General features: G+C 40.0%; 38 protein-coding genes. 37 read left to right on the top strand and 1 reads right to left on the bottom strand.

What is annotated here, in order from left to right; genetic code table 11:
* Nucleotides 1-28 precede the first annotated feature (28 nt).
* From QVC79_RS11925 to QVC79_RS11900, 6 genes are all read left to right on the top strand, one after another.
* The gene (locus QVC79_RS11925) at nt 29-3,136 is read left to right on the top strand and encodes an ATP-binding protein (RefSeq protein ID WP_287642489.1); all 3,108 of its coding nucleotides are present in this window, start codon (nt 29-31) and stop codon (nt 3,134-3,136) included.
* Entirely contained in the window at nt 3,136-4,152 is a 1,017-nt protein-coding gene (locus QVC79_RS11920; RefSeq protein ID WP_287642488.1) for an endonuclease/exonuclease/phosphatase family protein, read from the top strand. The genes QVC79_RS11925 and QVC79_RS11920 overlap by 1 nt, the downstream gene beginning before the upstream one ends.
* Nucleotides 4,153-4,289: 137 nt before the next feature.
* Complete coding sequence (locus QVC79_RS11915; protein WP_087421757.1) at nt 4,290-5,216, top strand: magnesium transporter CorA family protein; 927 nt, start codon at nt 4,290-4,292, stop codon at nt 5,214-5,216.
* A gap of 151 nt (nt 5,217-5,367) precedes the next feature.
* The gene (locus tag QVC79_RS11910; protein WP_287642487.1) at nt 5,368-6,447 is read left to right on the top strand and encodes an efflux RND transporter periplasmic adaptor subunit; all 1,080 of its coding nucleotides are present in this window, start codon (nt 5,368-5,370) and stop codon (nt 6,445-6,447) included.
* A gap of 8 nt (nt 6,448-6,455) precedes the next feature.
* The gene (locus tag QVC79_RS11905) at nt 6,456-9,506 is read left to right on the top strand and encodes an efflux RND transporter permease subunit (protein ID WP_270594992.1); all 3,051 of its coding nucleotides are present in this window, start codon (nt 6,456-6,458) and stop codon (nt 9,504-9,506) included.
* Between the two features lie 38 nt (nt 9,507-9,544).
* Complete coding sequence (locus QVC79_RS11900) at nt 9,545-10,894, top strand: TolC family protein (protein WP_124316613.1); 1,350 nt, start codon at nt 9,545-9,547, stop codon at nt 10,892-10,894.
* Between the two features lie 280 nt (nt 10,895-11,174).
* Here QVC79_RS11900 and bla read toward each other — a convergent pair whose 3' ends face one another.
* Entirely contained in the window at nt 11,175-12,107 is a 933-nt protein-coding gene (gene bla / locus QVC79_RS11895) for a class A beta-lactamase, subclass A2 (protein WP_270594989.1), read from the bottom strand.
* 196 nt (nt 12,108-12,303) lie between these two features.
* Here bla and QVC79_RS11890 point away from each other — a divergent pair, with 196 nt between their 5' ends.
* The 31 genes from QVC79_RS11890 to QVC79_RS11745 all read left to right on the top strand — a co-directional run bounded on the left by QVC79_RS11890 (nt 12,304) and on the right by QVC79_RS11745 (nt 57,060).
* On the top strand, nt 12,304-12,876 hold the full coding sequence (locus tag QVC79_RS11890) for an RNA polymerase sigma-70 factor (protein WP_229783017.1): 573 nt from the start codon (nt 12,304-12,306) through the stop codon (nt 12,874-12,876).
* Between the two features lie 41 nt (nt 12,877-12,917).
* The gene (locus tag QVC79_RS11885; RefSeq protein ID WP_229783016.1) at nt 12,918-13,424 is read left to right on the top strand and encodes a TlpA family protein disulfide reductase; all 507 of its coding nucleotides are present in this window, start codon (nt 12,918-12,920) and stop codon (nt 13,422-13,424) included.
* 404 nt (nt 13,425-13,828) lie between these two features.
* Complete coding sequence (locus tag QVC79_RS11880; protein WP_270594986.1) at nt 13,829-14,986, top strand: FecR family protein; 1,158 nt, start codon at nt 13,829-13,831, stop codon at nt 14,984-14,986.
* An 82-nt stretch (nt 14,987-15,068) separates the two neighbouring features.
* Entirely contained in the window at nt 15,069-18,551 is a 3,483-nt protein-coding gene (locus tag QVC79_RS11875; RefSeq protein WP_270594985.1) for a SusC/RagA family TonB-linked outer membrane protein, read from the top strand.
* Nucleotides 18,552-18,562: 11 nt separating this feature from the next.
* Nucleotides 18,563-19,963, top strand: a complete 1,401-nt coding sequence (locus QVC79_RS11870; RefSeq protein WP_270594983.1) for a RagB/SusD family nutrient uptake outer membrane protein — start codon at nt 18,563-18,565, stop codon at nt 19,961-19,963.
* Between the two features lie 41 nt (nt 19,964-20,004).
* Complete coding sequence (locus tag QVC79_RS11865) at nt 20,005-20,793, top strand: DUF4843 domain-containing protein (protein ID WP_270594982.1); 789 nt, start codon at nt 20,005-20,007, stop codon at nt 20,791-20,793.
* Nucleotides 20,794-20,805: 12 nt separating this feature from the next.
* On the top strand, nt 20,806-22,440 hold the full coding sequence (locus QVC79_RS11860) for a PKD-like family lipoprotein (protein WP_270594981.1): 1,635 nt from the start codon (nt 20,806-20,808) through the stop codon (nt 22,438-22,440).
* Nucleotides 22,441-22,453: 13 nt separating this feature from the next.
* Nucleotides 22,454-23,620, top strand: coding sequence for a TlpA disulfide reductase family protein (locus QVC79_RS11855; protein ID WP_270594979.1), 1,167 nt, complete (start codon nt 22,454-22,456; stop codon nt 23,618-23,620).
* A 28-nt stretch (nt 23,621-23,648) separates the two neighbouring features.
* On the top strand, nt 23,649-24,992 hold the full coding sequence (locus QVC79_RS11850; protein ID WP_270594978.1) for a TlpA family protein disulfide reductase: 1,344 nt from the start codon (nt 23,649-23,651) through the stop codon (nt 24,990-24,992).
* Between the two features lie 149 nt (nt 24,993-25,141).
* Nucleotides 25,142-25,675, top strand: a complete 534-nt coding sequence (locus QVC79_RS11845; RefSeq protein WP_087421770.1) for an RNA polymerase sigma-70 factor — start codon at nt 25,142-25,144, stop codon at nt 25,673-25,675.
* A 92-nt stretch (nt 25,676-25,767) separates the two neighbouring features.
* Nucleotides 25,768-26,928 (top strand): FecR family protein, encoded by a 1,161-nt coding sequence (locus QVC79_RS11840; protein ID WP_270594976.1) that lies wholly within the window; start codon nt 25,768-25,770, stop codon nt 26,926-26,928.
* Nucleotides 26,929-27,035: 107 nt separating this feature from the next.
* Nucleotides 27,036-30,461, top strand: a complete 3,426-nt coding sequence (locus QVC79_RS11835; RefSeq protein WP_270594975.1) for a SusC/RagA family TonB-linked outer membrane protein — start codon at nt 27,036-27,038, stop codon at nt 30,459-30,461.
* Nucleotides 30,462-30,472: 11 nt separating this feature from the next.
* Nucleotides 30,473-31,918 (top strand): RagB/SusD family nutrient uptake outer membrane protein, encoded by a 1,446-nt coding sequence (locus QVC79_RS11830; RefSeq protein WP_270594974.1) that lies wholly within the window; start codon nt 30,473-30,475, stop codon nt 31,916-31,918.
* Nucleotides 31,919-31,931: 13 nt separating this feature from the next.
* Nucleotides 31,932-32,708, top strand: coding sequence for a DUF4843 domain-containing protein (locus QVC79_RS11825; RefSeq protein ID WP_270594972.1), 777 nt, complete (start codon nt 31,932-31,934; stop codon nt 32,706-32,708).
* 24 nt (nt 32,709-32,732) lie between these two features.
* Nucleotides 32,733-34,199 carry a PKD-like family lipoprotein gene (locus QVC79_RS11820; protein WP_270594970.1) on the top strand — a complete coding sequence of 489 codons (1,467 nt, stop codon included), beginning with the start codon at nt 32,733-32,735 and terminating at the stop codon, nt 34,197-34,199.
* 1 nt (nt 34,200) lies between these two features.
* A complete protein-coding gene (locus QVC79_RS11815) occupies nt 34,201-35,283 on the top strand; it encodes a TlpA disulfide reductase family protein (RefSeq protein ID WP_270594967.1) in 1,083 nt (360 codons plus the stop codon).
* Nucleotides 35,284-35,525: 242 nt separating this feature from the next.
* A complete protein-coding gene (locus QVC79_RS17785; RefSeq protein WP_353844577.1) occupies nt 35,526-35,741 on the top strand; it encodes a DUF4369 domain-containing protein in 216 nt (71 codons plus the stop codon).
* Entirely contained in the window at nt 35,707-36,492 is a 786-nt protein-coding gene (locus tag QVC79_RS11810; RefSeq protein ID WP_270594965.1) for a TlpA family protein disulfide reductase, read from the top strand. Before QVC79_RS17785 ends, QVC79_RS11810 begins: the two co-directional genes overlap by 35 nt.
* 297 nt (nt 36,493-36,789) lie before the next feature.
* Entirely contained in the window at nt 36,790-37,386 is a 597-nt protein-coding gene (locus QVC79_RS11805) for an RNA polymerase sigma-70 factor (RefSeq protein ID WP_270594964.1), read from the top strand.
* 57 nt (nt 37,387-37,443) lie between these two features.
* Nucleotides 37,444-38,625: a FecR family protein gene (locus QVC79_RS11800; RefSeq protein ID WP_270594962.1), complete on the top strand. Its 1,182-nt coding sequence runs from the start codon at nt 37,444-37,446 to the stop codon at nt 38,623-38,625.
* Nucleotides 38,626-38,707: 82 nt separating this feature from the next.
* Nucleotides 38,708-42,388 (top strand): SusC/RagA family TonB-linked outer membrane protein, encoded by a 3,681-nt coding sequence (locus QVC79_RS11795; protein WP_270594959.1) that lies wholly within the window; start codon nt 38,708-38,710, stop codon nt 42,386-42,388.
* A gap of 10 nt (nt 42,389-42,398) precedes the next feature.
* Entirely contained in the window at nt 42,399-43,946 is a 1,548-nt protein-coding gene (locus QVC79_RS11790) for a RagB/SusD family nutrient uptake outer membrane protein (protein WP_270594957.1), read from the top strand.
* A gap of 11 nt (nt 43,947-43,957) precedes the next feature.
* Entirely contained in the window at nt 43,958-44,902 is a 945-nt protein-coding gene (locus tag QVC79_RS11785; RefSeq protein WP_270594956.1) for a hypothetical protein, read from the top strand.
* 130 nt (nt 44,903-45,032) lie between these two features.
* Complete coding sequence (locus QVC79_RS11780) at nt 45,033-46,361, top strand: TlpA family protein disulfide reductase (protein ID WP_270594954.1); 1,329 nt, start codon at nt 45,033-45,035, stop codon at nt 46,359-46,361.
* A gap of 35 nt (nt 46,362-46,396) precedes the next feature.
* Nucleotides 46,397-47,716 carry a TlpA family protein disulfide reductase gene (locus tag QVC79_RS11775; RefSeq protein ID WP_270594953.1) on the top strand — a complete coding sequence of 440 codons (1,320 nt, stop codon included), beginning with the start codon at nt 46,397-46,399 and terminating at the stop codon, nt 47,714-47,716.
* Nucleotides 47,717-47,935: 219 nt separating this feature from the next.
* Nucleotides 47,936-48,472, top strand: a complete 537-nt coding sequence (locus tag QVC79_RS11770; RefSeq protein ID WP_270594949.1) for an RNA polymerase sigma-70 factor — start codon at nt 47,936-47,938, stop codon at nt 48,470-48,472.
* A 135-nt stretch (nt 48,473-48,607) separates the two neighbouring features.
* Complete coding sequence (locus QVC79_RS11765) at nt 48,608-49,783, top strand: FecR family protein (RefSeq protein WP_270594947.1); 1,176 nt, start codon at nt 48,608-48,610, stop codon at nt 49,781-49,783.
* An 83-nt stretch (nt 49,784-49,866) separates the two neighbouring features.
* Nucleotides 49,867-53,439 (top strand): SusC/RagA family TonB-linked outer membrane protein, encoded by a 3,573-nt coding sequence (locus QVC79_RS11760; protein WP_270594946.1) that lies wholly within the window; start codon nt 49,867-49,869, stop codon nt 53,437-53,439.
* A gap of 11 nt (nt 53,440-53,450) precedes the next feature.
* Nucleotides 53,451-54,899, top strand: coding sequence for a RagB/SusD family nutrient uptake outer membrane protein (locus QVC79_RS11755; RefSeq protein ID WP_270594945.1), 1,449 nt, complete (start codon nt 53,451-53,453; stop codon nt 54,897-54,899).
* 34 nt (nt 54,900-54,933) lie between these two features.
* Nucleotides 54,934-55,947, top strand: coding sequence for a hypothetical protein (locus QVC79_RS11750; RefSeq protein ID WP_270594944.1), 1,014 nt, complete (start codon nt 54,934-54,936; stop codon nt 55,945-55,947).
* An 18-nt stretch (nt 55,948-55,965) separates the two neighbouring features.
* A complete protein-coding gene (locus QVC79_RS11745; protein ID WP_270594943.1) occupies nt 55,966-57,060 on the top strand; it encodes a thioredoxin family protein in 1,095 nt (364 codons plus the stop codon).
* Nucleotides 57,061-57,671: the final 611 nt, after the last annotated feature.

The raw sequence follows: 57,671 nt of genomic DNA, 5'->3' as shown, positions 1-57,671 counted from the left end.
GTGCGAATGTATAAAGGAATTTGTTAATATGCGTTTTAAAAGAATATTTCAAATCGGTGTATGGGCATTTTGTTTGCTGGTGGCTTTTTCTGTTCATGGGAGTGTTCGGGATAAAGGATATATTTTAGTCATTAATTCTTACACGGAGGGGGCGATATGGTCGAACTATGTGATTGATAGTATCCGGAAGGATCGATCAATCGGGGAGAATGTCGCGGTGGAATCCATGAATACACTCTTGATTGATGACGAAGAGAGTATGCGTGTCAAGAAAGATGATGTCTTGTCGAAGTACACGGAACTGCCTAAAGCGATTGTCTTACTTGGAAGTAGTGCTTGGTGTCTGTTCGAGCAAGAGTTGAACGGGATCTGGAAAGATGTACCTATGATTCTTTGCGTGGAGAATGATTACGTTGCCCCCGTGGAGGCATTTCTAAAAAAGCATGAAGTTATTCAGGAAGAAAAGATTCCTTTATTAAAAGTTCTGGGAGAGGCTAACGTCACGATTATCAAGTGTCCGGTTTACATCCGGGAAACGATAGAAGAAATGCGTTTGTTGTTGCCCGATCTGGAGAAGATCGTGTTAATGTCTGACCATCGTTACGTGAGTGCCCAAGTGAGATGCCAGATGCGTAAAGTGTGTGAGCAGTATTTCCCTGATCTTGAGGTGGCCTATTTTACGGAGGGGGAATACTCTTTGGATCAGGTACTCGATTCTATCGAATCGTTTGATATTCAAAAGGTAGGATTGCTTTATTATTCTTGGTTCCAGCGGAAGAATTTGGCGGGTAATAAATATTTAACCTCGAATAATCACAAGACGATCTGTTCTTTTGACAATCATCCGATTTTTACTTTAGAGGATGTCGGGATGGCTGACGGGGAGATGGCCGGGGGATATTTTTATCGAGGAAAAGATTTTGCCCATACTGTTATGCGTACTTTGCGGGATGTGTTGAACGGGAAGGACCCTAAAACAATCCCCGTGCAGATCGCCGGGAAACCGGAATGTTATTTGTCCTACCCGATCCTTCAAAAAGCGGGAATTCCGGAGTCATTATATCCCGATGATGCGAATTATTTGTTTGCTCCGGAAAGTTTCTGGGAGAAAACCCGTTATATGTGGATCGTGATTGTTGTTTTGTTGTTCATTACTTATATCATGTGGGCTCGGGTACGACTTTTAAAAAAGGAAAAAATGATGCGGGGGAGGGAGATGATATTACTTCAGAAGTACAAGACTCTTTTTAATAATATGCCTCTTGCCTACATGAAACATCGATTGCTTTACAATGCGAAAGGGGATATCGTGGATTACCGGATTGAAGAAGTGAACCCGATGTTCGAAGAATATTTTGTAGAAGCGTCCCGTGTCGTCGGGAAGAAAGGGAGCGAGTTGAAAGATGATAATAAAAGCGGAGAATTTGCCGTGTTATATAAAAAGATGCTTGAGGAACAGAAATCTTTCACGATCGAATATTTTTATAAACGGACGGGGAAATTCTTTGAGGTAATCAATATCGCTTCCATGGAAAAAGATATGGTGGATATTTTTTGTGTGGACGTGACAGATTTACGGAAAACAAAATCCATGTTAGAGTCTGTGAATTATAAATTGTCTATGGCTCTTGATGTTTCTAATATTGTGCCTTGGCGTTGGGATTTGGAAAGACATACCGTCTTGTGTGATGTGAATCGTCCGATAGAACTGAAACATTGTGTTGATGACGGGAATTCTTTGGCGGTTCCTGAAGAGCAATATTTTTCAAAGATACACAAAGATGACCGGGAGCGAGTAAAGGCGGCTTATTCGGCTTTAATATCCGGTAACGTGTCCAAGATCAGGGAGGAATACCGGGTGTTGGATAAGAGCGAACATCATTATTCTTACGAATGGGTGGAGGCTCAGGCTACCGTGGATCAACGGGATAAAAACGGGCATCCCTTGTCATTAGTGGGTTCTTCGGTGGTTATCACGACCCGGAAGCAAATGGAACTGGCGTTGCGTGAGGCGAAAGAGCATGCAGAAGAATCTAACCGGTTGAAATCGGCCTTTCTTGCCAATATGAGCCATGAAATTCGTACGCCGTTGAATGCTATCGTCGGATTCTCCAATATCTTGGCATCAGCGGAAGCGGAGGAGGAGAAACGAGAGTATATTAATATTATTGAGAACAATAACACGTTACTTTTGCAATTAATTAGTGATATTCTTGATCTTTCCAAGATTGAGTCCGGTTCGATGGAGTTTGCTTATTCGGAATTTGACTTAAATGCCTTGATGCGAGGATTGGAACAAACCTCTTGTTTACGACTGACTTCTGCTGCGGTGGAAATTAAATTTGATGAGTATCTTCCGGATTGTTGCATTCGTTCGGAGAAAAATCGATTAACACAAGTGATTACCAATCTGATCAATAACGCGATAAAATTCACGAAAGAGGGAACGATTCGTTTCGGTTATCATCTTTTGGAGAAAGATTCTCTTTATTTTTATGTGTCCGACACGGGATGCGGTATTGATGCGGATAAAAAAGATGCCGTGTTTGAACGATTCGTGAAGTTGGACAATTTTGTACAGGGAACGGGGCTTGGCTTGTCAATCTGCAAAACTATCGTGGAACGGATGGGGGGTAAGATCGGGGTGGAATCGGAAGTCGGGCAAGGAACAACTTTTTGGTTTACGATTCCTTACGTGGCTGTAAAATTGCATTATCAGGAAATAAAGGAAGAGAAAATCGTTCAGCACGCAGTCGAAAAAAATAAACTCAAAATACTGGTTGCCGAAGATAATCCGAGTAATTACATGCTTTTCGAATCCATCTTGAAAAAGGATTATCAATTGATACACGCGTGGAATGGCCGGGAGGCCGTTGAATTGTTTAAAGAACACGATCCGCATTTGGTTTTAATGGATATAAATATGCCGGAGTTGAATGGTTTTCAAGCCGTGCAGGAAATTCGCAAGATTTCCGGGACGGTTCCCGTGATTGCGGTTACCGCCTATGCTTATGCCTCTGATGAAGAGAAAATCATGGCCAGCGGGTTTGACGGCTACACGGCAAAACCGATCAATGCAAATTTATTAAGGAGTAAAATTATCGCTTTGTTGGAGAAACATCTTATTTTACTCTAGTGAGGTTTCTAAAGGCCTGTATCGAGGTATTTTTATTGTGTGTCTCCTGTGTTTCATATGCCCAGACGGGGGTGCGGGAACGAGTCGTGTTCTATAATACGGAAAATCTGTTTGATACCCGAAACGACACGCTGACGGCAGATGACGATTTTACTCCCCGGGGAAAACAACATTGGAACCGGGAACGTTATACCCGGAAGTTACTCAATATCTCGAAAGTGTTAAGCAGTCTTGGTGCGGGAAACTTTCCGCTACTCATCGGCTTGAGCGAGGTGGAGAATCGAGGTGTTGTTTCCGACTTGGTAAACAAAACGGTGTTGGCGGATGGTAATTATGGGATTGTACATGCCGACTCCCCGGATGCAAGGGGAATTGATGTTGCCTTACTCTACCGGAAAGATTCATTCCGGCTATTGCATAACGCTTTCTTTCCTGTCCGTTTAAAAAGCGGGGAGACTACCCGGGATATACTTTATTGTGAGGGTATATCGGCCCCAAACGATACTCTTCATGTTTTTGTTTGTCATTTCCCTTCCATGCGGGGTGGGGAGGCGAAAAGTGAATGGAAACGGGTAAAAGCGGCATCTGTCGTGAGGCAGAAGGTGGATTCTATACAGGATCTTCATCCCCGAGCCATGATTTTAATTCTGGGAGATTTAAACGGGCGTGCGAATACACCCGCGCAAAAGACGTTGAAAACTCAAGATCCGGAATCCGGGACAATTAAATCTGAAAACTTTTACAACACCGGGTATTACTTGCTGGGGAAAAACTATGGTAGTTATCGTTACAAGGGAGAGTGGCAGACGCTGGATCACATCATTGTTTCAGGGAACCTGTTGAACGGGAAAGCTGATTTGCAGGTATCCCGAAGAATGGGTATCTATGATGCGGATTTTCTACTTGAAGAAGAGCGAGGGACTTTCGGCGTTCGTCCGAAACCGACCTATCGGGGGCCTCACTACATTGGAGGATACAGCGATCATCTTCCGGTCTTTATCGATTTAAAGAAATAATTGCTGTTTTTAAAAATAAAAGATTACTTTTGTGGCAAAATTCATAGAACAAGATATGGACGACTATCATCAACAGTATTAATCTGAATAGGGGTTCTCGATAAATGCCTCTATTCATAAATTGAAGGAGGATTATTATGAGAACTTTCCTAATGGGTAAAGTAGGGTTCGTGGAAAAAAAAGTATGGGAACCCAATTGCTGGATTAATGTTGTTTCACCCACTCAGGACGATCTTCGCTACCTGATCGACGAAATGGGAATTCCGGAGGCTTTTATTGATGACGTTGAAGACGTGGACGAGCGTTCCCGTTTGGAAGTAGAGGATGGATGGACGCTGATGATCCTGCGTATTCCTTTTAAGTCGGTAGATACAAGTATTCCTTTCATCACGGTGCCTTTGGGGATTATCGTGAAGGAGGATATGTTCGTAACCGTGTGCTATTACGAGACAGAAATGATTCCCGATTTCATCAATTACGTGATTCGTAAAAACTTGGAGATTGCCAATAACTGGGATCTTGTCTTCCGTTTGTTTCTTTCTGCCTCCGTGTGGTATTTGAAATACTTGAAACAAATCAACGCCCAGATGCATATGGCAGAGGTCGAATTGGAACGTTCCATCCGGAATGAAGAATTACAACGGTTGCTAAAAATCGAGAAATCGTTGGTATTCTTTATTACTTCTTTGCGTGGGAATGATAACTTGTTGATCAAAATGAAGACTTTGAAAGTGCAGCGGCAATTTTTCGACGAGGATTTGGTGGAGGACGTGGAGATCGAATTGCGGCAGGCTCAGGATTCGGCCCGTATTTATAGCGATATTTTAAGCGGTACAATGGATGCCTATGCTTCGGTGATTTCCAATAACTTGAATATCGTGATGAAACGGATGACGTCCATCTCGATTATATTAATGTTACCGACCTTGATTGCCAGTTTGTACGGGATGAATGTCCCGAACTCTTTGGAGGAAAATCCATACGGATTTTTGATCGTGATTGTTATCTCGATACTCTTTTCCGTCTTCGGTTTCATCGTGTTTAAATGGCGCCATTGGTTTTAAATAAAATATCTAAAACATCTCGTTATTTTAACAAACTATTAACGGTTTGTTGATAAACTTTTGGGGATATTTGATGTCATAACAACAGTGTTGTGAATACTTGTCTAGGCTCGGCTGAAACAGGCATTTTTGGTATGTAATGATTAAAAATATGAACAAAGGTTTAAAGAGAGTTTTACAAATTGGAATTCCGGTCGTGATCGTGGGAGCGATCGTGATCCCTCGTTTGGATTTTTCTTCGGATAAAGAGACGTCAACCCCGACAACAGCTGCCAAGGCGGCTAGCCGGGGAGCTTTACCGGTATCGGGGATCGTGGCATCTATGTCAACTTCCGGTAATGGAATTCCCGTAACGGGATTATTGGTTGCAAATGAAGAAGTCGAACTGGTTTCGGAAACAGCCGGTAAAGTTGTGAAGATCGCTTTTGAAGAAGGAACGTTGGTGAAGAAAGGAACCTTGTTGGTGAAAGTGGATGATTCGGATTTGCAGGCTCAACTCGCTCGTGCCGAATTCCAAAAAGAATTATTGGCTGCCAAATTGGAAAGACAGCGGATACTATTAAAACGGGAATCCATCAGCGTGGAAGAATTTCAACAGTTGGAGACCGAGTACAATATGAATCTGGCTGATATTGAATTATTAAAGGTTAAAATTGCTCGAACTGAAATCCGGGCTCCCTTTGACGGTCGAATGGGATTCCGTTTCGTGAGTGAGGGGAGTTACTTGCAACCGAGTACCAAGGTGTCCACGATTGTTGATAACTCTTATCTGAAAATTGAATTTTCTATTCCTGAAAAATATATTGATCTGCCTTTAGTGGGTAGAAAACTTACTTTCCAGCCTAGCGGTATGGAACATCAGATCGAGGCGGAAGTGTATGCTGTTGATCCACAGGCAGACGTGGCAACTCATACCATAAATCTGCGGGCTCGTTACCGGAATACTAAAAATCTTGTAGCCGGAATGTTCGTGAAAGGGGAATTGATGACGGCTGAGAATCTGAAATATATACTTGTTCCGACAGAGGCCGTCGTGCCGGAGATGGATGGAAAACGTTTGTGGGTAGTGAAAAATAAAAAGGCTACCAGCGTACCCGTGCAAACAGACAGTCGGGATTCCCAGTTCGTGGAAGTAACTTCCGGAATACAGGTGGGTGACACCGTGTTAACAGGCGGTTTGATGCAGTTGCGTGAGGGAATGATTGTGAATGTCAAGTTGAATAAAAATTAATCAGTGGTATGAGTTTATCTTCAACCTGTATAAAGCGTCCGGTGCTGGCAACCGTGTTAAACTTGCTTTTGGTTATTGTCGGTTCCATCGGGTTGCTGTATTTAGGCGTGCGTGACTACCCTAGCGTGGATCCCCCGGTAATATCCGTGTCGACCTCGTTCGTGGGGGCTAACGCCGATGTTATTGAAACACAAATTACCGAGCCTTTGGAGTCGGCCATTAATGGTATACAGGGAATCCGTTCATTAAGTAGTACGAGCCGTGACGGGCAAAGCCGGATCACGATAGAATTCGAATTAAGCGTGGATTTGGAAACGGCAGCTAATGACGTCCGGGACAAAGTTTCCGGAACGTTACGTCGTTTACCGCAGGATATAGATCCCCCGACCGTGTACAAGGCGGATGCGGATGCCCAACCTATTTTTGCTGTTTCTTTGCGTAGTGGTCAACGTTCGTTGATCGACCTGAGCGGGTATGCCGAACGTTATTACAAAGAACGGTTACAGACCATCCCCGGAGTGAGTAGCGTGGATATTTGGGGAGAAAAACGTTATTCCGTGCGTTTGCGCATGGACCCGGCTTTACTTGCAGCACATCGGTTGACCCCGATGGACGTGCAGTCTGCCGTTGAAAAAGAGAACATCGAATTACCTTCCGGACGAGTGGAAGGAGACAATACCGAGTTGACAATCCGTACGTTGGGACGATTAATGTCTATCGAGGATTTCAACAACTTGGTCATTTCGAGAGAAGGATCAAAAATTGTTCGTTTTAAAGATATTGGAGTGGCGGAAGTGGATGCCGAGAATACCCGGAGTATTGCCAAACGTAACGGCCTTCCCATGGTGATGTGTGCTTTGATTCCCCAGCCGGGAGCAAACTACATTGATATTGCGGACCGGGCCTATCTCGTGATGCAGGATTTGGAAAAGGACCTGCCGGAAGATATTGATGCCACGATTGCCTTCGACAACACGGTATTTATCCGGAGTTCAATCAACGAGGTGGAGGACACGATTTTCGAGGCTTTCCTTTTGGTTGTTTTGATCATTTTCCTTTTCTTGCGGAGTTGGCGGACGACGTTAATTCCCGTTCTGGCAATCCCCGTGTCATTGATTGCCTCCTTCTTTATTATGTACGTGGCCGGGTTCACCATCAACATCTTGACCTTGCTGGCAGTCGTGCTGGCCATCGGTTTGGTGGTTGACGATGCTATCGTAGTCATGGAGAATATATTCACGAAAATAGAGCAAGGAATGTCCCCGTTGCAGGCGGGATTCAAGGGATCAAACGAGATATTTTTTGCCGTTATCGCGACAACAGTGGTGTTGGTAGCCGTGTTCTTCCCAATCGTTTTCTTGGAAGGAACCACGGGGCGTTTGTTCCGTGAATTTAGCGTGGTGATTGCCGGAGCCGTGGTAGTTTCCTCTTTCGTGGCGTTGACATTTACACCGATGATTTCCACGAAACTATTGACCCGGAATGCCACGCAAAACTGGTTTTACCGGAAAACAGAACCTTTCTTCGAGGGGATGAACCGGGTGTACCGTCGTTGGTTACAACGATTTTTGAAAGTTCGTTATTGGTCAATCATTATACTCGGGGCTTCCGGTGTAGCCATTTATTTCTTATGGTTATTGATTCCTTCGGAGATGGCTCCTTTGGAGGACCGTTCGAATATCCGGTTAAACTCGGTTGCCCCGGAAGGAGCCACTTACGAGTACATGGCTCGTTATGCAGATGAAATTTCTAACTTCGTGGAACAAACCGTGCCGGAACAGGAAAAAGTGATTGAGTTCATCGGGGGGGGACAAACGAACCGGGCAAGTTTACAATTATGGTTGGTTGATGCCGACAAGCGGAAGCGTACCCAACAGGAAATTGCCGACGAGTTAGCAATACAAGTGCGTGAATTTACCGGAGGCCGTACCTTGGTTTCCCAACAACAGACCTTTGGCGGTCGGCGGGGAGGACTTCCGGTTGAATATGTTATTCAAGCGAAAAATCTGGATGACTTGAAGGCTATATTACCTGTTTTCATGGATGAGGTAAACAAAAGTTCCGTGTTCTCGGCGTCTGATTTGAACCTGAAATTCACGAAACCGGAGTTGACGATTAATATCGACCGGGACAAGGCTGCCAGTATGGGCGTTTCCGTGCAGGACATTGCCAAAACACTCCAGTTGACCATGAGTGAACAACGGGTGGGTTATTACATCATGAATGGAAAACAGTACCAGATACTTTCTCAGCTGGAACGTCAGGATCGGAATAAACCGAGCGACTTGAAAGGAATATACGTGCGGAATAATAATGGAGACCTGATTCATTTGGATAACCTGATCACGACGTCCGAAAGTTCCATGCCGCCACAGCTATACCGTTATGACCGTTTCGTGTCGGCAACTGTTTCTGCCGGACTGGCAAAGGGCGTGACCCTTTCTCAAGGTCTGGAAGAGATGGATCGTATTGCAGGAGAGGTCTTGAGCGATGACTTTAAAACCACGTTATCGGGAACATCCAAGGACTTCGTGGAAAGTTCTTCCAGTTTGATGTTCGCCTTCATGTTGGCGTTGGTATTTATCTATTTGGTACTTGCCGCGCAGTTCGAAAGTTTCCGTGATCCGTTAATCATCATGTTTACCGTTCCTTTGGCATTGATCGGAGCTATGGTTGCTTTGTGGTATTTCGGGCAGACCATGAACATTTTCAGCCAGATCGGAATTATCATGTTGGTCGGATTGGTTTCGAAGAACGGTATCTTGATTGTGGAATTTGCCAACCAGCGTAAGTTGGCCGGTTTATCCATGCGTGAGGCGATCGAGGATTCAGCCGTGTCTCGTTTACGTCCGATACTGATGACGAGTTTGTCCACCGTGTTAGGTATTCTTCCGATGGCAATGGCCACGGGTGCGGGAGCGGAGAGCCGTGTTGCCATGGGTATTGCGGTAGTGGGAGGTATGGTATGCTCCACGCTGTTGACACTCTTCGTGATCCCGGCTATTTACACCTACCTCTCGTCGAAAGAAGTAAAAATAATAGAAGAGATAGAAGATTGAACAAATTGAAAATTTTGCGAGTAGAATAAAGAATGACTATGAAAAAACAGAATTTACGATATATGAAATGGATAGGGAAAATGATCGTTTTATTGTTCATTTTCAATTTTCAATTCTCAATTTTCGATTGTTCCGCGCAGCGTGTGAGTCTGGATGAATGTCTGGAAAAAGCCTTGGAATCAAATTTTTCCATTAAAATCATCCGGAACGAGGCTCGGATGGATAAGAATAATTTGAATTACTCGACTTTCCTACCGACGTTGGAAGGAACCGCGAAACAGACACAGACCCGCAATGACACGAAGACCGAGAATAGCGCGGGTGAAGTGAATAAAATGTCGGATGTAAAAACGGATAACTACACCGCGGGAGTTGCTCTAAACTGGCGGATATTTGACGGATTAGAGATGTTCACCACCCATGAAAAACAGAAAGAGCTGTTGGCAATGGGTGAGCTTGCCGTGCAGCAAGCCGTGGAGAACTTGATCTTGAACGTGAGTGCAGCCTATTATAACGTGCTGGTACAACACCATAAATTGATGGCGGCCCGTCATTCACTGGAACTCTCGAATGAACGTTACGACGAGGCCAGAGTTCGTTACAAGATCGGGAATAGATCCGGGCTAGAAGCTCAACAGGCAAAAATAGATTTGAACACGGACAGCTCGACTTACGTTCGGCAAAAGGAGGCTTTAAAAAGTGCCTATATCACGTTGAACAAATTGATGAATACGGATTTGCAAATGGTGAATTACGTGCAGGACACGATCTTGCTGGGGCCGCAACTGGTATTGGGTACCTTGGAACAAAAAACTCTGGCAGGAAACACCACCTTGTTGATCGCTAAAAAAGATCAGAAAATTTCCGCGTTGGATTTAAAAAATGCCCGTGCCGTGTTGTTCCCGACGCTGGATTTCAACTCCGGGTACAACTATAACAAGACAGATACACCTTCTTCCAGTACCACGTTGAACCGGTCAAACGGTTTTTACTGGGGATTTTCGTTAAATGTCCCTATATTTAGTCGTTTACAAAACCGGACGAAGATCAAGAATGCCAAACTGGAATTGGAAAATACCGAACTTTCCTATCAGGAGGCGGAAAAAGAAACGCTGGGAGATTTGGCGTTGATGTATAATTCCTATGAAAACAACCTGCTGATGGTAAATTTCGAGATTGAAAGCGCTAGTGTGGCCGAGGCTAACTTGGATGCGGCTTTAGAAAAATACAAGATCGGGTCGCTTTCCGGAATCGAATTCAGGGAATTTCAACGTAGTTACATTGATGCCGTTGATCGGAAGTTATCCGCTATCTATCAGGCAAAAGTTTCCGAATTATCGTTACTGCTTCTTAGCGGGGATATTCGAGGCTCGTTCGTGTCGGAGTAATCTGTTATCAGTTCTTAACCATGCGGTAATATTTTTAGGAACTTATATACGAGTTTACCGTAAACCAACTCCCTCCCTCCTTCGGGGTACTCCCTCTATAAACAGAGGGAGAGTTGAAATACTCCCTTTCTTCGGGAAGAGTCACCAGCTCCTCCTCTGTTCATAGAGGAGGTGGCACGAAGTGACGGAGGAGTTTGAGAATGAAAACAAGCATTACCTGAATGGACTGCAAAGTAGTATATAATTACCTATTTTTATAAAAGGGGAACCATCCGAGAAGTTAAGGATGGTTCTCTTCGTGTCTGTTGGTTGTTACCTGCTGATACACTTTTTCGGAAATATCCGCGATAATTCGTGCCGTTTCGACATCACTTTCTTCCGAATCTTTTATAAAAACGGCAATCGTGTATCTCTGCCCATCGGGTAAATACACGAACCCGACATCGTTCATCCCGATAATTTGTCCTTTGTTATTCCGGTCACCGGTCCCGGTTTTATGACCGATAATTGCTTTTGTACCTTTCAGGGGAAGAGGTAACCGGTCTTTTCCCGTTTGACAGGAGATCATGGTTTCTTTGATAAATCCTTGGTATTGTTCATCGAAGAGCCGCGTGGTCAGTAGTAATTCAATCACTTTTGTCGTTTCAAGCGGGGTACTCCAGTTTTGATAACATTTGTTTTTATCTTGATGCATCTCGTCCTCGGTCGCCTTGATCGCGAAATGCCTCATGCCCAAATTGGTGCGAATATAGTTATCCGTAGCCTCCGTACCTCCGGTTTGCTGGAAAAGAATATCACAGGCATTATTATCGCTTAAATGCAGGGTATACTCTAGTAATTTTTTTATCGGGAGAGAAATTTCTCCGTTTGGATACAGGTCTCGGAGTGGACTGTACGTGTCCGTTTTCAGATCAGCCTTACGAATATAAATAGGTGTATCGAAAGACAAACCCTTCTTCTCGCAATAATCGGCAACTGCTAAAGCCTGATGCAACTTGAACACGCTCATCATCGGGTAACGCTCGTCATTATTAATCGTGATCGTGTCTTTACCGTTAATGATCACGGCAATACCAATTTGTGCTTTTTTATTTGCGATGACTTTTCGTAATTGTTCCTCCAAGCCCTGTTGTTCAGCCTTGATTACAACCGGTAACACGAGCAAAGAGAGAATAAAAAATAGTTTCTGGGGTGTTATATTAGCGTGTATCATGCGAGTCTGTTTTTGATTTATGATGTTGTTTTTTTACCTTGTCCGGGGAAAGTCCTTATCCACCTGTCAGCAAATTTATAAAATTAATCTGAATCCCTTGAAACTGGTTAAAGTCTTTTCCCATGTTGCTGCGTGAACAGTTTATTTTATAATTGTCCCAGTTGTTTGTCGTCTTCAATAAAAAGTTTACTTTTGTATGGATAGAGGTCGTGTTAGTTATATGCGTATCATGATAGGAAATGACTTAAATAGTGATTCTTTTGAAAGTTTATTCAAATCCCATTTCGGGGATTTGGTGGGATTCGTATGTAGCTACGTGAATGACGAAGAGGTGGCTAAGGACATCGTGCATGATGTGTTCCTCGTGGTGTTGAAGAATCAAAAAAAATTGGATACTTCTTATTCTTTGAAGTCCTACCTGTTCACCTTATCCAAGAATTATGCTTTGAATTACTTGAAACATTTGCGTGTCGTGGCTATGAACGAGCGGGAAGTTGTCGAGGCGTTGCAGAATGCTGATGAGGAACTGGATGATTATGAACAACGTATGGCCCGCTTGAACGAAAAGCTCGACGAATTGCCTGAAAAACAACGGGAAGTGCTGATGAAATGTTTTGTTGAAGGTCAAACATACAAGGACGTGGCTGACGGGATGGGAATTAGTGTGAATTCGGTAAAGACTCATATTTCACGAGGGTTGAAATTCCTGAGAAACGAGTTGAAGGAGGAAATGGTGATGTTATTCCTGCTGAAACGGGAACGAGTATAAGTGTTTGAAAATTGGGATGTTAATTTAAAATAGTGAAAAAAATGATGAAGTTAATTGTATGTATCGTTCTGACGTTGACCTTGTCAAACGTCTTTGGACAAGAGTCCAATAATGGAAAAAAATTGTGGGCAGATTCTTTTCTAAATAAGAAAGCCCCGGAATTTGTGGTGGAAGAGTGGATTTCCCAGCAACCGAAATTGAAGGGAAAATTCATTTTGATTGACTTTTGGGCAACATGGTGTGGCCCGTGCCGGAAGGCGATACCCGAATTAAACGAGTTTGCTAAAAAGTTCGGGAAAAAGTTGGTTGTTATCGGAATCTCTGATGAAACTGCGGCTAAAGTAAAAGAGATGAAAGAGCCGAATATCGAATATTACAGTGCGGTAGATACCAAAGGTGTGATGAAAAAAGCACTTGGGGTAAAGGGGATTCCTCACGTGATTTTGATTGATCCGAAAGGCATTGTTCGTTGGGAAGGTTTTCCCTTATTACAAGGACATGAGTTAACGGCTGAGGTTATCGAGAAAATAATGAAGAAATATAAGTAGAGGTATTTTTTTGTTTTTACAGGATAATTTGAAGACAGGACTTTTTTGGAGTCCTGTTTTTTTGTCGGGTATTTTTAAGTGGGAATTTATAACGTTATCAAAAGGTATTAAGTTATATAATAAAAATTATAGTTTTATATCTATCATATTTGTAAAATAATATTCATTTTATAGCGATCTTAAATGGATATGTTATGATCTATTATAATTAGAGATGAATAGGAGATGAATGGGAGTTGAATAGGAGTTGGTATAATATAATTACGAAAAAATATTAATTAAAATTTATTTTTGAGATGGGATTACCTATACAAATCCGATTATTTTCCGTTAGATAAAAAAATATTCAATTTTTTGTCACCCATTTGAGGGGGCTTGTTGTGTTATTGTAAAAAATAGCAAAAATGAGTTATAAGGATGACGATATAGAATTTGCCAATAGGTTACTTACTCGACGGGAAGAGTTGAATGACGAGGAAGTGACTGCATGGTTGAAAGAGAAAGATCATGTTGAACTATTGGACGAGATTGCGGCGATCCGGCAAAAGTTGTCAGGACAGAGCTATGGAGAGAATGATGAAGAAGAATTTCTGCATCTGGAGAAGAATATTTATGAGCAGAAGAGTCGCCGGATGACTTTGCGCTGGTCGATTGCCGCCTCGATTATTTTGTTGGTCGGTTTATTCGTGGGGCGTACGATAAACGGGGTTCGGGATATGCATGAGGAACAAGAGTTGGCAAAGAATGTGATGCAACCCGGAACGTTGAAGGCTGTTTTAATGATGGCTGACGGGAAAGAGGTGGTGTTGGAACAAGGGCAGAATTTGAATATTTTGTTGAATGAACGGGTTCGGGTGGCTACCAGCAATCGGGGAATCGTGTACGAGGAACATGGAAAAGGGGTGGTGACAGAAGAGTATAATAAGTTGACAACGCCTATCGGGGGAGAGTATTCATTGGTATTATCGGATGGTACCAAGGTATTTTTGAACGCGGATTCCGAATTAAAATATCCGGTAGAATTCAGTGATGGGAAACGAATCGTTGATTTGAAAGGTGAGGCCTATTTCGAGGTTCACAAAGATAGTTTGCGTCCTTTTGTTGTTCGGGTGAACGGGGCGGAAGTGACTGTTCTGGGAACATCGTTTAACGTGAACACTTACGGGGATGACGGGCAGATCTACACGACGCTGGTGAACGGGGCGGTCCGGGTGTCTTCCGTGAAGAACGGGCAGGCAGAGGTGCTGAAACCGGGAATGCAGAGCGTGATGGACGTGCAGTCGGGACAATTGACGGTGAGAGAGGTGGACGTGGAGCCTTACGTGGCATGGAGGGAAGGGCGGTTCGTGTTCCGGGCGATGACGCTGGATTTGATCATGCGCCAGTTGCAGCGCTGGTATGATTTCGAGGTGTTCTACCAGAATCCGGAATTGAAAGACTACGAGTTTCGGGGCGTGATCAAAAGGGATATGGATCTGGATAAAGTGTTGTCCGTGATCAAGGTAACGACAAATGTTGATTTCGAGGTAAAAGGAAAAGTGATAACTATTATAAAACGTTAGGAAAGAAATACGGGGATTGCCGCTAACAACCCCCGTGTTCATTCTCCGAAGAGAATTCAAGTATTAATTCAATTACAAAGCTATGAAAAAAAAACGAAGTATGTGCATGAATTGCACATTCAGGGAACTTTTTAACCTATTGCGAGTGATGAAAATTGTGATTTTATTTATGCTGATAGGGCTGACGCACCTTTCGGCAGAGGTTCGCAGCCAGAATAATGCATCGGTTAGTCTGAAGCTGAAAGATGCTACGATTGAACAAGTGATTCTGGAGGTCGAAAAACAGTTAAAACAGGATTTCTTTTTTAGTAAGAAAGAGGTGGATGTGACAAGAAAGATTTCCGTGAATTTGAACCAAGCAACGCTGGACGAGCTGGTACGAGTGATTTTTGGAGAGAGTTTCGGTTATCGGTTGGTTGACAATCTGATCGTGATTACCCCGAAAGCGGTTGTAGCCAAGGAGGAAGAGAAAACGATTCTGATGAAAGGGCAGGTGGTGGATAAAGGTGGGGCCCCTCTACCCGGGGTAACCGTTCTTATCGAGGGGACAACGGTGGGATGTGCCACGGATATTGATGGGAAGTTTAGTCTTCCTTTGCCTAAAGAGCTGAAGGATGTGGTGGTTGTTTTCCGTTTTGTCGGAATGGAGACGCAAAAGGTGAAACTGGCTGATATTAAGGATAAAGAGATTCTAGCTGGTAAGAAGGATTTGAAGGTTGTGATGGAGGAACAAACTGAAAATCTGGAAGACGTGGTGGTGACGGGTATCTTTACTCGTAAGAAAGAAGGGTTTACGGGATCAGCAACACGGGTTTCTAGGGATGAGATTAAACGAATGACTTCCGGTAATGTCTTGAAGGCGTTAGAGATGTTAGATCCCGGTTTTAGGATGAATGCGAGTAATCTGGCCGGTTCGAATCCAAATGCAATACCGGATTTTCAAATGCGAGGACAAGCTAGCATGGGTAATTACCAGAGTGATGACGTGGTTGTGTTGCGTGGAGATGTAAATACTCGTCCGAATCAACCGTTGTTCGTGTTGGATGGAGTGATTGGCGTGGATGCAACTACGATCATGGATCTTGATCCGGAACAAGTGGAATCAATTACATTGTTGAAGGATGCGGCAGCGACGGTTATTTATGGTTCAGAGGCTGCCAATGGAGTGGTAGTCGTGGAAACAAGAGCCCCGCTACCGGGAAAACTACGTTTCACGTATAATGGTAATTACGAACTGGAATGGCCGGATTTGAGTGTTTATGACATGATGAATGCGAAAGAGAAGCTGGAAATAGAGGAGTTGGCGGGGTATTATGATGAAAAGGATAATTTGGGGTTGATGAATTATTATAATAATCTTCGCCAAGAGGTGATGCGGGGTGTGAATACCTATTGGTTGGCAGAACCAGTGAAGACAGCCTTTTCTCATAGACATGGCTTGACCGTGGAGGGGGGAGACCATACGTTGCGTTATAAAATTTATCTGGGAGCCAAATGGGCACCCGGTATTATGAAAGAAACGGATTTAAATACTAAAACAGGAAAGATTGATTTGAATTATCGGAATAATAAAATTTTGATTAATAATCAATTGACTGTGGATTATTCAAATGGTACTAGGGTTTCTCCTTATGGAAGTTTTCAAGATTACACGAAAATAAATCCTTATTATCGTAAGACTGATGAGCATGGAAATATTAAGCAAGTATTGGATGATCATAGTATTGGTGATAATTATGAATTTGTCGCTTATTATGGTACGCCAACTTTAAATCCTTTGTGGAATGCACAGTTTGATTCAAAGAATGAAAGCCGGAATTTTGAACTTCGGGAGGCTTTAAAAGTGGAGTACTTACCGTTTGAAAATTTCCGTTTAAGTTTGGATTTTACGCTAACCCGGAAGGATGGAACGGTAGAGGTGTTTAACTCTGCCCAGCATAATGATTTCTTTCTTGAGGAAGACCCGGCTAAAAAAGGATTATACGAATGGACTAAAACAGAGGGAACTCAATATAGATTAAGTTTGTCGGGAGCGTATACGAAAGGGTTGGGTGATCATTTGTTGACAGCTTACTTGCGATATAGTGTGAATGAAAATTCTACAAAATCGACTACATTGTCCATGAAGGGATTTCCGAATGATAAGTTGAGTGAAGTGTATATGGGAACGGAATACAACAATACATCAGGAAGCGAGAGTGTTGCTAGATCTTTAGCTTTCGTGATGACCTTGAATTATGCTTATAAACAACGTTATGCTTTTGATTATAGCATGAGTGTCAATGCATCTTCTGAGTTTGGAAAAAATAACCGTTATGCCCCGTTCTGGTCTGCCGGAGTACGTTGGAATGCAGAAAAAGAACCTTTTATTAATAACTTAGGTATTTTTGATGAATTGGTGGTGAGGGGGACTTACGGTATTACGGGATCTCAGGGATTTACTCCTTATCAGTCTTTACAGATGTATACGTATTCTAATTTGATGAAAACTTACAAAAGTTCGGATGTGGTGGGGACGGAGATATACGGTTTGGGAAATCCGGATTTAAAATGGCAACAGACAGAAAATTATAATGCATCATTGGATTTTACCATGTTTAATAATATTCTGAGTGCAAGATTCGAGTACTACGAGAAATATACGAAAAATACGTTGTTGGATTACACGATGGCTCCGTCTGTCGGATTTCCAACAATGAAAGAGAATCTGGGAAGAATTTCTAATAAGGGATACGAGGTGACATTACGTTTAATGCCATATAGTGATCCTGCAAGACAAGCTTATTGGAACGTGATTTTTACCGGTTCTCATAATAAATCACGGATAGAGGAAATTTCTAATGCTTTGAAAGTGATGAACGAGAAACAAATGGAAATTGCGGATGAGGTTGAAGACCCGTATGTTACCGGTTTAGAAGATAAACGTAAAAAACGTCCTTTACCCCGTTATGAGAACGGTTATTCTCAAACTACGATTTGGGCGGTTCGTTCGATGGGTATAGATCCACAATCCGGTCGGGAGGTATTTTTGACTAGAGACGGTCAACTGACAAATGAATATTCTGCAATCGACCAAGTCCCGGTTGGAGATACTGAACCTAAATTTCAAGGTTCTGTTTCAACGACATTTACCTATAAAGGGTTTAGTTTAACGCTTGCCGGTCAATATCATTGGGGTGGACAGACTTTTAACCAGACACTGATAGATAAGGTGGAAAATGCTAACTTACGAATGAATGCGGATCGGAGAGCTCTGTATAGCCGATGGAAAAATCCTGGAGATCAGGTGTTTTTTAAGGCAATAGATGGAAATATTGCTAAGATGGATACGAAGGAGAGTTCTCGTTTCGTGATGGATGATAATGAATTTTATTTTTCAACTATAAATTTATCCTATCGGTTGGACGGGCAAAAATGTGATTGGCTTAAACGGGTTGGGGTTAGTGCTGCGACAATTGGAGTGTATATGGAAGATATTTGTCGGTTCTCGTCGATTAAGATGGAACGAGGAATTGATTATCCTTTCTCTCGTCAAGTGTCCATGTCGTTGAATGTAACTTTTTAAATTGATGAACGATGAAAAAGTATATAGTTAGCATTTGTTTAGGAATGTTCTTGTTTTCCTCCTGTTCGAATTGGTTAGATGTAAAACCGAAAACGACGGTGGAAGAAGAAGAGGTTTTTAGCCGGGAATTAGGTTTTAAAGAAGCTTTAACCGGAGCGTATATAAAGATGGCGTCAACTGATTTGTATGCCAAAAATTTGAGTTATGGTTTCTTGGATATATTGGGACAACGTTACCAGATTAATGTAGTGGCAAATTATGAGAACCCCCTGTGGTATACATTCCCATCTACATACACGGAAAGTTACACGGAAGCGATTTGGTCGAAGATGTATAACGTGATCGCTAATTTGAATAATTTGTTGTATTACTGTGATAAAAACAGAGATGTGTTTACCACGGAGCATTATTACGAAATTATTAAAGGGGAGGCTTTGGGTTTGAGAGCGTTTTTGCATTTTGATTTGTTACGGATGTTCGGACCGATATATAAAGACAACCCAACTGCGAAACGAATTGCTTATCGGACGGAGTTTAATCAGGAACCGAAGGAGATGCAACCTTCTAACGTGGTGGTGGATAGTATTATTGCTGATTTGAAAAGAGCTGAAATTTTATTGACCAATATAGATCCGTTGAATTTTGAATTTCCAAAAACAGAAGATGGGAATAGTGGAACGGGAAAAGATGGCTTTTTGGAGTATCGTCACAAACGGATGAACTTGTATGCGGTGAAAGCGATGTTGGCGAGAGTCTACTTGTATGCAGGAAACAAGACCGAGGCGGTTAATTATGCGAATCAAGTTATTGACGGGAAATATTTCGATCTGATAGGGGATGCAACAGATGTTTTACGTTCAAAAGAGATCGTGTTCTCTGTTTACGTGGATAAGTTTGACCAACAAGTGACGGATATAACCAATGGTACTTCTTATTTGATTGTCAAGGAGAGTTTCTTGAATGAAATGTTTGATGTGGCTAATGATGGGACAAATGATTTGAGAATCAGAGAGGGAGTTGGATTTGATTACGGAACAAACGGAATCAAAATGCGGAAATATAAGCAAGAAAACTTGTGGGCATCCACGGAAGGAACCGTTGTTTTAATACGTTTATCTGAAATGTATTACATTTTGGCGGAATGTGCGGCAACTCCGGGTGAAGCGGCTGAGTTTTTGAATAAAGTACGAAATATACGCGGGGTAGATCCGGTTGTTTGTACGGAAGCTAACAGATTGGATGAGATTGAAAAAGAGTACCGCAAGGAATTTTACGGGGAGGGGCAATTGTTTTTCTTCTATAAGCGTCATGCTTACACGACATTTCTGCATTGCCCTGTGAACCAAATGGCTGAAAGTAATTATATGTTCTCTTGGCCGGATAATGAAACTTTATTTGGTAAAACAAATTAAGACATCGTGAATGTTGTATTTACTGATAAAATGAGAGATTTATGAAAAATTTGGCAATTATATTACAGGTTTTAATCACGTTATTTTTTCTTCAGAGTTGTGAGGAATACGAGATGGTGCAATATGGAGAGGGAAACGAGATTAATTTTATGGCTGATTATTATTTAGGTAAAGATAAGAAACCGTATTGGGTGGATGAAACAGAATATTTGCATTATGAGACAAATTTTGGGATTAATCCTCGTGGAGATTCTTTGTTATTGGATACTCTTCTGGTAGGGGTTAAAATAAGTGGAGTTCCCGCAGATCATCCTCGAAAGGTTGCGTTTACCACGAAAAAGTTAGGCGATAATACATTGGAGATTGTATGTCCGGAGGAGTATTATGTCCCGGCAGACACGGGTGTTGCCGTGTTTAAAGTTTTGATAAAACGTCCGGAAAAACGAAATACGGAATATTCTGCCTATCTGACTTTTGATTACGAGAAATCGGATTTTAAAGCGGGGACTGCCGAAAGACAAACTTTTGAATTGAGGGTAGAAAATTCTGTTAATTTGGAATTGTGGGGATCTTCTCAAGAAGAATGGGATGGATATTACGCGATGTTTTTTGGAGATTATAGCGAGACGAAAGCTCGTTATTTGATCACGAAATACGGAGGTACGGTATTGAATGAATGGACTATGACGAATCAATTTTATGATGTTCTTTACTCGAATGGTTTCTACATGGATTTTGAAGAGTATAAAGCAGATCCTGATAATGCACCCTTGATAGATGAAAATACGGGTGAATGGATTGAGATTCCTGATATTTCAGAATTACTTTAAAAATAAGAAATTATGAGAAGATTAATTTATATACTGGCTTTGTTACTGTTTGTGTCTTGTTATGATGATAAGGGAAATTATGATTATGAAGATATTAATACGGTAGCAGTTGAATTGGATGAGTTGTATTCCGTGCGTTTGGACAAGGATACCACGCTTACTATTGTTCCCCGGCTGTCACAGCTCTTACAAAAGGACGATGAAAATTTGAGTTATGTTTGGTTATATTCTACGATCAATCATAATTTCTATGGTTTAGCGGATCGTGAAGGTTTTGACACTGTGAGTATAGAACCTAGTTTACGTTTTCATATAGACCCGGAAGAGAAAAATTTGAAATACGAGCATTTTTTTCGTTTAAATGTGTTTGACAAGGTAACGGGAATTGAATATCCGGTAAATACGACGATCAAGTTGATCAAACCTTATGATGGAACTTGGATGGTTTTACATAGTAAAAACGGACAGACGGAATTGGGGTCGATTGAATATATCGGTGCTGATATCGTGGTGAATGAAGATGCCTATTATAAAGAATCAGGCAAGCGATTGACAGGTAAGCCACTTTGTTTGGGACAATATACAACGTCGGTTAAATATTATGGAACCGGGAGCGGCTGGAATATGTTTTACGTGCTTACTGATGTTGCCAAAGAGGCCGGAGTTTATTGTCAATGGAAAAAATTTGAGAAAAAGGATAGTTTGTCTCGAATGGTTGCCCCGATGGCTCAAGCAGGTTTTGATTTCCAACATGTGGAGATGATGGATGGTGATGGAAGTGCCAGTGCTCTTTTGTTGTCCAATGGAGTTCTTTATCAGATCCCTAGGGCCGGTAAAGTGTATAAACCGGGAAGCGGGTTGACCGGTGATGTGAAGATTACCTTGGCATCTAAAGTTATTAACAATGCTTTGTTGTATGATGAGGCCGGACATCGTTTTGCATTTTATTACAATAAAAGTGATGGGTTAGGCGTGAAGAAGTATGATCCTTTGTACTTTAATGAGAGCGAGGAAAATAGTGATTTGATTCAATCTATTCCGGTTCGAGATGGTGATGCTACGGGAGCTGATCCTAACAAGTTAGCTCCGGATCAAAAAGTGTTGTACGTGGGAACCGGATATCAATTTGATCAAAGTTGGACAAGTGTGTATGGTTATGGTTTGGCTAAAAGTGATGATAAATGTTTTGTTTATGAATTTAATCCAAGAGGGTTTACTTATGCTGATTATGCCTCTTTTAATGCTTATTATCAAATTGATTTACCTAAAGGATTAGATGAAAATGCTTGTTTTGCTTCCACTCCGCCTTATAGTGGTATTATTTTTTACGCATCGGGTAATACGGTTTATCGTTTAGACTTTAAACAGGCCGGAGGAAAAGCTACTGCAATCTATACTCATACGGGGGGAAAGGCTACGAAAATGAAATTTGCCAAGAGAAAGGCTCCAGGAGAAGGAGAGTTTGCAGCCTATGAGTTTGATTTGCAACGTAGTTTAGGAGTTTCTTTTGATATGGGAAATGGCAAGAGTGATTTTGTTATCTTGAATTTGTCATCAACCGGTAGTGTTGGGGCTAATAGTGTAACTTATCCGGCAACACAGGTATATTCTGATTTTGGAGAAATAGCTGATTTTGTATTTATTTAAAAAAGGTATTAAGATGAAGTGGATAATTATTATATGGGGTTTACTGTCTCTAGTAGGATGCCAGAGTAAGCCTGAAGGATTCGTGATAAAAGGAGAATTTCAAGGTGCACCGGAAAATGAATGGGTATATTTAACGAATACCGGGCAGACTGTGTATTATGATAGTGTACAGTTGAAAAAAGGAAAGTTTGAGTTTAAAGGGAAAGTGGATTATCCGGAATTACGTAGTATTACTTATTTTAAAGATCCGTCGCAACGAATTTATGGATGGGATAAGATCATGGAGTTACCGATATATGTGGAAAATTCTACTATTCGGGTTTCTTTACCTTTTGCAGGGCTACCCTCAAAATTAGAGAAAAAAGTACCGGGTAATTTGCGTGTAGAAGGTTCTCATGCTCATGATTTATATGCGAAATATAAAGAACGGGTAACGCCTTTTGTTGTAAAAGATGACAGCTTGTTTGATGCTTACCGTCGTGCTTATTATTATAAAAAAGGGACGGAAGATGATGTGTTCCGTTGTGTGAGGGGGATGGATGCTATGCGTGATAGTGTTTTTGCCGTGGGTGTTGAATTTATCCGGCAACATCAGGAGTCTCCGGTAGCTTTATATGTGGCAAAAAATCTACGGGTAAGAGCTTACGATAGAGATAAAGCGAAAGAAGTGGTTGGTTTTTTACCGGAAAACGTGAAAGCTACCCCGATGGGACAACAAGCTATGAAAGCTTTATTGGAACAGCCGCTTTACGTGGGAGATGTGTTGCCTGATTTTGATGTGTTGAATGTAGATTTACAGACAGTAAAGTTGTCAATGCTATTAAAAAAGGGACATTATACGTTGGTAGAATTATGGGCATCTTGGTGTGGACCTTGTCGGGCAGATATTCCTCATTTAAAAGAGACTTATCAGCGCTATCATGAAAAAGGTTTTGAAATGGTTAGTATCTCTATCGACGATGATATGGAGGCATGGCAGAAAGCAGTAAAAGAGGAAGGTATGCCTTGGAATCAGGTTTGTGGAGCAAACGGGAAAGGTTATAAGAAAGAATGTATGGATTTGTTTGGTGTTAACGGTGTACCTTCATGCGTGTTGATTGATAAGGAAGGGCGAGTCATTAGCACAAATGCACGTGGGGGATGGTTGAACGAGAAGTTGGCGGCATTGTTTAAAGAATAAAAATTCGGTTTTATAAAATTTGTATTGTATGAAAAATGTATTGTTATTGTTCCTACTCGTGGTTGGTGTTGCCAGCCACGGGATGGGGAAGAACGTGCGGTTGCATGGTTCTTTGAAAGAGTTCGGGGCTAATGTGGTATCTATGGATTTTGATGGTGCTGCAGGTGAATTATCTAAGGAGTGGAGTCAAAAAATCACGGTGAATAAAGATGGTAGTTTTGATTTTTCTTTTGACTTGAAAAAGCCAGGATATTATTCGGTAGGACGGAACACGCTGTATTTGACTCCGGGGGATGATATGGAAGTGTATCTAGGAACGTCTCAACCACAAAGTTGGTTTAAGGGAAAAGGTGCGGGCGTGAATAACTATATGAAAGGACGTTTGTTCCCAAAGGCGGGATCATTTTTAGAGGCGGGGAGAAATGTGAAAGGTAGTTTCGAAGAGACGAAAAAATATATTGATGAGCGGGCTGCCCAACGGGAGAAAGAATTGAAGGCATTGCCGAATGCGAGTAAGGAGTTTGTGGAGTTGGAAATGATGCGTATCAAGGCGGATGTTGCCAATAGTTATATGGCATATTTATGGTATTCTGATCTGTTGAAAGATTGTAAAACACGGGAAGAGGGAGAAAAGGTCGCTAATGATTTTAACAAGTCTATTCGAGAATATATAAATCCAATATTGAAAGAGATTTCTGCTAAGGATGAGTATTTGGAGGTTGCCGTGGTGAGAGATGTGTTGCTGAGTTGTTATGATATGGATGCTTCTATTTTTGATTTTCCGAAATCACAACGGTTGAAAGAGTTAAATGATGCTTACGTGACCGGGGATCGAATGAATGAGGAGATGACGCAATCTCTTTATGATGAGTTACATGCATTCGGCTCTAAGTTGAAAAATGCTGATTTTAAGCAGGCTTTTCTAGGACGGTTGGAAAAAAGGGCGAAATTGATGGAAGGACGCCCGGCTATTGATTTTGCTGTTGTGGATATGAACGGGAAAGAGGGAAAATTGAGTGATTATAAAGGGAAGGTGTTGTTTATTGACTTTTGGGCGACTTGGTGTATGCCTTGTTTGGGAGAAATGCCTTTCTTTAATGAATTGAGTAAGAAGTATCCAAATGTTCAGTTTATAGGTGTATCTTTGGATGACAACACGGAAGTTTGGTTGAATAAATTGAAGGGTGATTCGGATCATGGTAACGTATTGGAGTTATTTTCAAAAGACCCTGTGGTTCGGATTGGTTGGGATATTACAGGAATTCCTCGTTTCTTGTTGATCGATAAAGATTTCAAGATTATTTCAGCTTCGGTACCTCGTCCATCCGAGAAAGATGTGATTACTCCATTATTGGAAAAGTATAATAAGTAAGGAAATTATCATCTTAATTATTGTTTTCGGGGGAGTTATCTTAAAATATAGAGATAACTCCTCTTTTCGTTGAAATATTTTAATGATTTCTTGAAAAATGGGACAAATAGTTTACTTTTGTGGAGGAGATGTCGTGAATAAATTGCACTATGGCAAGAGATCTTTTGGAGAACAAGGCTTTCGAGGAGTTGTTTGATTTGCATTACGGGAATCTGGTGGGATTCGTGTATGGTTACGTGAGGGATGAAGAGGTGGCAAAAGATATTGTGCATGATGCGTTCTTGACTTTTTGGACGAATCGGAAACATTTGGATTTGTCCTATTCTGCAAAATCTTATCTATTTACGTTGGCACAGAATTATGCTTTGAATTACTTGAGGCATTTACGGGTCGTGGAGGTGAACGAGCGTGAGGTGACGGCTTTGTTGGAATCGGCTTCGGAGGAATTGGCTGAATACGATGAACGGTTTGCCCGGGTAGAGGAAAAGTTAGCTTTGTTACCGGAGAAGCAGCGGGAGGTTTTTTTGAAATGTGTGGTGGAAGAGAAAAAATACCAAGAGGTGGCGGATGAGTTGGATGTGAGTATTAACACGATAAAAAAGCATATGACTCGCGCCTTGAAATTTTTGAGAGGGGAATTGCAGGATGAAACTGTGTTACTTTTCGTGTTGAAAAAGAAGTGATTATCTTTTTATTTTCAAATTCTATATAAAAAATTGCTTTTTGTGTCACCCTTTTTTTGAGGGTACGTGTGATAGATGTAAAATGACGATTTATGAGATACAATGACGAAGATATAGAATTTGCTAATTTGATTCTGACAGACCGGGAGAATTTGGACGATGCGGAGGTGGATGCGTGGATGGAAGACCCGGAGCATGTAAAATTATTGAAAGAATTTGCCACGGCTTATCAAGTTCGTATGAATAAGAATTTTGATCAAGATAAAGAAGAGGAATTTGCTCGGTTGGAGAGGGATATTTACGAACGGAAGAGTCGTCGAATGACATTACGTTGGTCGGTAGCGGCTTCTGTTATTTTGCTGGTTAGTTTGTTTGTGGGGCGTACGGTGACTGAGTGGAGAGATTTGGATGATGCTCGTGTGCTGGCAAAAACGGAAAGAAACGTACCGGGTGCTAAAGCTGAGTTGATTTTGAGTACTGGGGAACGGGTTGTTTTGGATCGAAAGAGTGTAGCAATAGAGGGTTTGAACGAGATGGGGATTCGAAATGATTCCGTGACCGGGTTGGATTATGCGACCGCGAAAGTGGAGGGGGAAGAGATCGTGTATAACACTATGCGAATCCCGGTGGGAGGATTTTATCAGTTGGCTTTGTCAGACGGGAGTAAAGTGTGGTTGAATTCGATGACGGAACTTCGTTTCCCGGTGACTTTTACGGGGGAACAGCGAAAAGTTTATTTGACAGGAGAGGCTTATTTTGAGGTGACTTACGATACGGTGCATCCATTTATTGTAGAGACTCCGGACGGAATGGAAGTAAAGGTGTACGGGACAGAATTTAATATGAACACGTACGGGAAAGGTGTTGTACAGACTGTACTTGTAAAAGGAAAAGTTGGAGTCCGGGATGGTGTTCATGGTAAAGAAGTGATGTTGGAACCTCGGCAGATGGCTGAATATGATGAGAAAACGGGAATGGTGCGGGTAAAAAACGTTGATCCGTATAGATATATTGCTTGGAAAGATGGAGAATTTGTATTTGAACGGGAGACAATTGAGGGGATCATGGAACGATTAAGTAGATGGTATGATGTGAAAATATTTTACGGAAAAGAATCTTTGAAACAGAAACGATTTACTGGTGTTGTTAGTCGTTATGAAGATATCACACAAGTACTTCGTTTGATAGAGGGACCGGCAACATTACGTTTCGAGGTGAAGGGAAACGTGGTAACCGTGAAAGACAGAGAATAATATTTAGTGATAGTTAATAGAAAACCGTAAAGTGCGTCAACACATTTACGGTTTATCACAGGATGTTTGAGCATCCGTGTTAGTTTTAATAGTTAATTTACAAAATTATGAAAAAAAACAAGACGAGTTTTGTTTTTCCTGACTTTTTTAGATGGGAGAAACAAAATCTTTTATGTTGCCGTTGGGTTTTTGTGGTAGTGATGTGTTTGAGCTTTTCTTCAGGAGCTTTCGCACAACAGCAAAAAGTGTCGATTAGCGTGAAAAATGTGGACGTGTCGGTTGTTTTCCGGCATATCAAGGAACAAACGAAATTGAATTTCGTGTATGATCCGGATCAATTGGTTTCGATGTCGAGTGTTACTATGGATGTGAGGAACGTGGCGGTTGATTCTGTGTTGTCGAAGTTATTCTCGGGAACTTCTTTCGAATATCGTTTCGAGATGGGATCTATTTTGATCAGGAAGGTACTGCGAAAACAGGAGCAGGAGCAAATGGTTGTACAAGGTACTGTATATGATGTTTCAGGACAAGTGCTTCCCGGGGTAACAGTTATGTTGAAAGGGACCACGGTGGGAACGGCAACTGATATGCAAGGGCGTTATCAAATGGTGATTCCGAAGACGGATAAACCTGTGTTGGTTTTCTCTTTTATTGGAATGAAAAATGCGGAACGTTCTTTTAATGGAGAGAAATCGTTGAACGTAACGCTTGAAGAGGAAGCAGAGAATTTGGATGAAGTGGTTGTGACAGGGTTGGTTACGCATAATGTAAAGAGTTTTACTGGAAATGCTTCTGTATATAATAGTGAAGATTTGAAGGCTGTAGGCCATCAAAATCTGATAAAAAGTTTAGCCTTGTTGGATCCTTCTTTGTCGATTGCGGAAAATATCGAAATGGGATCGGATCCGAATACGATGCCTAAAATTCGGTTTAGAGGTGAGAGTTCTTTTCAAGGATTTGAAAGTATTGATAAATCCGGTTTGGTAAATGATCCGAATCAACCGTTATTTATTTTGGATGGTTATCAGACAACCTTGGAAAAGATTGTTGATTTGGATATGAATAGGGTCGAGTCGGTTACAATTTTGAAAGATGCAGCTGCCGGAGCTATTTATGGATCACGTGCCGCCAATGGAGTGATTGTTGTCAAGACAATTCAGCCTAAATCCGGAGAACTTCAGATAAGTTATTCGATGGATTTGGATTTTAATTTGCCTGATTTGTCTAGTTATGATCTTTTGAATGCAACAGAAAATCTGCAATTAATTAATCGTTTGGGGTTGTATCGGAATAACGATGGAACATTGGCTCCCGGCTATAATGAAATCGCTCGTTGGGTCGCCGAAGGTGTAGATACAGATTGGTTGTCACAGCCTGTGCGCAATGCGGTAGGGAATAAACACTCGTTGAATTTGTCTGGAGGCGACAATAGAATGCGTTATGGGGTGGATTTAAATTATTCTGGTAATCCAGGAGTAATGAAAAAATCTTCAAGGACGAATTACGGAATTGGGGTGAATTTATCTTATAATTATAATGATAGGCTTCTTTTTAATAATTATTTGTCTGTTGGAGTAACAAAATCAAAAGAATCTCCTTACGGGAATTTTAGTGATTACACGACAATAAATTCTTTTTATCCTATATATGATGAGAAAGGGGATTTGTATAAGTCTTATTATTTTGTAGACCGATATGGAAATTTAAGTAATCTTTGGGGAAGTGTTAATAATGAACCCTCTAACCCGTTATATGAGGCCTTTGTTGGAAATAAGGATGAAAGTACAAGTTCTAATGTTAATGAAAATTTTTCTTTTGATTGGTTGATACATTCTTCGTTTCGTTTAAATGGTAGAATAAGTTATACGAAAAATCAAAATGAAACAACTTCTTTTTTATCTCCCAATTCTGTTACTTATAAAGATTATGGGGAAGGTATGTCAGATGTAACGACAGAAGATGAAATATTGCGGGGGCGTTATACTTATTCCCAAGTGAAACAGGAAGCATTGGAAGGAAATTTACTGGTAACTTGGTCTCGAAATATAGGAAAGCATTTTGCCACGGCTTCAGCTGGTGTTTCCATGTCTGATTCTCGAAGTGTTGTGTATGGATTTACTGCTCAGGGATTTGGTGGAAATGATGCATCGGAACCAGCGTATGCAGAAGGATACGAGGAAGGTGGTGTGCCTAATAACTCGGAGGGACATACTCGATTGGCTAGTTTTTTCGCTTCCGCTAATTATGCTTTTGACAGTCGTTATTTGTTTGACTTTTCTTATCGGTTAGATGGTTCTTCACAGTTTGGTTCAGAGGAAAACGTGGCACCTTTTTATAGTGTCGGTTTGGGGTGGAACGTGCATAATGAAACGTTTATCAGAAAACTGAATTTTGTGAATATGTTAAAGTTACGTGCTACTTACGGAGAACTTGGATCAATTAGTTTTTCTCCTTATCAAGCTAAGGATATTTATGCTACCACGAAAAATGATAGATATGATGGAAATATTGGCGTTGTATTACAAGGGTTAGGTAATGAGAATTTACGTTGGCAGACAACGAAGTCTTATGATTTTGGTGTGACATTAGGTTTGTTTGATCGGTTTGATTTTTCTTTGAGTTTTTATAAAAAAGAAACTCATGATATGGTTTTGCCAGTAACAACTCCCCCGTCTGTCGGATTTGATAGCTTTACGGAAAATCTTGGTCGTATGAGAAACACGGGTTATGAGTTATCATTGCGAGCTTTTGCAATGAAGAAGAAAACGTTAAATGTTTCTGTTTTTCTGAATGCAAGTCACAATAAAAATAAGATTTTGTCCATTTCTTCCGCATTAGAGTCCTATAATAAATCTATTGATAATTCGGAGGGAAAAACGGAAAGTGAATATAAGCAAGCTTCTCATAAATTTTTAACAAAATATGAAGAAGGACAATCAACCACAGCAATTTATGCAGTTCGTTCTTTAGGAATAGATCCGATGACTGGGGAAGAGCTTTTCTTGACGAAAGAAGGAAAGCCTACGTGGACCTGGAATGCCCTTGACAAAGTTGTTGTGGGAGATACAGAACCCAAAATTAGAGGTACTTTTGGAGTAAATGCAGGTTGGAAAGGTTTGTATATGAATGCAACTTTTGCCTATCAGTATGGGGGGGAGGCTTATAATCAGACAGTGGTAGATAAGGTCGAAAATTCGAACAAATATCAGAATGTAGACAAGCGAGTCTTGACGGAAACTTGGCAAAAGCCAGGGGATATTGTAAAGTATAAAGCGAATGTAACGAGCCGATTGGTACAATACTTCACTTATGCAAGTTCTCGATTTGTTCAAGATTTGAATTATTTGCAATTTTCTTCTTTTTCATTACAATATGAAATGCCGAAGAGTTTGATTTCTTGTTTGCGTATGGAGAGTTTGAGATTTTCATTTAATATGTCTGATTTGTTTTATTGGTCTACGGTAAAACGTGAACGGGGTACTTCGTATCCTTTTGCTCGTTCATTTACTGTTGGTTTGCGTGCAAATTTTTAAAGAATAGAATTATGAAAATGATATATTATTTTTTCATGTTGAGTATAGTCTTCGTTGTTGGAGGGTGTGGGAATTGGTTAGATGTTCAACCGACAACAGAGAAAGATCGAGAAGATTTGATCGAGACGGAAGATGGATTTAAGCAAATGCTTTATGGTACCTATATAAATCTAGTTCATCCGGATTTATACGGTCATCAATTGACTTATGGTTTATTGGAAGGGTTAGCTCGAAATTATGTATGGCATCCTACAAGTAGCTATAATTATGAGGACAAGACAGTGCGCCCCACGATAGATGCTATATGGAATACCATGTATAATAACATAGCAAATGTGAATAGCATCTTGAAAGATATTAAGTCTCGTAAAGATCTTTTTATTAATCATGAGGGAGATGTGTTAGAAGCTGAGGCGTTGGCTATGCGGGCTTTTATGCATTTTGATTTGTTACGAATGTTTGCTCCGGCGTATCAAGATAACGAAGATCGTATTGCGATACCGTATGTGGAAACTTATGAACGGGTTCGATATCCGCACTTACCGACAAAGGAAATTATGGAAAAGGTATTGAAAGATTTGAATGAAGCCGAGAAAATGTTAGAGGCAAGTGATGATCCGATTTTGAAAGAAATTATTTGTACTTATTCCGGGAAAAATGATTTTATGGCAAATCGGCAATATCGTTTTAATTATTGGGCAGTGAATGCTTTGAAGGCTAGAGTGTATTTGTATATGGGGGATACGGAAAATGCAAACCATTATGCAATGAAGGTAATAGAAGAAGCACCTTTCACGTGGGTAAGTGAGACTGATGTAACTTCTGGGGATCAGATTTTCATGCCGGAGTTGATTTGTGGGTTGAATGTTCCTAAGTTGGCTAATTATTATGAAACTTATTTTACATCCGAAAAATATTCATTATCCGATGGATGGGGTGTTTATGGATTAGGGGTTTTTGAGGATGCTAATGATTTCCGTTATTTGTATTTGCTTTCTAATGATAGAGCTAATAATAAGGTTATTTCTAGTAAATATAATCAACGTGTTAGTAGTTCGAGGGTGATGAAGAAAGAAACGGTACCTTTGATTCGTTTGGGGGAGATGTATTTGATTGCGGCTGAATGCAATGTCGAGGATAATCCGGGTGAAGCTGTCCGATTATTACGAGAATTGAAATCACATAGAGGTTATTTGTCTGAAGATAAAGGGATTGTCGGAGATGCTAGTGCGAATCAATTGCTTGACTATATAAAAAAAGAGATGCGTAAGGAGACTTATGCTGAAGGACAGATGTTTTTCTTTTGGAAACGTTTAAAGTCTTCAACAACTCCTGGTTTTAGTCCATGGTCATCTGCTGCTACGACCCCGATGAAAGTCGAGTATTATACATTCCCATTGCCGGAATCGGAACTTGAATATGGTAATATTCCTTCGAATGGAGAGTTAAATTTATAAATATTGAATTGATATGAAAGTGATATATTATTTCCTTTTGATTTTGTCTATCGTTTTGTTGACGAGATGTTCAACAGATAAAATTGAGAAATTTGATGAGCGTAATTATATTTCTTTTGATGTAAATGAGGTAGAAGAGGGATATCCTAAGTTGTCTTATACTTTTACTTTTTCAGAAGAATCTGTTAGAGAAGTGATATATGAAGTTCCTGTTGTTTATGCGGGGCGCTATAATAATAAGGTCGTGCCATTTTCTTGGCAAGTTGTGGAGGAGGAAAGTACTGCTGTGTTAAATACTCATTATCAATTATTAGATGGAGATGCGTCGTTTATTGAGGCTGGAAAGAATGTTGGTGTGGCAAAAATTAAATTGTTACGGACAGGGGATATGCAAAATAATTTTTATGAATTAGTCTTACAGTTAGTTGAAAACGAGAGTTTTAAGTCGGGAGCTATAGATAGAGTAAAAATAGTGATAACAGATCAATTAGTGAAACCGGATTATTGGGTGTGGGATCCATATGATCATTATTTAGGAAATTATTCTTCGATGAAGTTTCGGTTGTGGTTAGAATTTATGAATGTAAGTGATGGAGCGAATCCATTTGAAACAGATAAATATATACAATGGACTGATCGAGGTACTGGAAATTTCATATATAAGAATTATAGGGAATCAGAGGTGAAAACAACGGTTCTGGAGTTCCGGCAATGGTTGTATAATGAGAAAAACAATCCTTACGACGAAGATTTGAAAGCTCCCGTGGCAGAGAGTCTTGGTGGATTTTAGTGACGAAATTTAAGAATTGATATTATGAGAAAGATATATTTATTTAGCGTGTGGTTATTGTGTTGTTTCGGTGCTTGTATAGAGGATAAAGGAAATTATAATTATGTTCCTTTAGAAGAAGTGGCAATCAGTGGACTTAATGATTCTTATCGTTTTGTTCTTCAGAAATCACAGTCAATAATTCCCAAAGTGATAACGAATATTGATGAGAGTAATCTTACTTATTGTTGGCGTATAGGTCCGGACACGCTTTGTAAGACAAGAGATTTTAATTATACTTTTACTCGGATTCCTGTTGCAGTTTCTTCTAATCCATTGACTTTTGAGGTAAGAGATGTAACAACAGATGTGCGTTATTCTAAAGTTATGCAAGTGAGTGTTGTATCTCCTTTTTATTCCGGATGGTTGATGCTTACGGCACAACGGGATGGAAAGGCGGCGCTAGCTTTTCAATCATATGAGGATGAACAAATGTTATATCAAGATGTTTATCAGGAGGTGAATAATGAAAAATTGTCGGGTACACCTTTAATGGTAAAACAGCTTAGGTATCAGGATGGAATTACGGGTGCTTATATGGATCGCATATCCGTGATTTGTGAAAGTGGAAAATCACCGGAATTAGACGGGACTTCACTTGTGCGTTGTAAATATTATGAAGATGAATTTCAAAAGGAATCTCTTCATATAGATAATATTACCTCAGAGTATTATAAAAACGAGAATGCGTTGAGTATTGTTTCTGATGGTTTAGTTTATGGTAAGGTGCTAGGAAGTATGGGGTCACCGGACGATGCTTATTATCAATATCCTTTTGAGGGAGATGAGCGAGGGTATAAAGTTGCACCATTTCTTGTAAAAGGAGCTTATACGTCTTACTATTTTGCGTTGGATGAGTTAAATCATCGTTTCGTGTATTATTCGGCAACAACGCTCTCTTCAAGAGTTTCTTCCGTGGTGTGGGATGAAGAAGAATCCGTATTCGGGGTAGATTTGCATGATGTCCAAGGTGAAATGATATGGATGGGGGCAATTTTGTATGATGATGATATATATAGCATTGTGTTTGATAAAGGGGTATATGTTTTACGTAGAATGGAGATAGCATGGGATGGTAGAGCAAAGTTACTTGCTTGTGTGAAATTGCCGGACGGAGTGGTGGTTGAAGGGAGTCGCTTTGCCTTGCATCCTACGTCCCCTTATTTGTTTGTCAGTAACGGAAATATGTTGCAAGCGATTAACTTGGAAAATCTTTCAGCTGGAGCGAAGGCTGTAAATGAGATTTGTTGTTATGAAGGAGAGATCCTTGCAATGCATTACGCTTATGATAATGCTGCGGGGTTGAATGAATTTGGGGTTGCAATACAAACAGGAAATAACGAATCTGCTTTGTTAATTGTTAATCCGACTCTTTCTTCTGGGGGAGAGATCATGAATAGATATGATCATGTAGAAGGAAAAATTGTTAGTTTATGGCGTAAATTTATGTAATATGAACAAGAGATTATTTTTGAGAGGTTTCATTTTTTTATCAGTATGTCAAGCGTTGATGTCTTGTGTTGATGGGTATAAGATTATAGGAAATGTTCCAGAGCTTGCGGATGGAACTCAAGTGTATTTACGTTTGGTTGGGCCTCCGTCAAGAGATATAGATAGTGTATGTGTTAAAGATGGGTATTTCGAATTTGGAGGACTTTCGGTAGAGAAACCTATCTGGGCTTTAATTAGTGTTAAGGGGCGTTTTAGTGCTTTATGTGATTTTTATTTGGAAGATGGAAAAATTAATGTGAAGGGTATATCTTCTCATAAAGCTATCGCTTCTGGAACGCCAATAAATGATCAATATAATATTTATAATCAAACTATATCGGTTTATAATGATTCCCTTTATCGTGTTAGTGTAGAAATAAGTCTTGCGGAAGAGGAGGTTGATAGAGAGGGGTTGATGATGCGTCGGGATAGATTGCAAAAAGAAATGGAAGAGCGAGAAATTGATTTTATCAGAACTTATCCAGATTCGCCGATAGCATTACGAATAATATCTTATAGAGCTTCTAAGATCTCTTCTCAACAAATAAGAAAGATGATATCCTATTTAGGGCCTAAGATGCAACAAGAGCGAGAAATTGTTCAAATAAAAGATTATGCGGCAAGATTGGCTAAAACAGAAGAGGGTGCAGTAGCGCCGGATTTTGCATTGAATACAATTGATGGAGAGAAGTTTATTTTGTCCCAAAAACGAGGAAAATATGTGTTGTTAGATTTTTGGGCATCTTGGTGTGCTCCTTGTCGAGCAAGTTTTCCTACAATTGCCAAAATTCATGAACAATATAAAGGAAAAGCCTTATCAGTGATTGGTGTTTCTTTGGATAAAGATCAAAAAGCATGGGAAAAAGCTTTGAATGAAGAGGGATGTACTTGGACACAAGTTTGTGATTTGAAAGGGGAAATTGCTAAGCAATATGCAATAAAGGCAATTCCTGCTTTAATATTGATTGATCCAAACGGGAGAATTGTTGGTCGATTTGATAAAGGAGAAATTGTAAGTAAATTGAGTCAGATAATTACAGAGTAATTACAGAACAATTTTATAAGAGGCAAGAAATTAGTAAGCAAAGCTAATTTCTTGCTTTTTGATGGCGATAAAAAATTTTTTGAAGTAATATAATATCAACAAATGATACCGGTTTTGTTTATGAGAAAATTGCAATTTATTCTTGCTGGGATACTTTGGGCTTTGATTTCATGTCAACCTGATAATATATATATCAAATTGTAGGTTTTGCTGATGGATTGAAAGATGGAGACACTGTATTGATGTACAGGTTACTCTGTCTAGAAGCTATTTCGGTGGATACCGCCATCAGTAAGGGAGGACATTTTAAATTTGTAGGAAAAGTAGATTCTGTCTCAGCTCATGCTATTGTGTTGAGACAGAATAAACAGTCAGTTCGACTAACATTCTTTTTAGAGCAAGGGAATATTAAAATTAATGTTTTTGAAAAAGGAAATAAGTGGAACTGTTTTGAATGATATTTGGAATAAATATAACATACAAGCGGATAGTATGTGTGCAGAACGGTCAAGGGTGTATGCAATTTTGAGAGATACCATGTTGGCAGAAGATGTTCGTGAAATTCAGTGGAAATTGATTCATTCGAAATTGCATAGTTCTCATGCGCATATGTTACAAACGCTTAAAGTAAATATAGATAATTCTATAGGACTTTTTTTGTTGATGAGTAATTATAAAGGAATGAACTTGGAAGTATTGGATACCATTCTTGGGATTCTTCCTGTAAGATATCAAGAAAATGAATGTGTTTTGCGTGTAAAAGAATATTTGTATAAAGAGAGTAAAACATCTGTTGGAAAGTATTTTATAGATCTTGAAATGTTAACTCCAGAGGGGAAAAAGGCGAAACTTTCAAACTATGTTTATAATAATAAAGTTACTTTACTTGAATTTTGGGCTAGTTGGTGTGGACCTTGTTGTAGAGAGATACCTGATCTTGCTCGACTGTATGATCTTTACATGGATAAAGGTTTAGAAATTGTGGGTGTTTCATTGGATGTTAATCAGGCAAATTGGAAAAAAACTATTGATATGATGAATATATCGTGGCCTCAGATGTCCGATTTGAAAGGAAGACACGGAGAAGTTCTGCGATATGGTTTGAGAGGAATCCCTACTCTGTTTTTGATAAATCAAGAGGGTATAATTATTGCAAAAAAAATAGGAGTGAATATGGTTTATGAAGAATTGGAAAAAATATTGAAATGATCCGTTTCTTTCTGTTGTAATTTTGTTTTTAATGATAGGTAAAATATGATATATAGAATTTGTTTTAACGTGGTCAAATTTGACCACGTTAAAATGAATGTAGGATTATCTTTTTTGTTTTACAAACGCTATTGGCATTTATAATAAAATGTAAAGTTTTAGGGGGAAATAATAATCACTTTTTTTGATCATAAAGAAGATGATTGTGAGAAGGAAGAAATTTTTGATGATGCTCAAAAGAATTTTTGTGGGTAAATTTTTCTTCTGTGTTTTGTTTTTCTTAGATTTGTAAAATCTATGGAAATAAATATGCATTCTTTTGATAACCATGAAATATTGTTGTGTGCTTTGCAGAAAGGAGAGGAGAAAGCTTTTGTGTATATTTTTGATTGTTACTATGATGGGTTATTGAATTATGCGGGGCGTATTGTTCGGGAGACGGAGTTGGCTCATGATTTGGTGCAGGAGACGTTTTGTAAGTTGTACGAGGATCATGCAAGTTTGAATATTCATTTGTCTATAAAATCTTATCTTTATAAATCAGTCTATAATAGTTGTTTGAACGAGATCAAGCATCAAAAGGTGGTTAGTAATTATGCAGATCGGGAGTTGTTGGATTTTTATTTTTCTGAGATCGTACAGACGCCGGAAGCGGAGTTAGTGTTGTTGGGAGAGGATATAAATAATGCTCTTCGGGAGGCGATTGATAAGTTACCGGAACGTTGCCGGGAAGTTTTCATGTTGAGTAAGATGGAAGAGTTGTCGAATAAAGAGATTGCTGAACGCTTGGGAATATCCGTGAAAACAGTTGAGGTTCAAATGACTAAAGCGTTATCTCGTTTGCGGAAAGAATTGGAATGGTTGTTAAGCTTGATTTTTTTTATAAATTTTTGAGTATAGCGTAGGGGTTTCTTCTTTTCAAGTTGTCATAGGAGTATAAACAGAGAAACTATGACGAATGAGATTGATCAATTAATATGGAATGTACTTGACGGGAAAGCGTCAGAGGGGGAGATTCGTGAGTTGAAAAGCTGGATGGAAGAGAGTGAGAAACAACGGGAATATTTTCGCCAATGGAAGAAAATATGGAATATGACAAGTGGGCCGACATTATCTACTGCTCGTAAGCAACAGGAGAAAGAACGTTTCTTGAGATCTATTCATAAATCATATATGGGGAAAGCTGGTAGGCGGAGAATAATGCACTATTGGCCGGTGGCTGCATCCATTGTTTTATTGGTAGGGGCGTTTGTCGGGTTTGCACTCAATGAATGGAACCGGATGAAAGTTGATCGGCAATTGGCTCAAGTTGAAAGAATTGTTCCGGGGGTGAAAGCTGAGCTAATCTTGTCCACGGGTGAAAAGGTGTGTTTGGTGCAGAAAAGCGAATTTATAGAGGGGATGAAAGAAACCGGCATCCAAAATGATTCTTTAGCGGGGTTGAATTACGTGGGGGCAAAGGTGCAAGGTAAGGATGTGAATGAGGAGGTGGTGTATAACACGATGCAGATTCCGGTAGGAGGATTTTATCAATTGAAATTGGCTGATGGAACGAAAGTTTGGTTGAATTCGCTCACGCGGCTTCGTTTTCCGGTAACTTTTACCGGAGAAGAGCGGAAAGTATATCTGACCGGAGAAGCTTATTTTGAAGTTGCACGAGATACAGAATACCCTTTTATTGTGGCCACGGATGAAGGTATGGAAATTAAGGTATATGGGACGGAGTTCAATGTAGACACCTATCGGAAAGGTGTGGTAAAAACGACGTTGGTAAATGGTAAGGTTGGTATTCGGGTGAGAGCCACGGGAGAAGAAGTGAAACTCACACCTAATCAGATGGCTTTGTTTACGGTGGCAACTCAATCTGTAGAGGTGGAGAATGTCGATCCATTCGGAGCGGTTGCTTGGAAGGATGGTAAGTTCGTTTTTGAAGATGAGCCGATAGAGGAAATCATGGAACGTTTGAGTCGCTGGTATGATGTGAAGGTGTTCTATGCTAATGAACGTATTAAAAAACATACATTTACAGGGATTATTACTCGTTTTGCAGATATTTCAGATGTACTTCATTTAATGGAGGAAACAGCGGCAGTGGAGTTCAACATTCAGGGAAATACTGTTACAGTGAAATAAAAAACCGAAAGTTGTGGGCCAACTCTCGGTATATGATAGGATGTAAGTTTACATCCAGTGTTAAATAGTAAATAACAAATTTATGGAAAAAAAACGAAAGTGGGTTGGTTTAAAGAGTATTTTAAACTTAAAAAGTGTAAAGTGTAAAGCTTTGCAAGTATTTTTGTTGCAAATATTTTTGCTAGTACCGTGGGGGGTAATGGCTATGGATCAGAAGGTTACCATTCATCTGGAACAAGTGAAGGTGCAGGAAATTTTTAAAGAGATTAATAAACAGACCGGTTTGAATTTCGTGTACAGTGCTATGCAGCTGAATGAGATCGGTATGGTTTCTTTAAACGTAAAAGACGTAACCGTTGATTTTGCATTGAAAAAGTTATTTGAGGGCAAGCCTTTCACGTATAAGTTTGAGATGCAGTCAATTATTATCCGAAAGATTGAGGTTATGCCGAAAGGGAAAACGAGTCGGACGATTCGAGGTGTTATCACGGATAAAGCGAGGGAACCGCTTCCCGGGGTGACAGTATTATTGAAGGGAACGAGTGTCGGAACTGCTTCCAACATGGAGGGAGAGTTTGCTTTAGAGGTAATGAAAGATGTGGATTCATTGGTTGTAACTTTTGTTGGAATGAAAACACAATACGTGAAATTACGGCCAGAAATAAGCATATATAAGATCCAGATGGAATACGATGTTGAGGAGATGGATGAGGTTGTGATTACGGGTTACCAGACAATCGATAAGAGAAAAAATACGAGTGCCGTTCAGACCTTACAGATGGATGATATTAAGGTGCCGGGAGTGACACGGGTTGATCAATTATTGGAAGGGCATGTTCCCGGTATGACGTTTATGCAAAATTCCGGTCAAGTGGGTGCAGCTCCTAAATTGAGAGTGCGGGGAACATCGACCATTTTGGGAAATCAAGAACCGGTGTGGGTGTTGGATGGAATTATATTACGAGATCCGGTGAATGTGAGTCCGACATTAGCTAATAATTTGGATTTCGTGAATTTAGTGGGAAATGCGATTTCTGGTATTAATCCGGATGATATTGAGCGCATTGATATTTTAAAGGATGCTTCTGCTACAGCTCTTTATGGGGCGAAGGCTGCTAATGGTGTGATTGTTATAACGACTAAAAAGGGGAAAGCTGGAGCTCCTTCCGTGACATATAACGTGAGTGGAACTTATACGAGAAGACCTCGTTACACGGATAATAGTATTTACTTGATGAATTCAAAGGAACGTGTTGCTTATTCCCGTGAATTGGTTGAAAAAAGATTGTCTCTTCCTGATATTCAAAATTACGTGGGATACGAGGATGCCATTAATAAATTATTGAATGGAGTTTATACTTACGAGCAATTCCAACAGGAGGTGAATCGCATCGAGACTGTGAATACGGATTGGTTTAAACTGATCACGGAGGATTCATTTTCGCATAATCACACTTTAAGTTTGTCCGGGGGAAGTGAAAATGTTCGTTACTATGCTTCTTTGGGATATTCTGATGAAAAAGGAGTTATTAAGAAAGAAAAGAATGACCGGTATTCTACTTTATTGAAGGTGAATGGAAATTTTGACAAATTGGCATTCAATTTCATGATTCAAGCGAATCGAGGAGAACGGCATTATGCGAATTCGGAAGTTGATATTTTGAATTATGCCTATAATACGGCTAGAACGATACCAGCCTATAATGAGGATGGAAGTCTATACTATTACACGAAAAGCTATAATCACCCCGAGGGAAGAAAGCGTTTACATTTGGCATTTAATGCGCTGAATGAGATGGCGAATTGCCGGGATGAGTATAATACTTATGCTGCAACAGTTACCACGGATTTGAACTATCGTTTTAACGAGAATTTAAAGGCTCAATTGATGTTTTCTTATGGAATGAGTAATACGACACAAGAGACGTTCATGAATGAATCATCTTGGTATGCAGCTTGTCTTCGAGGAACGGATTATGGGATTGCACTACCGGATGAGGTTAAGAGTTGGAGTTTATTGCCGATGGGTGGGGAATATCGTGAGGATATTTCTCGGAATGATAACTATACCGCACGTTTACAGCTGGATTATAATAAGTTCTTGGATAAAGATCGTAAACATTTGATAAATGCGTCTGTCGGGTTTGAATTATCATCTAATAAATATGTTGGGAAAAAACAAACCCATAGAGGGTATTTACCGGAGAGGGGAAAGATTATTACTACGTTTGATCCGACAGTTTATACTTCATTTGCTCAATGGCAGATGAATACTGCAGGGGCAACCCGAGGAGTTATTACAGATAATATTCAGAATGAATTGTCCGGTTATTTAACTTTGACATATACGTATAATAATGCTTATTCTTTGAATTTTAATACTAGGGCTGACGCTTCCAATAAATTCGGGGATCGGAGTAATGAACGTATTTTACCCGTGTGGTCTGTTTCTGGTAGTTGGGATATGAAATCTAATGTTTTTGCGGGAGTGAGTTGGGTTAATTTGTTAAGTCTGCGAGCATCCTATGGTTACCAGGGCAATATTTTGAGCGATCAAAGTCCGGAGTTAATCATTGAACGAGGAGATTATAATGACGATTTCGGGAAATATGAATCGGAAATAAAGCATTACCCGAATCCGAATCTGCGCTGGGAGAAAACGGGAACGATCAATGCCTCTGTGGATTTTGCTTTATTTGACAATCGGGTGCGTGGTACCGTATCCTACTTTTACAAGAAAACGAAAGATGCTTTCCTGACCAAAACGATCTCGGATATCAACGGTATGGATAGTTACGTGGTTAATTCAGGTACCTTGGAGAATAAAGGTTTTGAGTTGGGATTCAATTTTACTCCGATTAAGGCAGGTGCAGAGGTGGGAGGATTTCGTTGGGATTTCGATCCTCAGATCGGACAAATTGTGAATACATTATTGTCAAAGGCCGTGAATAATAATAGTTTTGATAAAGTGCAGGATGAAATTCGATTTGAGGACTATTTGAATGGTGATGTGCTAATCGAGGGAGAACCTTTAAATTCGTTTTATTCTTACAAGTTTGCAGGATTGTCTGCGGTAGATGGACGTCCGATGTTTTATGATATTGACGAGGAAATGAAAGATGAGTATGTGAAGATGGACAAAGAAGAAGTGTTCCGTCGGGTAATGAAGGTGTCGGGAACGAAAGTGCCGGTGATACAAGGTGGGGTTACTAATACTTTTTCTTACAAAAGAATGACTTTGGGGATTCATTTTTCTTATTCGCTAGGTTCAAAAATTCGATTGTTGAAGTTATATGGGGAGAATTCGGGAGGCTCTAGCGTGGCTTTCCTACCGGAACGAAATATGCGTAGAGAGTTTGTTCATCGTTGGCAAAGACCCGGAGATGAAAAAAGAACTAATATTCCGGGATTGCTTCAGAATAGTGAATATACACAGACTTTAATGCCTTGGTGGAAGTCCGGAAATTACAGCTCAATCAAATTTGCAGAAAATATCTGGCAGATGTATGATAATTCAGATATTCGGACAGCAAGTGGGGATTATTTGAAATTACAATCTATTTCATTTCGCTATATGCTGCCGGAAGAGTTTTGTAAGAAATTGCATCTAAAATCAGCTAATATCGGTATTTCTGGAACGAATTTATTCACAATTTGCAGTTCAAAATTGAAAGGTCAGGATCCTTCACAATCAGGAACTGCCGATCAATTGAATCTTTCGATTCGTCCGACATATTCAATGAATCTAAGTATAACATTTTAATTGAAGGATGATGAAACAATATATTATTTTAGGTGTACTGGTATTCTTGTTTGGAAGTTGTGATAGCTTTTTAAAGGAGTATTCTCAGGATCTGGCGTATGCTGAGACGATAACAGATTTGGAAGAGGTGCTGATCGGTAACGGATATCTTGATCGAGGTACAAGTTTTAAGTGGTTACATACGATGGATGACGATTTGGAAGAATCGGTAGTGAATTCCAATTATACGGATTATGAGAATTTCTTTATTTGGGCAAGTTACCCTTGTACAAGAAATAATACGGTATATAAGGATGAAACTTGGGTAACCCTGTATAAAAATATCAGTGCTATTAATGTCGTGTTATCCAAACTTAAAGATATTTCCGATTTCCCGGAAGAAGTGGAGCGTTTGCGTGGAGAATGTCATTTTTTACGAGGTTTTTATTATTATTTTTTGGTGAATACTTATGCTAAGCCTTACGTGAAAGAGTCGGCTTCAACGGATTTGGGCGTACCTTTGAAGACCACGGAGTATATTGAAGATATTTATTTTAAGAGAAATACCGTGGAAGAAACTTATTCATTAATTACGAGTGATTTGGAGGCTTCAGCTCGCTTGTTAAAAGGGAAAGCGCATCAAAGTGTTTTTCAAGCAAATTATCATGCTGTTCAGGCTTTTTTGAGTCGTGTCTACTTGTATTTAGGTGAATATGAAGCTGCTCTACAAGCTGCAGATTCTGTTCTACAAGGGGATTATGTGTTACTGGATTATAACGAATTTGCACAAACGGTAGCCTCTCCTGCAGATATGTATGGAATACATGATATTGTTCCGGTTGATGTGATAAATCAAGCTTCTGTGGAAACAATTTTTACTCAAGGAGCGGGTACTTTTGCAGGAAATATAAGTGCTTTTGGCATTGCATCCGGGAGTGAACTTGCTCGTGTCAACAGATATAAAGCTTCTGAAGATCTTGTTCAAATGTACAGTAAGGAGCAAGATCGGGGGACAGATTTACGTTCGACATTTTTTATGTATGTGAACCAGACAGATCCGACTAGTAAACGATATATTCAGAAACAGACAACATCTTCTTTGACAACTGCATCTTCTGAATTTTTACTGCGTTTACCTGAAGTGTTATTAAATAAGGCGGAGGCTTTAGCGATGTTAGGGAGAGATGTGGAGGCAATGGCTGTATTGGAGGAGTTACGAGTGAAACGGATTGTAGCGGCAGAATATAAAGAATTGGATGCGAGGAGTGGAAAAAAACTGATTGAATTGATTCGGGATGAACGTCGTAGGGAATTATGTGGAGAAGGGCATCGGTGGTTTGATCTACGTCGTTATGCTGTACACCCGAAATACCCGTCAACAAAAGAGATTGTACATGATCATTATTTCTATGATAATTCAATCCGACAGGTAACCTATGTTGGTAGTTATAGACTGAATATGTACGAGTCTGAACCGGCATATGTGATTCCGATTCCCCAACATGTGATTGAGTTTAATAAAGGAAATATGGTTGATAACGAAACAAGACCGGATCGAGAGGCATTTATACGTTTTTAATGATGAAAGATATGGAAAGATATATATGGTTTATATTGGCTTGTTTTCTAGCTGTAGGATGTAGTGATGAAAACGAATTAAAACCGTCCCTTGCAGATCGGGATTGGTTCGTGATCGAGGATTCGGAAGATCCTATTGGACATGAAAGATTTTTGTTGTATGAAAAATATGGAATTCCTGTTTTTGTGAATGATACAATCGGGGTGGAAGAACGCGGTGTGGATTATTATGGGAATCCCGTTATGTATTATTGTACTTTAGATATAAATTACACGGTTGGGGCTCCTGTCACAGATAATGGACTACAATCTAGAAAGTATTCTTTATTAGAAAGCTCGGAAGATCAATTGGCAGGAATTTTTTTTCTAGATAATTATCTTATACCGGCATTGCCCGAAAATATGTATTTTAATTCCATTCTTTTACTGGATTCTCTATACGAGATGCGTATGACCGGATGGGCAGTGGAGAGGAAAGATATAAACGTGTATCAGGGGGCATTGACATTAGCAATAGGACAAGTGAAATCAATTGCTAAAATGACGCCAGAGGAACAAAATAAACACAAAGGGCTTATTTTAGCGACATTGGCATTGAAGCAATTGGATGAAGAACAATTGTCAGATTTTTATATGGTTAGTTATGATCCCGTCAAAAAATTTAGTTACTATCAGCAAATGGTTACTCCATCTCCTAGTGCTGCCATGTCGTCTGCAAAATGTGAAGTGTATGGTTTCTTAGACTATGATAGTCGATACTATGCTATGAATGAAGGAAAAGATCCATCACAATGGATATATTACACGTTGACAAGGGCCAATGATTTAGAAGATTTTGTTTTGGCCTATTTTCAATATAGCGAGAAGGAGTTTAAAGAATTATATGCCGATTATCCATTAGTATTGGAAAAATATGAAATCATAAAGACATTAATGACGGATTTCGGGTATATGTAAATAAGTAATTCAAGAATTTAGAGTTGAGATATTTGTTTAAGGAAGGGGAATCCCCTTCCCTTGCTACCTCTCTGTTCTTGTAAAATAATGATAAGACAGAATATTGGGTATTGTATTTAAAAATGTATGTATGAAAAAGATTAGTTTATTATTATGGGTACTTTGTACAAGTGTTACTTTATTTGCTCAAAAAAGTACAACGGTAAAGGGGTTTGTGAAGCACAAACGGACACCGGAAATAACGCTTTTTGAGATAGAGAATGGGGACATGAAAGTATATGCCACGGCAACGATGGGACGTGATAGCTCCTATCGTTTTACATTTATTCCGAAAAAGACAGGTTTCTATGCGGTGGGAGATCGCCGAATGAGTTTCCCGATTTACGTGAAGGGGGGAGAAGAGATCAATATTGATTTATTGGAGAAAAAAGCTATGTTGACGGGAAAGAATACTAAGGAAAATCAGGCTCTTTATCAGTGGGAAGATTTTGCTAATAGTATTCGTTATCAATCTATTGTGCCAATGGTGATGCAGACAACTTATAAAGAGTTTTTTCCGGAGTTTACTCAGTTCGTGACTAAGCTAGATTCAATAAAAGGAGCGATCAAAAGTGGAGATCCGAAATTTGACGAATTGATTCGAAAGAAAATAGATTACGACGTGGATTATTATGCCATGATGTTTTTGATGACGCCGCGTACTGTACATCCTCAACGTTCTGATTGGCCTGCCTTTTATAGCACAATCGTATCAGACAAAAAATTTACTTCTACCGACGTATTGCAGTTCCCGCGGGGGATTAATATGGTGTTAGCTTATACTAATTTTGCAACCATGAGTGGTTCGGATAGAAAAGGTGCTGATGCATTGAATAATAATCAGTTGAAAGGAGAGACCCTTTTGTGGACATTTGCTGCGTCCGCGAAGTTTTATCCTGAATATGAAATTTTCATAGAACAAAATGACGCAATCTTAACACCGGATCAAAAAGAAAGAGCCAAAGCTATTGCAATAAAATTGCGTCCTTCTGAGGCAGGTAAACCTGCAAAAAATTTTACTTATCCGGATATAAATGGGAAAGAAGTTTCTTTATCTGATTTTAAGGGGAAAGTTGTGGTGGTAGATGTATGGGCCACTTGGTGCGGACCTTGTAAAGGGGAACTTCCTTTTTTGAAAAAGTTGGAAGAAGAGATGCACGGAAAGGATGTGGTATTTATCGGCGTATCATTAGATGAGGCAAAAGATAAACAAAAATGGATTGATTTTGTGAAGAAGGAAGATTTGAAAGGTGTACAGTTACATGCTTCAGGATGGAGCCAGATAGCTAGAGATTATGAAATTAAAGGAATCCCACGTTTTATGTTGTTTGATAAAAAAGGGAATGTAGTTACTGAAAATGCACCTCGTCCTTCTAATCCGATGCTGAAGAAGATGATTGAAGAAGAATTGAAAAAATAATGAATGAACTTTTTTGTTCAGGAGATGATTAGATTATGAAGAAAGAGAGAGTATTATTATCATTGTTGTTTCTTTGTGTGAATATGGTTGTATTTGCACAAAAGCAAACAACTTTGGAAGGCATTGTCAAGTATAAAAAACTACCGAAAATTTCACTTTTCTCAGTGAAGAACGGAAGAGTGAAAGAATGTACAACAGCTACGGTAGAACAGGATGGGTCTTATCGTTTTACGTTTCTACCGGAAAAGCCGGGTTTTTATGCTTTGGGTGATAAGCAAAAAAATTTCCCTGTTTATGTGAAGGGGGGGGAAAAGATTCAGATTGATTTGTTGGAACAGGGGGGGGTGACGGGGAAAAATACGAGAGAGAATAAGGCTCTTTATCAATGGGAAAAATATGTGAATGATTTGCGTGCCATGACAGGAAGAGGGATAACTTATGAAGAGTTTTTCCCTTGGTTAACGAGATTCGTTACAAAAATTGATTCCGTGAAAAAAACAATTAGGAGTGGAAATTCAGGATTTGACAAGTTGATTCATAGTAAGATAGATTATGACGTGGATTATTATGCCATGATGTTTTTGATGACCCCACGGGCTGTACATCCTCAACGTTCCGATTGGCCTGCTTATTACGATTCCATTCTTTCTGAAGAAAAATTTGTTTCAGATGATATGTTACTATTCCCGACAGGTTTTGAAATGTTGATGATGTATTATAATTTTACCTATAAAATTGCGCCGGATGGGCAAGGCGAAAAAATATTTAGTAACGATCGTTTGAGAGGAGAAGTTCTTTTGTATATGTTTTCTATACGTGCAAAATATTATCCTGAATACGAAGTTTTTATGACGGAAAACGAGGAGATTTTGACGGAAGATCAAAAGGAGAGAGCTAAACAAATTGCTACTAAATTGTATCCTTCTTTAGCCGGACAACCGGCGAGAAATTTTACTTACACGGACGTGAATGGAGAAAAGGTTTCTTTATCGGACTTCAAAGGTAAGGTTGTGGTAGTGGATGTATGGACAATGACTTGTGGGGCTTGTCTGGCACAGCATATCTATTTAAAAAAATTGGAAGAGGGGTTGCGAGGGGAGGATGTTGTGTTTATCGGGATGTCGTTGGATAAGGAAAAAGATAGACAGAAATGGATAGACTTCGTCAAAGAGAAAAATTTGGAAGGCATCCAATTACATGCTGGTGATCAAAGTCAGTTTGCGAAAGACTATCATATCATAGGGGTTCCTCGTTTTGTCGTCTTTGACAAGAAGGGATGTGTTGTTATGGAGGAGGCTCCTCGTCCTACAGATCCTCGTTTGAAAAAAATAATTGAATCTGAATTACAGAAATGAATACAATTTGTTGTGTTCTGAAAAGAATAATATTGATAAAAGAGTATATCTGAAATTGGTTAGAATAATTTTTTCAAAAAATTATCGAGGAATTGCGGCATCTGAGCGGCAATTCCTCTTTTTTCGTAAATCATTATCTTGGTATGTTATTTTTTTAGTTTAATAAATTATTTAATTTTGTCAAAACGAAGTTCCGGGCGTATTAATGACAATTGCTATATGGCGAATGAACTTTTAGACAATAAGACTTTTGAGGATTTGTTCGAATTACATTTCACGAAACTGATGGGTTTCGTGTTTAATTATGTACGGGATGAAGAGGTAGCGAAGGATATTGTTCATGATGCTTTCCTTACGTTGTGGAGTAACCGGAAACGTTTAAATCCGGTTTATCCTGTAAAATCTTATTTGTTTACGTTGGCTCAAAATTGTGCGTTGAATTATTTGAGACATTTGCGTGTGGTGACGGGGAATGAACAGACTGTAACCGAATTGTTGGAGGCCGCGAATGAAGAATTGGATGATTACGAAAAACGATTGGTTCGTTTGGAGGAAAAATTGGCACAATTACCGGAAAAACAGCGGGAAGTGTTGGTAAAATGTGTGGTGGAAGGGAAGAAATACAAGGAGGTGGCAGAAGAATTGGATATTACCGTGAATACAGTAAAGACACATATTACTAGGGCTTTGAAATTCCTACGGGATGAATTACAAGAAGACTTGATCATGCTACTTTGGTGTCTGAAAAGAATGTAATGTTCATGTTTTCAGTAAATTGTTTGTCGTGATAGGATGTCTATAATAGATGTTCTAATTTTTTTCAAAAAACTTTATTTCTCTTGTCGCCCATTTTTGGGGGGTACGTGTATTAGCTATGAAAAATCAAGAGAGATGAAGTATAGCGAGAAAGATATAGAGTTTGCTAATCAGATCCTTACACGTCGAAACGAGTTGGATAACGGGCAAGTGGAGACTTGGATGAGTGATCCGGAACACGTGGAGATGTTGAAGGAATTTGTTGCTATCCGTCAGGAATACGAGAGTTGGAATTTCGAGCAGAGAAAAGCCGAGGAGAGGATACGTTTACACCAAGCCATTAACAGAAGGAAAAAACGTCAACTAGTTATGCGCTGGTCTGTTGCGGCATCAGTCTTTTTTTGTATCGTGTTGAGTTCATTGTATTTGTGGAATGATTCTTATTTAGCAATAGAGCAAAAAGTTCCTCAACAAGTTAATATAGGCGAGCGTAAAGCGTCTAAAGTTGAATTGATTTTGGCTGATGGAAAACGTGTTTCATTAGATGGTTCCGGACGCCAGATTCAAGATCATGGTGTATCCGGTATTAAGGATGATTCTTTACAGGGTTTGACTTATGTACAAGCAAAGATGTTGGATGAAAATGTGACGGAAGTTTTATACAATACGTTGAAAATACCGACTGGTGGATTCTATCAATTAGAGTTAAGTGACGGAACTCGGGTTTGGTTGAATGCCGAATCGGAACTACGGTTCCCAGTACAATTCGGTTCCGGGGAACGAGAGGTGTTCTTAAAGGGGGAGGCATATTTTGATGTGCAAAAAGATATTTCTCGGCGTTTTGTTGTTCATCTGAAAGAGTCGAATGTTACCGTGCTGGGAACTTCGTTTAATATCAAGGCGTACGGAGATGAAGATTATATTTATACCACGCTGGTAGAAGGAAAGGTGTGCTTTACCTCGGAGAAAGAAAATGAAGAGGTAACCTTGCGACCGGGTATGCAGAGCGTGTTGAATTTGAAATCGGGCAAGACGGAATTGAAGGAAGTGGAGGTTGAACAATTCACGGCTTGGCGGCAGGGACGTTTTGTTTTTCCTTCTACAACTCTGGGTGACTTGATGTGTCAGTTGAAACGGTGGTATGATATTGATGTGGTCTATCTGGCCCCGGAGGCGAAAGGTTATGAATTCCGGGGAGCGATTAACCGGGATATGGATTTGAAGAACGTGTTAGCTATCGTGGAAAAGACAAGTAATGTTATTTTTGATATAAATGGACGAACAATAAACGTGACAATAAAAAGTAAATAGGAGAAAAAACGAGGATTGCCGTTAACAACCCTCGTCTGATTCTCCAAAAGAGAACCTCAATTATTAATTTGAAATTCAAAGTTATGAAAAAAAAGTTTAGTTTGTGCCATTCCGGTACATACAGGGGATTTTTTAACCTATTTCATGGTGTGAGGGTTATGATATTCCTGATGCTGGTAGGGTTAACCCACGTATCGGCAACGGCTTCCAGTCAGAATGCGGTTATTAATCTGAAATTAAAAGATGTTAGCTTGGAAGAAGCCGTCCGCAGTGCGGAAAAACAATTAAAACAGGATTTCTTTTTTAATAAACAGGAAATTGATGTAAACAAGAAGGTATCTGTTAATTTGGATAATGCTTCGGTGGCAGATTTCGTACGGTTAGTGTTTGGGCAGAATTACGGATATGAATTAGTTGATAACGTGATTGTTGTTTCCCGGAAAACAGCAGCACGGGTGAATGTGAAATCCGTTGAAATTTCGGGTAAGGTCGTGGATAAAGATAATGTTCCGTTACCGGGAGTGACCGTTCTGGTGAAAGGAACCAGTTTAGGTACAGCCACGGATATAAACGGAACATATAAATTGTCTATTCCAGATCAACAATCGGTCGTGTTGGAGTTTTCATTTGTCGGAATGAAAACGAAAACGGTGACATACACGGGACAAAAGGAGATCAACGTGGTGTTGGAAGAGGATGTGAGTGAAATGGAAGAGGTAGTTGTGACCGGTTATCAGAAAATTGAACGTCGTAAATTGACGTCATCTATCACCACGGTAGATATGGATCAGCTGCGTATGGTGAATCAACCGAGTATTGATAAATTATTACAAGGACAGGTGCCGGGTATGACAATCGTGAGTACTTCAGGAGCTCCGGGAGCCGTTCCACAAATACGAATCCGGGGAACATCTACAATTAGTGGTAATGTTCAACCATTGTGGGTGGTTGATGGAATTATTCTTGAAGATCCGGTGGATGCTAATGTTGATGATCTTTTGAACAATAGAAATTTGATCGCATCCGGTATCGGTGGCGTGAACGTGGATGATATTGAGTCAATCAACGTGTTGAAGGATGCCGCTGCAACAGCTATTTATGGAACACGGGCTGCCAATGGAGTTATCGTGATTACCTCTAAAAAAGGTACTGCAGGTAAAACTCGTGTGACTTACAACGGGAGTATCACGATTGGAATGCGTCCGAAATTGAAGGATGCCTACATGATGAATTCGAAAGATCGTATTGATGTGAACATGGAGATGTTAGAAAAAGGGTTGTTAAAGGCCTCTTCCAATAGTGCCGGGCAATATGGAACGGTTTCCGATTTCGAACGTTATTTTATAGATGTGCATGATCATAAGATGAGTTGGGAACAATTTCAAGATCGAGTGAATCAGTTGGAAACCGTGAATACGGATTGGTTTAAATATCTTTTCAGGAACTCGGTAACCCATCGTCACAGTATTAGTATTTCTGGGGGATCGGAAACTACGACATTTTATCTTTCCGGTAGTTATATGGATGAACAGGCAACGGCTAAAAGCGTGGGAATGGATACTTACACGATGGCGGTAAAGGTATTCACCAAGTTAAGACATAATTTGAGAATCGGGGGAATGTTGGACGTCAATATGCGTAACAACAAGAGTTTCTTCGCTTCCGATTCACGAGAAAATCCTTATGAGTGGGCAATCTACACGACCCGGGCTCATAATGCTTACGATGAGAATGGTGATTTTAATTACATGTATTATAATGATTTGAAGTTTAATTTCTTGGAAAATCGGGAGCAAGCTTGGAGAAAATCTAAGAGTTTCGGGTTGAAGGGAACGGTTGATATCGAATGGAAGATTTTGCCGGATTTAACTTTCAGCAGTTTATTCTCTTTCTCTAAATCGAATACGACGGATGTGGATGTTGCAACAGAAGATAGCTATTTTGTACGTGCTCGTCAGAAGGATATGTATGATAATACCACTTTTGAACCGGTATGGCATGATGGTGGCTATCGCCAAAGTAAAGGAACGAATAATAGTTCTCTCACTTTCCGTAACCAGATTTCATACATGCCGGTTATTAATGAAGACCACCGTTTCGACGTGATGATTGGTCAGGAGATACGGACTTCTAAATACGAGGAGGAGACTACTCAAATCTACGGTTATGCTCATGATCGGGGACATCAACAAATTTTGCAATTGGATTTGATGGCAAAATTAGGCGTTCCTTACTGGACGGAGAACATGAATGAAACAGCGGCTGTATCTTGGTTCGGTGTGGCCGGTTACACGTACAAGAATCGGTACACGATTAGCTTCAATGCCCGTACGGATGGCTCTAACCGTTTCGGAATGAAAACAAATGATCTTTTCCAACCGCTTTGGTCAGTTGGGTTTAATTATCAAGTGAAGGAAGAGAACTTCTTGAGAGACGTGAAATGGTTGACTTATTTGACTTTGAAAGGATCTTACGGTAGCCAAGGAAACGTGGCAGATGCTTATTCTGACTTGGTGGCGAAAGTGGGTACGATCGATGCCATTAAGAACGAAAATTATTTGGTCATTTCTGCCCCGAAGAATCCGAATTTGAAATGGGAAAAGAACTATTCCACGAACTTGGCTTTGGAATTCGGACTATTTAATCGTAGAATAGCCGGTACATTAGAGTATTACTACAAAAAAGGAGTTGATTTACTTGGAAGTAAACAAGTGTCGTTGGTATCCGGATTCCCGTCAGTTTCTGTAAACTGGGCATCCATGAAGAATACCGGTTGGGAGCTTTCTTTGAACACGGTAAATCTTGATACGGGCGGATTCCGTTGGACCTCTAATTTTAATTTCGGTTATAACTATAATGAAATTTTGGATGCGTATTCAACACCGACATATAGTTCTATGACTAATGCTCAGAGAACGGATTACGCGTCTGCCGCTATCGTGGGTAAGCCGATTAACGGGTTGTGGTCATATAAATATGCTGGATTGAATGAAGAGGGACGTGCCCAGTTCTATAATGAGAAAGGGGAGAAAGTTCTGAAGGGGATGAATAATGTTGAGGGGTTGGAGTATTCTGGTACGACGATGCCTTTGGTTCAAGGTGGTTTCACCAACACGTTTATGTATAAGAATGTAACGTTGTCCGTGTTATTAGTAGGAAACTTTGGAAACGTGATTCGTTTACGGAACATGACGGACGGACAGGCTTTTGCTTACCCGGAGGCAACACAGAACATGTCTAAGGAGTGGGCCTCTAGGTGGAGAAAACCGGGTGACGAGAAGTTTACCGACGTCCCGAGATTAGAAGCTAATGAGTTTGATGATGCTGTTTTCTATCCCTACCCATCAAACGGAACGATGTACAATAACAGTGATTTGAGAACCGTGAAGGGCGATTTCGTGCGGTTACAGAATCTCTCTTTGAGTTATGACTTGAATTTGAAGAAACTTCGGGATTTAGGTATTCAGAATATTCGTTTTATGTTACAAGGAAATAACTTGCACGTGTGGAAAAATTCGAGATTAAAAGGCCAAGATCCGGAGGCAACGGGAGCTGTCATGAAATATGGATCAACGAGTAATGCTAATGTTTCTTTCGGGAACACGTATTTGCCATTATCTCGTACATACTCGTTCTCGCTATCTGTACAATTTTAATGTTATTAATTATGAAAAAGATATTATATACTCATGTGTTGATACTACTTACGTTGTTTAGTAGTTGTGATTTACTGGATATAAAACCGGTAAACAGTATGTTACCGGTTAGCGTGGAAGATTTTGAATCTGTTTTATTGGGTGGATACCCGCGGTCGAATTTCTTTATTAATACTGATTTGGCGACTGATAACGTGTATGCAAACCTGAACGCTTCGGCAGCCGTGACAAAGTCTTATGAACCGTGGTTTATCTGGGCGGCAACGCACCAATATAACGGGGCCGAGGATGGTTACTGGAAACAGTTGTATCAGTCTATATTTTATGCCAACACGGTGTTGGATGAATTTGCCGGGAAAACACCCTCTGCCGAAGAAAAGAATTTATTTGAAACGGTGAGGGGAGAGGCTTATGCTTTGCGTGCCTATTGTTATTTTTATCTGGTGAATCTTTACGCTGAGAATTATGCTACGGAGAATCTGGAGAAACCGGGTGTCCCGATGCCATTGAGTGCAACGGATGTGCATCAGAATACACAGAATAACGTTCGTGTTCCGGTAGGTAAAGTATGGGAACAAATTGAGAAAGACTTGGATGAGGCCACCAAAGATTTACAAGGCAAGGAAAGTAAGAGTAAGTATCGTTTTGATTACATTGCCTTGCAGGCTTTTAAGGCTCGTGTTTATTTGTTCATGAATAAATATGAAGAGGCAATTGAGGCCGCTTCGTACGTGATTGATGCCAAGGCTTTGTTTGATATGAACGAGATCCAGTCTTATTTAGATGGGTTGGACAAAATCTCGAATGCGTTTAGCTATACTTACGGGTTTATAGATACCGATTACCGGAATGAAGTATTGTTTTTCGTGGGGGGCATCGCTAATCAAAATCCCTACTATTATGGTAAAACTCGCTTTAAGCCAACGGAAGAATTATTAAATCTTTGTAAACGTGATCCGAATGTGATTGATTACAGACGGTATATTTTCGAATCGAATGCTGATCCGGAGAGTGCTGATTACGTGGAATTAGGACCGACCGTGTATCGGATGTTTGCTACTCAACAGAGTGATTGCTATTATATCGGGTTAAAATTGAGTGAGGCTTATGTGACTCGTGCGGAGGCATACGCTCGGACTGGAGAGAAGGATTTGGCTATTGCTGATCTGAATTGGCTTTTGGTGACCCGTATCAAGAAAGATAATTATGTCGCTTTGGATAAAGCTGATTTCACGGATGAGACTGCCTTGCAAAGAGTATTGGAAGAACGTCGGGTTGAGTTAGCGTTTGATTGTGGAATGCGTTGGCTTGATTTAAGGCGATTAGGGAAACCGAGAATTCAACATGCATACGAGAACGGACAGGTGTATACCTTGGAACAGGGGGATTTACGCTACGTGTTGCAAATTCCGGAATCGGAACAGTTGAATAGTCCTAATATGCCGTTGAATCCTAGATAAACAGTTGGTTTAATATTTATAAATATAGAATATCATGATAAAAGCTGGAAATATATATTTACTGTTGATCGCTCTCGTGTTATTTTTGAGTGGTTGTGACAAGGAGAGTAAATTGTCTCCGACGGAAGATTTGGGGATTGTCGAGATGTTTTCCCCGGATGAGAATGCAGATCCTCGTGTAAAAGCGATGTATAATGATTACGGGGTTTGGGTTCATACTTATTTTCGTAGTATTGATGAGCTGACGAATTCTATTTTGGCTGAAGATGCTCTTGTTGCCATGCGTGGAGCGGAGAATTTGGAGGAAGAAAAGATTCCGGAAGTATTAAATTATTCAGAAGCGTTGCTAAGTAATGTATCTAAAGAGTATGCCAATTCGTTTTTCCCGTTGGAGTTTTTCTACGTGAAACAATATGGTTCTCTTTACTGGATTTATCCCGTGAAAGCGTTGGGACGCAGTCGGTTGATCTTGATGTGGCCAAATACCACGGATGGAGCCATCCCGGTGACAGATCCGGTGAATCATTATTATCAAGATTCCGTGTTGACGGCTGAGGTGTGGAAAAAATTGGGTTCGATGATCGTGGCTCGTATGGAGGAACCCTTAAAAGAATTCGTGGCTGGTGGTAAGGCTTATGATGATGGAGAGGCTTACGAAAAATTGGGTAACGAGTACGATAAAGACGAGGAAGCATGGAAAAAGGAAAATCCGGATGCGGATGATGAAGACGAAGATGAAGTGAACAGCCGTCCTTACGTGATCAAGTATCGGAATGCCGTGAATGAATTATGCCGTAACGGGGGATATATTACCGGAGGAAGTTCTCGTTCTTTTGAGAGTGATTTTTCGGAATGGTTACGTTTACTCGTGATGGAGTCATACGAGAATATCAAGAAAGATTACTTGGATAATAGCAAGTCGAGAGCGTTGAAATATGAGATTATAATTAAATATTTCAAAGAGTACGGTTGGGATATTCAGGTTTCCGGGAATAAGTACCGGACGGAATTTGACAAGTATAAAGCTACATTACCTGTGGAAGATTAATTCTTTAATTTTCAGTGAATGAAAAAGGTAATTTTAATGTTGTTGTGTTGTTTGTCCCTCACCTTACTGCGGGCGCAAGAGGGGGTAAGGTTCGAATCGCTTACTTTCAAGGAGGCCTTGCAGAAAGCGAAGGAAGAAAATCGGTGGATTTTCTTGGATGCCTACACTTCCTGGTGTGGTCCCTGTAAGGTGATGGCAGAACAAGTTTTTACGCGAGCGAAAGCGGGAGTGTTCTTTAACTCCCGTTTCGTGAACGTGAAGTATAACATGGAGAAGGGAGAAGGCCCGGAACTGGCGAAGAAACTGGGTATCGGGGCTTACCCGACGTTCGTGTTAATTCGGCCGGATGGCGTGGTCCATGATAAGCTGGTGGGCGGGACGGATGTTGATGGAATTATTCAACGGGTGGAACATTCCATGAAACAAACGGAGACCGTGGGAACGTTGGCCATTCGATATGAACAAGGAGAGCGAGATAAGGAGTTCTTGTTGAAATACTTACGGGCTTTGTCGGGTGCGAGTGAGGTTCACCGCTTGAGAGAGGTTGCCGGAATTTTATCCGAGCAGTTGACGGATGTTGAGAAGATTGATTCGACGTGTTGGATTTTGTTTGATAATAATGATTTGGCCCCGTTTAATTCTGAGAATTATCGGTTTTTACTGGAGCATAGAAAACAATTTAGTCAACAGGTGGGACAGGAAAAAGTCGACCGACGTTTAGGGATGCTCTATGCGGGTGTTTTGTCATCCATTGTTTGGGGACGTGATACGAAAACGACTCTTGATGATATTCAGGAGATCGGGAATGTGATCCGAACGTTGAAAACGGATGATAAGAAACGTTTAAAGGCATACGTGGATCTGGCTAATGCTTACAAGGAAAAGAATACCGGTGAATTGTTGAAATTCTGCAAGAAGGTATTTCCCGCTTTCTCTGATACTGACGTGATGATGATGGTAATGCCCGTATCGGTTTATTTCCGAACTCAAGAGGATAAAGCGGCATTGAAAGAGTTTATTCAAGTGGGAAGGGGAATTATTCCAAATTTGAAGACACGAGAAAATATAGATTACGTGACCTATTATTTTGACGAACTGGCAAAGCAGATGTAGGGTTGAATGTTGCTTTTTGGATGCACCGTGTGGTGGGTGAGTGGTCCGGGATTCCCCGGATCACTTTTTTCGTGTCCGAGAGGAAAGAATAGGCTTTTGTCATTTGAGAAATAACAAGTGATGCCATAGTATATTGAAAGAAACCGTTTAAGTCTTGATTATGTGGTGGTATAGATAAAAACAGGGGGGACTTTTTGGGTATATGGAGGTGATAAAGACGAGATAAGTCGTTCGTGTCTCGTCTTTATCTTGTCTTTAAGGGACTTACCGGGTATGATAATGGTTGTTCATCGGTTGGAAATGCCCGTATCCAGCGTGGAAACGAATGTTTAGAAAGTTAACGTGTTTTAGCGTAAATATTCTTGTAATCAATGTTATAGCTTGCATCTTGTCGTTATGTGTTCGTTATTCTATCGTTGAAATAGGCTTCTATAGGAACGAAGAGATAACGAAGGGAAATGGGAGGGATGATGGTAGGATGTAAGTTTGGGTAGAGAGGAAGACAAAAGAAGAAACGAAAGAGTGTGCTTTCAAGTAGGTATATGAAAAATGGCGATAAGTGGTTGGTCTGTTTGAATTATTTTATATTTTTGAAGATCAATAAACGAACG

This window comes from Butyricimonas sp., assembly GCF_019423355.1.
Classification (GTDB): domain Bacteria; phylum Bacteroidota; class Bacteroidia; order Bacteroidales; family Marinifilaceae; genus Butyricimonas; species Butyricimonas faecihominis.
This window is presented reverse-complemented; position numbering and strand designations above follow the sequence as displayed.

Excerpts from the sequence above, each read along its gene's own strand:
- QVC79_RS11925 (WP_287642489.1), top strand. The coding sequence starts at position 29 with ATGCGTTTTAAAAGAATATTTCAAATCGGTGTATGGGCATTTTGTTTG.
- QVC79_RS11915 (WP_087421757.1), top strand. The coding sequence starts at position 4,290 with ATGAGAACTTTCCTAATGGGTAAAGTAGGGTTCGTGGAAAAAAAAGTA.
- QVC79_RS11910 (WP_287642487.1), top strand. The coding sequence starts at position 5,368 with ATGAACAAAGGTTTAAAGAGAGTTTTACAAATTGGAATTCCGGTCGTG.
- QVC79_RS11905 (WP_270594992.1), top strand. The coding sequence starts at position 6,456 with ATGAGTTTATCTTCAACCTGTATAAAGCGTCCGGTGCTGGCAACCGTG.
- QVC79_RS11900 (WP_124316613.1), top strand. The coding sequence starts at position 9,545 with ATGAAAAAACAGAATTTACGATATATGAAATGGATAGGGAAAATGATC.
- bla (WP_270594989.1), bottom strand. The coding sequence starts at position 12,107 with ATGATACACGCTAATATAACACCCCAGAAACTATTTTTTATTCTCTCT.
- QVC79_RS11890 (WP_229783017.1), top strand. The coding sequence starts at position 12,304 with ATGGATAGAGGTCGTGTTAGTTATATGCGTATCATGATAGGAAATGAC.
- QVC79_RS11885 (WP_229783016.1), top strand. The coding sequence starts at position 12,918 with ATGATGAAGTTAATTGTATGTATCGTTCTGACGTTGACCTTGTCAAAC.
- QVC79_RS11880 (WP_270594986.1), top strand. The coding sequence starts at position 13,829 with ATGAGTTATAAGGATGACGATATAGAATTTGCCAATAGGTTACTTACT.
- QVC79_RS11875 (WP_270594985.1), top strand. The coding sequence starts at position 15,069 with ATGAAAAAAAAACGAAGTATGTGCATGAATTGCACATTCAGGGAACTT.
- QVC79_RS11870 (WP_270594983.1), top strand. The coding sequence starts at position 18,563 with ATGAAAAAGTATATAGTTAGCATTTGTTTAGGAATGTTCTTGTTTTCC.
- QVC79_RS11865 (WP_270594982.1), top strand. The coding sequence starts at position 20,005 with ATGAAAAATTTGGCAATTATATTACAGGTTTTAATCACGTTATTTTTT.
- QVC79_RS11860 (WP_270594981.1), top strand. The coding sequence starts at position 20,806 with ATGAGAAGATTAATTTATATACTGGCTTTGTTACTGTTTGTGTCTTGT.
- QVC79_RS11855 (WP_270594979.1), top strand. The coding sequence starts at position 22,454 with ATGAAGTGGATAATTATTATATGGGGTTTACTGTCTCTAGTAGGATGC.
- QVC79_RS11850 (WP_270594978.1), top strand. The coding sequence starts at position 23,649 with ATGAAAAATGTATTGTTATTGTTCCTACTCGTGGTTGGTGTTGCCAGC.
- QVC79_RS11845 (WP_087421770.1), top strand. The coding sequence starts at position 25,142 with ATGGCAAGAGATCTTTTGGAGAACAAGGCTTTCGAGGAGTTGTTTGAT.
- QVC79_RS11840 (WP_270594976.1), top strand. The coding sequence starts at position 25,768 with ATGAGATACAATGACGAAGATATAGAATTTGCTAATTTGATTCTGACA.
- QVC79_RS11835 (WP_270594975.1), top strand. The coding sequence starts at position 27,036 with ATGAAAAAAAACAAGACGAGTTTTGTTTTTCCTGACTTTTTTAGATGG.
- QVC79_RS11830 (WP_270594974.1), top strand. The coding sequence starts at position 30,473 with ATGAAAATGATATATTATTTTTTCATGTTGAGTATAGTCTTCGTTGTT.
- QVC79_RS11825 (WP_270594972.1), top strand. The coding sequence starts at position 31,932 with ATGAAAGTGATATATTATTTCCTTTTGATTTTGTCTATCGTTTTGTTG.
- QVC79_RS11820 (WP_270594970.1), top strand. The coding sequence starts at position 32,733 with ATGAGAAAGATATATTTATTTAGCGTGTGGTTATTGTGTTGTTTCGGT.
- QVC79_RS11815 (WP_270594967.1), top strand. The coding sequence starts at position 34,201 with ATGAACAAGAGATTATTTTTGAGAGGTTTCATTTTTTTATCAGTATGT.
- QVC79_RS17785 (WP_353844577.1), top strand. The coding sequence starts at position 35,526 with ATGTACAGGTTACTCTGTCTAGAAGCTATTTCGGTGGATACCGCCATC.
- QVC79_RS11805 (WP_270594964.1), top strand. The coding sequence starts at position 36,790 with ATGGAAATAAATATGCATTCTTTTGATAACCATGAAATATTGTTGTGT.
- QVC79_RS11800 (WP_270594962.1), top strand. The coding sequence starts at position 37,444 with ATGACGAATGAGATTGATCAATTAATATGGAATGTACTTGACGGGAAA.
- QVC79_RS11795 (WP_270594959.1), top strand. The coding sequence starts at position 38,708 with ATGGAAAAAAAACGAAAGTGGGTTGGTTTAAAGAGTATTTTAAACTTA.
- QVC79_RS11790 (WP_270594957.1), top strand. The coding sequence starts at position 42,399 with ATGAAACAATATATTATTTTAGGTGTACTGGTATTCTTGTTTGGAAGT.
- QVC79_RS11785 (WP_270594956.1), top strand. The coding sequence starts at position 43,958 with ATGGAAAGATATATATGGTTTATATTGGCTTGTTTTCTAGCTGTAGGA.
- QVC79_RS11780 (WP_270594954.1), top strand. The coding sequence starts at position 45,033 with ATGAAAAAGATTAGTTTATTATTATGGGTACTTTGTACAAGTGTTACT.
- QVC79_RS11775 (WP_270594953.1), top strand. The coding sequence starts at position 46,397 with ATGAAGAAAGAGAGAGTATTATTATCATTGTTGTTTCTTTGTGTGAAT.
- QVC79_RS11770 (WP_270594949.1), top strand. The coding sequence starts at position 47,936 with ATGGCGAATGAACTTTTAGACAATAAGACTTTTGAGGATTTGTTCGAA.
- QVC79_RS11765 (WP_270594947.1), top strand. The coding sequence starts at position 48,608 with ATGAAGTATAGCGAGAAAGATATAGAGTTTGCTAATCAGATCCTTACA.
- QVC79_RS11760 (WP_270594946.1), top strand. The coding sequence starts at position 49,867 with ATGAAAAAAAAGTTTAGTTTGTGCCATTCCGGTACATACAGGGGATTT.
- QVC79_RS11755 (WP_270594945.1), top strand. The coding sequence starts at position 53,451 with ATGAAAAAGATATTATATACTCATGTGTTGATACTACTTACGTTGTTT.
- QVC79_RS11750 (WP_270594944.1), top strand. The coding sequence starts at position 54,934 with ATGATAAAAGCTGGAAATATATATTTACTGTTGATCGCTCTCGTGTTA.
- QVC79_RS11745 (WP_270594943.1), top strand. The coding sequence starts at position 55,966 with ATGAAAAAGGTAATTTTAATGTTGTTGTGTTGTTTGTCCCTCACCTTA.